The 57,671-nt window shown below is 49.3% G+C and carries 56 protein-coding genes (2 of these 56 cut by a window edge); 47 read left to right on the forward strand and 9 right to left on the reverse strand.

The features are described from left to right. The 3 genes in view from ACFVRY_RS07970 to ACFVRY_RS07980 are tightly spaced (at most 16 nt apart) and all read left to right on the forward strand, a layout consistent with a single transcriptional unit that may run on beyond the window. Positions 1-807 carry the 3' portion of a TadE/TadG family type IV pilus assembly protein gene (locus tag ACFVRY_RS07970; RefSeq protein ID WP_387498990.1) on the forward strand. The gene continues 204 nt to the left of window position 1, outside the view, so 807 of the gene's 1,011 nt are visible here — the last part of the coding sequence; the start codon falls outside the window, past its left edge; it ends in the stop codon at positions 805-807. Positions 808-810: 3 nt separating this feature from the next. Next, the gene (locus ACFVRY_RS07975) at positions 811-1,320 is read left to right on the forward strand and encodes an A24 family peptidase (RefSeq protein ID WP_387498992.1); all 510 of its coding nucleotides are present in this window, start codon (positions 811-813) and stop codon (positions 1,318-1,320) included. A 16-nt stretch (positions 1,321-1,336) separates the two neighbouring features. Further along, positions 1,337-2,974 (forward strand): DUF6382 domain-containing protein, encoded by a 1,638-nt coding sequence (locus tag ACFVRY_RS07980; RefSeq protein WP_387498994.1) that lies wholly within the window; start codon positions 1,337-1,339, stop codon positions 2,972-2,974. Positions 2,975-3,008: 34 nt separating this feature from the next. Here the strand turns inward: ACFVRY_RS07980 and ACFVRY_RS07985 are convergent, their stop codons facing one another. Together ACFVRY_RS07985 and ACFVRY_RS07990 are read right to left on the reverse strand one after the other, a co-directional pair. Beyond that, positions 3,009-3,911, reverse strand: a complete 903-nt coding sequence (locus ACFVRY_RS07985; protein WP_387498996.1) for a TIGR01777 family oxidoreductase — start codon at positions 3,909-3,911, stop codon at positions 3,009-3,011. A gap of 54 nt (positions 3,912-3,965) precedes the next feature. Further along, positions 3,966-4,430, reverse strand: a complete 465-nt coding sequence (locus ACFVRY_RS07990) for a DUF2621 domain-containing protein (RefSeq protein WP_387498998.1) — start codon at positions 4,428-4,430, stop codon at positions 3,966-3,968. A gap of 169 nt (positions 4,431-4,599) precedes the next feature. On the opposite strand from ACFVRY_RS07990, the gene ACFVRY_RS07995 reads away from it, so the two are divergent. The 14 genes from ACFVRY_RS07995 to ACFVRY_RS08060 all read left to right on the forward strand — a co-directional run bounded on the left by ACFVRY_RS07995 (position 4,600) and on the right by ACFVRY_RS08060 (position 20,335). Beyond that, positions 4,600-5,727 (forward strand): deoxyribonuclease IV, encoded by a 1,128-nt coding sequence (locus ACFVRY_RS07995; protein WP_387499000.1) that lies wholly within the window; start codon positions 4,600-4,602, stop codon positions 5,725-5,727. Positions 5,728-5,775: 48 nt separating this feature from the next. Further along, positions 5,776-6,675: a formyltetrahydrofolate deformylase gene (gene purU, locus ACFVRY_RS08000; RefSeq protein ID WP_387499002.1), complete on the forward strand. Its 900-nt coding sequence runs from the start codon at positions 5,776-5,778 to the stop codon at positions 6,673-6,675. Between the two features lie 235 nt (positions 6,676-6,910). After that, complete coding sequence (locus ACFVRY_RS08005; protein ID WP_387499004.1) at positions 6,911-7,675, forward strand: CpaB family protein; 765 nt, start codon at positions 6,911-6,913, stop codon at positions 7,673-7,675. 17 nt (positions 7,676-7,692) lie between these two features. Then, positions 7,693-8,757: a CpaE/TadZ family protein gene (locus ACFVRY_RS08010; protein ID WP_387499006.1), complete on the forward strand. Its 1,065-nt coding sequence runs from the start codon at positions 7,693-7,695 to the stop codon at positions 8,755-8,757. Continuing rightward, on the forward strand, positions 8,754-10,190 hold the full coding sequence (locus ACFVRY_RS08015) for an ATPase, T2SS/T4P/T4SS family (protein ID WP_387499008.1): 1,437 nt from the start codon (positions 8,754-8,756) through the stop codon (positions 10,188-10,190). Before ACFVRY_RS08010 ends, ACFVRY_RS08015 begins: the two co-directional genes overlap by 4 nt. A gap of 12 nt (positions 10,191-10,202) precedes the next feature. After that, positions 10,203-11,252, forward strand: a complete 1,050-nt coding sequence (locus ACFVRY_RS08020) for a hypothetical protein (protein ID WP_387499010.1) — start codon at positions 10,203-10,205, stop codon at positions 11,250-11,252. A gap of 74 nt (positions 11,253-11,326) precedes the next feature. Beyond that, a complete protein-coding gene (locus ACFVRY_RS08025; protein WP_387499012.1) occupies positions 11,327-12,133 on the forward strand; it encodes a hypothetical protein in 807 nt (268 codons plus the stop codon). Positions 12,134-12,191: 58 nt separating this feature from the next. Further along, positions 12,192-12,401: a hypothetical protein gene (locus tag ACFVRY_RS08030; RefSeq protein ID WP_387499014.1), complete on the forward strand. Its 210-nt coding sequence runs from the start codon at positions 12,192-12,194 to the stop codon at positions 12,399-12,401. 6 nt (positions 12,402-12,407) lie between these two features. Then, positions 12,408-12,551 carry a hypothetical protein gene (locus ACFVRY_RS08035; protein ID WP_175370637.1) on the forward strand — a complete coding sequence of 48 codons (144 nt, stop codon included), beginning with the start codon at positions 12,408-12,410 and terminating at the stop codon, positions 12,549-12,551. 15 nt (positions 12,552-12,566) lie between these two features. After that, on the forward strand, positions 12,567-12,947 hold the full coding sequence (locus ACFVRY_RS08040; protein ID WP_387499016.1) for a hypothetical protein: 381 nt from the start codon (positions 12,567-12,569) through the stop codon (positions 12,945-12,947). Positions 12,948-12,965: 18 nt separating this feature from the next. Further along, positions 12,966-13,463 carry a hypothetical protein gene (locus tag ACFVRY_RS08045; RefSeq protein WP_387499018.1) on the forward strand — a complete coding sequence of 166 codons (498 nt, stop codon included), beginning with the start codon at positions 12,966-12,968 and terminating at the stop codon, positions 13,461-13,463. Positions 13,464-13,555: 92 nt separating this feature from the next. Next, positions 13,556-14,173: a hypothetical protein gene (locus ACFVRY_RS08050; RefSeq protein ID WP_387499020.1), complete on the forward strand. Its 618-nt coding sequence runs from the start codon at positions 13,556-13,558 to the stop codon at positions 14,171-14,173. Positions 14,174-14,468: 295 nt separating this feature from the next. Then, positions 14,469-16,472 carry a hypothetical protein gene (locus ACFVRY_RS08055; RefSeq protein WP_387499022.1) on the forward strand — a complete coding sequence of 668 codons (2,004 nt, stop codon included), beginning with the start codon at positions 14,469-14,471 and terminating at the stop codon, positions 16,470-16,472. A gap of 11 nt (positions 16,473-16,483) precedes the next feature. Beyond that, positions 16,484-20,335 carry a PKD/REJ-like domain-containing protein gene (locus ACFVRY_RS08060; protein WP_387499024.1) on the forward strand — a complete coding sequence of 1,284 codons (3,852 nt, stop codon included), beginning with the start codon at positions 16,484-16,486 and terminating at the stop codon, positions 20,333-20,335. Between the two features lie 32 nt (positions 20,336-20,367). Here the strand turns inward: ACFVRY_RS08060 and ACFVRY_RS08065 are convergent, their stop codons facing one another. Further along, the gene (locus ACFVRY_RS08065) at positions 20,368-20,997 is read right to left on the reverse strand and encodes a hypothetical protein (RefSeq protein ID WP_387499026.1); all 630 of its coding nucleotides are present in this window, start codon (positions 20,995-20,997) and stop codon (positions 20,368-20,370) included. A 223-nt stretch (positions 20,998-21,220) separates the two neighbouring features. Between ACFVRY_RS08065 and tkt the strand changes: the two genes are divergently transcribed. The 3 genes from tkt to ACFVRY_RS08080 all read left to right on the forward strand — a co-directional run bounded on the left by tkt (position 21,221) and on the right by ACFVRY_RS08080 (position 25,421). Then, entirely contained in the window at positions 21,221-23,263 is a 2,043-nt protein-coding gene (tkt, locus tag ACFVRY_RS08070; RefSeq protein WP_387499028.1) for a transketolase, read from the forward strand. A gap of 30 nt (positions 23,264-23,293) precedes the next feature. Beyond that, on the forward strand, positions 23,294-23,611 hold the full coding sequence (gene ppnP / locus ACFVRY_RS08075; protein WP_387499030.1) for a pyrimidine/purine nucleoside phosphorylase: 318 nt from the start codon (positions 23,294-23,296) through the stop codon (positions 23,609-23,611). Between the two features lie 298 nt (positions 23,612-23,909). After that, on the forward strand, positions 23,910-25,421 hold the full coding sequence (locus ACFVRY_RS08080; RefSeq protein ID WP_387499032.1) for a M14 family zinc carboxypeptidase: 1,512 nt from the start codon (positions 23,910-23,912) through the stop codon (positions 25,419-25,421). 168 nt (positions 25,422-25,589) lie between these two features. Here the strand turns inward: ACFVRY_RS08080 and ACFVRY_RS08085 are convergent, their stop codons facing one another. Then, entirely contained in the window at positions 25,590-26,492 is a 903-nt protein-coding gene (locus tag ACFVRY_RS08085) for an NAD(P)-dependent oxidoreductase (RefSeq protein ID WP_387499034.1), read from the reverse strand. 272 nt (positions 26,493-26,764) lie between these two features. Between ACFVRY_RS08085 and ACFVRY_RS08090 the strand changes: the two genes are divergently transcribed. From ACFVRY_RS08090 to ACFVRY_RS08100, 3 genes are all read left to right on the forward strand, one after another. Beyond that, entirely contained in the window at positions 26,765-28,120 is a 1,356-nt protein-coding gene (locus tag ACFVRY_RS08090; RefSeq protein ID WP_387499036.1) for a glucose-6-phosphate isomerase, read from the forward strand. A gap of 126 nt (positions 28,121-28,246) precedes the next feature. Beyond that, positions 28,247-28,879, forward strand: coding sequence for a YigZ family protein (locus ACFVRY_RS08095; RefSeq protein WP_379201122.1), 633 nt, complete (start codon positions 28,247-28,249; stop codon positions 28,877-28,879). 3 nt (positions 28,880-28,882) lie between these two features. Continuing rightward, entirely contained in the window at positions 28,883-29,464 is a 582-nt protein-coding gene (locus ACFVRY_RS08100) for a TetR/AcrR family transcriptional regulator (RefSeq protein WP_387499038.1), read from the forward strand. A gap of 139 nt (positions 29,465-29,603) precedes the next feature. Here ACFVRY_RS08100 and ACFVRY_RS08105 read toward each other — a convergent pair whose 3' ends face one another. Next, complete coding sequence (locus ACFVRY_RS08105; RefSeq protein WP_387499040.1) at positions 29,604-30,005, reverse strand: secondary thiamine-phosphate synthase enzyme YjbQ; 402 nt, start codon at positions 30,003-30,005, stop codon at positions 29,604-29,606. Between the two features lie 240 nt (positions 30,006-30,245). Here ACFVRY_RS08105 and cysT point away from each other — a divergent pair, with 240 nt between their 5' ends. The 5 genes from cysT to ACFVRY_RS08130 all read left to right on the forward strand — a co-directional run bounded on the left by cysT (position 30,246) and on the right by ACFVRY_RS08130 (position 35,707). Then, positions 30,246-31,064 (forward strand): sulfate ABC transporter permease subunit CysT, encoded by an 819-nt coding sequence (cysT, locus tag ACFVRY_RS08110; RefSeq protein ID WP_387499042.1) that lies wholly within the window; start codon positions 30,246-30,248, stop codon positions 31,062-31,064. Next, positions 31,061-31,858 (forward strand): sulfate ABC transporter permease subunit, encoded by a 798-nt coding sequence (locus tag ACFVRY_RS08115; RefSeq protein WP_387499044.1) that lies wholly within the window; start codon positions 31,061-31,063, stop codon positions 31,856-31,858. The genes cysT and ACFVRY_RS08115 overlap by 4 nt, the downstream gene beginning before the upstream one ends. A gap of 1 nt (position 31,859) precedes the next feature. Continuing rightward, positions 31,860-32,924, forward strand: a complete 1,065-nt coding sequence (locus ACFVRY_RS08120) for a sulfate/molybdate ABC transporter ATP-binding protein (RefSeq protein WP_387499046.1) — start codon at positions 31,860-31,862, stop codon at positions 32,922-32,924. Between the two features lie 561 nt (positions 32,925-33,485). Continuing rightward, complete coding sequence (locus tag ACFVRY_RS08125) at positions 33,486-34,562, forward strand: sulfate ABC transporter substrate-binding protein (protein ID WP_387499048.1); 1,077 nt, start codon at positions 33,486-33,488, stop codon at positions 34,560-34,562. Between the two features lie 356 nt (positions 34,563-34,918). Continuing rightward, the gene (locus ACFVRY_RS08130; protein ID WP_387499050.1) at positions 34,919-35,707 is read left to right on the forward strand and encodes an MBL fold metallo-hydrolase; all 789 of its coding nucleotides are present in this window, start codon (positions 34,919-34,921) and stop codon (positions 35,705-35,707) included. Between the two features lie 922 nt (positions 35,708-36,629). Here the strand turns inward: ACFVRY_RS08130 and ACFVRY_RS08135 are convergent. Beyond that, the gene (locus ACFVRY_RS08135; RefSeq protein WP_387499052.1) at positions 36,630-37,400 is read right to left on the reverse strand and encodes an SDR family NAD(P)-dependent oxidoreductase; all 771 of its coding nucleotides are present in this window, start codon (positions 37,398-37,400) and stop codon (positions 36,630-36,632) included. 21 nt (positions 37,401-37,421) lie between these two features. Beyond that, a complete protein-coding gene (locus tag ACFVRY_RS08140) occupies positions 37,422-37,877 on the reverse strand; it encodes an S-ribosylhomocysteine lyase (protein ID WP_387428488.1) in 456 nt (151 codons plus the stop codon). 248 nt (positions 37,878-38,125) lie between these two features. On the opposite strand from ACFVRY_RS08140, the gene ACFVRY_RS08145 reads away from it, so the two are divergent. The 8 genes from ACFVRY_RS08145 (at position 38,126) to ACFVRY_RS08180 (ending at position 44,762) form a co-directional block, all read left to right on the forward strand. After that, on the forward strand, positions 38,126-38,974 hold the full coding sequence (locus ACFVRY_RS08145) for a MetQ/NlpA family ABC transporter substrate-binding protein (protein WP_387499054.1): 849 nt from the start codon (positions 38,126-38,128) through the stop codon (positions 38,972-38,974). Positions 38,975-39,085: 111 nt separating this feature from the next. After that, the gene (locus ACFVRY_RS08150) at positions 39,086-40,300 is read left to right on the forward strand and encodes an aminotransferase class I/II-fold pyridoxal phosphate-dependent enzyme (RefSeq protein WP_387499056.1); all 1,215 of its coding nucleotides are present in this window, start codon (positions 39,086-39,088) and stop codon (positions 40,298-40,300) included. Then, positions 40,293-41,315, forward strand: a complete 1,023-nt coding sequence (locus ACFVRY_RS08155) for a methionine ABC transporter ATP-binding protein (RefSeq protein ID WP_387499058.1) — start codon at positions 40,293-40,295, stop codon at positions 41,313-41,315. The genes ACFVRY_RS08150 and ACFVRY_RS08155 overlap by 8 nt, the downstream gene beginning before the upstream one ends. Further along, a complete protein-coding gene (locus ACFVRY_RS08160; RefSeq protein WP_387499060.1) occupies positions 41,312-41,968 on the forward strand; it encodes a methionine ABC transporter permease in 657 nt (218 codons plus the stop codon). The genes ACFVRY_RS08155 and ACFVRY_RS08160 overlap by 4 nt, the downstream gene beginning before the upstream one ends. Positions 41,969-41,988: 20 nt before the next feature. Further along, positions 41,989-43,116, forward strand: coding sequence for an iron-containing alcohol dehydrogenase family protein (locus ACFVRY_RS08165; protein WP_387499062.1), 1,128 nt, complete (start codon positions 41,989-41,991; stop codon positions 43,114-43,116). Then, positions 43,113-43,826 carry a 5'-methylthioadenosine/adenosylhomocysteine nucleosidase gene (locus ACFVRY_RS08170; RefSeq protein ID WP_387499064.1) on the forward strand — a complete coding sequence of 238 codons (714 nt, stop codon included), beginning with the start codon at positions 43,113-43,115 and terminating at the stop codon, positions 43,824-43,826. Before ACFVRY_RS08165 ends, ACFVRY_RS08170 begins: the two co-directional genes overlap by 4 nt. 193 nt (positions 43,827-44,019) lie before the next feature. Next, positions 44,020-44,601: a GNAT family N-acetyltransferase gene (locus ACFVRY_RS08175; RefSeq protein ID WP_387499066.1), complete on the forward strand. Its 582-nt coding sequence runs from the start codon at positions 44,020-44,022 to the stop codon at positions 44,599-44,601. Between the two features lie 5 nt (positions 44,602-44,606). Next, on the forward strand, positions 44,607-44,762 hold the full coding sequence (locus ACFVRY_RS08180; protein WP_387499068.1) for an ATP-binding cassette domain-containing protein: 156 nt from the start codon (positions 44,607-44,609) through the stop codon (positions 44,760-44,762). A 91-nt stretch (positions 44,763-44,853) separates the two neighbouring features. Here ACFVRY_RS08180 and ACFVRY_RS08185 read toward each other — a convergent pair whose 3' ends face one another. Then, the gene (locus ACFVRY_RS08185; protein WP_379201086.1) at positions 44,854-45,657 is read right to left on the reverse strand and encodes a Cof-type HAD-IIB family hydrolase; all 804 of its coding nucleotides are present in this window, start codon (positions 45,655-45,657) and stop codon (positions 44,854-44,856) included. A 269-nt stretch (positions 45,658-45,926) separates the two neighbouring features. Here ACFVRY_RS08185 and ACFVRY_RS08190 point away from each other — a divergent pair, with 269 nt between their 5' ends. Continuing rightward, positions 45,927-46,640: a metal-dependent hydrolase gene (locus ACFVRY_RS08190; protein ID WP_387499071.1), complete on the forward strand. Its 714-nt coding sequence runs from the start codon at positions 45,927-45,929 to the stop codon at positions 46,638-46,640. A gap of 114 nt (positions 46,641-46,754) precedes the next feature. Here the strand turns inward: ACFVRY_RS08190 and lplA are convergent, their stop codons facing one another. Continuing rightward, a complete protein-coding gene (lplA, locus tag ACFVRY_RS08195) occupies positions 46,755-47,756 on the reverse strand; it encodes a lipoate--protein ligase (protein WP_387499073.1) in 1,002 nt (333 codons plus the stop codon). A gap of 202 nt (positions 47,757-47,958) precedes the next feature. Between lplA and ACFVRY_RS08200 the strand changes: the two genes are divergently transcribed. The 10 genes from ACFVRY_RS08200 to cobS all read left to right on the forward strand — a co-directional run. Beyond that, a complete protein-coding gene (locus ACFVRY_RS08200; RefSeq protein WP_387499075.1) occupies positions 47,959-49,065 on the forward strand; it encodes a pyridoxal phosphate-dependent aminotransferase in 1,107 nt (368 codons plus the stop codon). Between the two features lie 24 nt (positions 49,066-49,089). Further along, positions 49,090-49,917 carry an adenosylcobinamide amidohydrolase gene (locus ACFVRY_RS08205; protein WP_387499077.1) on the forward strand — a complete coding sequence of 276 codons (828 nt, stop codon included), beginning with the start codon at positions 49,090-49,092 and terminating at the stop codon, positions 49,915-49,917. A gap of 70 nt (positions 49,918-49,987) precedes the next feature. Beyond that, on the forward strand, positions 49,988-50,947 hold the full coding sequence (gene cbiB / locus ACFVRY_RS08210) for an adenosylcobinamide-phosphate synthase CbiB (protein ID WP_387499079.1): 960 nt from the start codon (positions 49,988-49,990) through the stop codon (positions 50,945-50,947). Between the two features lie 426 nt (positions 50,948-51,373). Next, positions 51,374-51,988: a histidine phosphatase family protein gene (locus tag ACFVRY_RS08215; RefSeq protein WP_387499708.1), complete on the forward strand. Its 615-nt coding sequence runs from the start codon at positions 51,374-51,376 to the stop codon at positions 51,986-51,988. Between the two features lie 178 nt (positions 51,989-52,166). Continuing rightward, entirely contained in the window at positions 52,167-53,618 is a 1,452-nt protein-coding gene (locus ACFVRY_RS08220) for an aminotransferase-like domain-containing protein (protein ID WP_387499081.1), read from the forward strand. Positions 53,619-53,631: 13 nt separating this feature from the next. Continuing rightward, positions 53,632-54,573, forward strand: coding sequence for a D-alanine--D-alanine ligase (locus ACFVRY_RS08225; RefSeq protein ID WP_387499710.1), 942 nt, complete (start codon positions 53,632-53,634; stop codon positions 54,571-54,573). Next, entirely contained in the window at positions 54,563-55,726 is a 1,164-nt protein-coding gene (locus ACFVRY_RS08230) for a pyridoxal phosphate-dependent aminotransferase (RefSeq protein ID WP_387499083.1), read from the forward strand. Before ACFVRY_RS08225 ends, ACFVRY_RS08230 begins: the two co-directional genes overlap by 11 nt. Positions 55,727-55,922: 196 nt before the next feature. Then, a complete protein-coding gene (gene cobT / locus ACFVRY_RS08235; RefSeq protein WP_387499085.1) occupies positions 55,923-56,990 on the forward strand; it encodes a nicotinate-nucleotide--dimethylbenzimidazole phosphoribosyltransferase in 1,068 nt (355 codons plus the stop codon). Next, positions 56,987-57,535: a bifunctional adenosylcobinamide kinase/adenosylcobinamide-phosphate guanylyltransferase gene (gene cobU, locus ACFVRY_RS08240; RefSeq protein WP_387499087.1), complete on the forward strand. Its 549-nt coding sequence runs from the start codon at positions 56,987-56,989 to the stop codon at positions 57,533-57,535. Before cobT ends, cobU begins: the two co-directional genes overlap by 4 nt. Further along, a protein-coding gene (gene cobS, locus ACFVRY_RS08245) for an adenosylcobinamide-GDP ribazoletransferase (RefSeq protein ID WP_387499089.1) crosses the window boundary here: on the forward strand, positions 57,532-57,671 show its beginning. 673 nt of this gene lie beyond the right edge of the window; only the first 140 of its 813 coding nucleotides appear in the window; it begins with the start codon at positions 57,532-57,534; the stop codon falls past the right edge of the window. Before cobU ends, cobS begins: the two co-directional genes overlap by 4 nt.

The raw sequence follows: 57,671 nt of genomic DNA on the forward strand, positions 1-57,671 counted from the left end.
GCCCTGGCTGCTCAAAAGTGGGATGAAGGCAGCGAAAGCGAAGCCAATCCTAAAGGAGGCAATCCGGGAGGCGAACCGGCTAATTCTGGCTCGTCATGGGGAATACCCCGTCTCTCCCTCATGGAATGGGGGGAGGATTATGCGAATGATCTGCCGCCTCCGTTGAATGAGTGGGCCCTGGCCGCAGCAGAAAAGGGAGAAGGACCACTGCAAAAGCTCCAGGCGGAAACCTCACAGAGTGTACTGGACCTGGCCATAAAGCCTTTAATGAAGCCACATCTCGCCAGTGACATGCTGGAGTATGAACGAATTCATGTGTCCAATGTTATTATCCCCGATCTGAAGGAAGGAACCCGACCCTATTTTGGTGTGGAGGTAAGCTATGATTTGCCCATGAAGATTCCTTTTCTGAATCAAAACATTGTGCTGGAGGCCAGTGCCGTAGAACGATTGTGGATCGGTGATACTGGCGAGGGCCGTGGTGGAGATGGGGAAGAGGGCGGTAAAGAAGAGGATTCAATTATCATCCTGGAGAAGCCTGACCCTGGTGTTGTGAACAAGCAGGGCAAGGTTCGGGCCAAGATCCCACCGGGCACCTCAGCAAACTTAACGGTTATTTATAAGAGCGGCTTGAGCAAAGCGAAGTACTTAGGCTGGAAGCAGGCGGACAAGGACGGATACATCGAATGGGAATGGAAAATTGGCGTGAACACGACGCCAGGTTCCTGGACACTTGTTATTCAGACGGATGACGGGCAGTCCATTGAAGTTAATTTTACAGTAGTGAAAGGTACAAAAGGGGGTTAGGGTATGACCGATTGGGCTTTTTGGGGCTGCATGCCGTTTCTGGTGGCCGCACTGGTTACAGATATACGGTCGATGCGGATACCCAATCGGATTACAGTGTCTGCATGGCTTGGGGGCCTGCTGGCTCAGTCGCTCATAAACGGCTGGCACGGTCTGTTATTGTCAGTCATCGGGGCCGCTGGGGGATTTGCAGTGATGCTGCTTCTGCATCTTATAGGGGCTGTTGGAGCCGGGGACGTTAAGCTTTTTGCCGGCATCGGGGCATGGACGGGCATCATTTTCACAGCGCAGGTGATCATGTATTCTATCTTGTTCGGAGCGGTCATCGGTTGGATCATCGCCTTGCGGCGTAAAGAATCGGGGAGGCGGTTGCGAAAAGTTTTCGGAAAAGTAGCGGGCTTAGTAGTGTTGCGAAATCTGGGAATAGCAAAGTCGGGCGGCGGAGATCTGCTGAAATTTCCTTTTATGCTAGCCGTGTTACCCGCTGTCGTATGTGCTTATCTATATTATTAAGGCTGGGAGGTGATCATTGTTGTTTGGTTTGACCCGTGATTTCATGCAAAAGGATGGCATCAGCATGATGCTGGGTGTTCCTGAAGGGCTGCGTGCAGAACGACTCAATATGGTACAGGTCCGTATGCTTATGAATTCTGAAATCCCGCACCACCTGCGGCTGCAGCTCAAGGAGATCGACCTCCGAGTCACTCTGGAATATGGATTATCCCGCAAAAAAATGCTCAGCCATCTATTGAAAGGCGAGAAACTGAGTATGACGTCCTTCTTTGGTCTGCTGCTCCAGGTGGCCCAAGCAATAGAAGAGGGCAGGCTCTATATGCTGAATGCTGAACAATATGTGCTGCATGAGGACTATATTTTCGTCGAAGGTTCGCTTCATTCCGGAAAAGTCTATCTGACCTACGTCCCCTTGCTCAGCCCAGATGAGGTACTCTCAACTGGTCAAGGATTTAAATCTCTAATTATGACACTGATGGCTTCAGTGAAGGAACTTGCGGGCGATGGTGTGCAGCGATTATTGCAATGCTGTGGAGAAGAGGACTTCACCCCCGCACGTTTGAAAAAACTACTGGCTGAACTTCTAACTGAGGGGGAAGTGGTGAAACCGCCTCCGGTAATTGAGAGGGAGAGCAATGCCCTACCTTTTCGAAGACTTGAGAATCCTGAGCCATCTAGGTTAGCTGACCAATCATTAAGAACACGGTCATCAATAGGAGGTTCTGATGAGAAAGTAGGCCTGCAAGATTCCGTGAGGGTAACGGCAGAACCTATTTCGACTCCATGGGCGGGTGGTTATTCCGCTTTTCAGCAGAGCCAAGAAGAAACAAGTTCAGGGATTACGGATGAAAATGATACGCAGCAGGCCTCGCCATACAGAACATATATCGTGCTTGGATGCTTGCTGGGCGATGCACTGTTGTGGAAATTTCTTTATATGAGTGACCCTACTACACTATGGTTGGCAGTCTGCGGAATCTTAACGTTGCTCCTTGCGATTATAAGCTGGTTGGTGTGGACTGGAAACCTCAAATTAGGCAAGAAGGAAGATGAGGATGAACCGGACGCAGAAGAGATTACACGTGGAATGAGCCTCAAGGAGCCGGATAGGTTTTCTGCAAGGAGCTCTGGAAGAAACTCTGTGAACGCCGGTATATCAGCACCGATGCCTAAGGTAGAACCGTTGAGTACCAGGCAGGGGATGGACAATAGCCTATCAGTGCACAACCAGAAGAATCCTGCTCAGGAATTCCCTGCTTCAGGCGTGCTTCCTGCCTCGGCAACCGTTCTGTTATCACCGGACAATGCACCGGATAAGAATGCGGCGGCTGATAAGCACAGACGTGCTATTCCGTATCTGGAACGATGTGATCACAATAACAGCGGCCCTACAGAACGAATCGAATTGGATCGAGCAAGCTTTATTATCGGACGTTCGGAAGCGGTGGCCCAATATGTAGAGCAGTCTGAGGGTACCTCGCGAGTGCATGCTGAAATACTCAAGAGCCAAACCGGATATGTCATTAAAGACCTCGACTCCAGGAACGGAACATTGCTACAGGGGGAAGCTATGATCCCATACAAAGAGTATCCGCTCATGGAAGGAACTGTATTTACCATTGTTAAAGGCAATTATATCTTTCACACAGCCTAGCCTCTGAATTCAATGTTGCTTGATTTGCGGAGCTTTATCGGGCTTTGAGGTCTTGCAGTGCAGATTCCAGTGTAGGATGAACGAAGCTGAATCCGTGCGCTAGCGCTTTGGAAGGGAGCACTCGCTGGCCTTTCAACAGTATTTCCGAAAGTTCGCCTACCGCTGTCTTCAAGAGGAATGCCGGGAGTGGGAACCAGTGCGGTCTTTTATACACCTTACCAAGGGTTCGGCCAAATTGATCATTGGTGACTGGATGTGGAGCTGTGGCGTTGACTGGACCGGAGATCTCTGGTGTATGGACACAGAAGTCGATTAACTTCACGATGTCATCATGGTGAATCCAGGACAGCCACTGTTTGCCGCTGCCGATTTTGCCACCAACACCTAGAAGGTAGGGGAGCTTCATCATAGGAAAGGCCCTACTTCCGTTGCCAAGTACGACTCCTGTGCGGAGTTTGACCATTCTGATATTGGGGTAGGCTGCATCTGCAGTATCCTCCCAGGATTTTACAACTTCTGAAGGGAAGTCCATCACATGGGCCGGAGAAGATTCATCGAAAGTATCATTCAAGGATGTACCGTAGATGGCTACGGCTGAGGCTTGAACGATTACAGGTGGCCGATGCTTCAGCGCATTCAGCAGCTTGGCTGCCGACGCTATGGTGACCAGACGGGATTGCATAATGGACTGCTTTCCTTTTGGGGTCCAGCGCTGACTTAGTGAGGAGCCGGCAAGATTAATGAGCGCGTCACTGTTCTCGGCAGGGAGGGGATTGGCTGCAAGGTCGTCCCAGGTATGATAACTTAGCTTGGCATGTGATGACTTCACTTCAGGCAGCTTGCGGCCTACGATCAATACTTCATGACCGTCCTGAAGCCAGTAATCCTTAAGTTGGCTTCCGATAAAGCCTGTGCCGCCGCATATTACGTATTTCATACTGCATGCCTCCATTTGGCCGTCCAGGAAAGCACGGGAATTCTGTATGATGGGCTACTTGAACAAATGTTTGTAGGGAGAGTAATCGATTCCGTTCTTTTCAAGAAAACTGACGAGAAAACGGTTATCCCGCCGGGGGGTGGCAACGATGTAGCCCTTGATGCAATGATCGCGTGTGACTTCAGTGGCTTTGCTCTCCACCGCTATCTTTCCGATTTCGGCAGCAATGGAATGTTTGGCGATATCCCGAAAGGGTCCAGGCACCGGTTGAACGAGTTGATCCAGAAAGGCCTTAGATTCGTTGCCCCAAAGTGGTCGGCTGCGTTCCACCCAATAGTTCTGCCAATCAAGTTTGGACTTCCCGTCGGCTTTGGGAAGCACTTTCAAAAATTTGCGAAACATAAAGTAGCCGCCGATACACATGGAGCCAAGTAGAAGAAAGGTCCAGAAAGCGATGGAGTTCATAAACCAATTGCTCGGTGCTACTGACAACGTTCCAAGCCCTGATTTGATAAACATGTCCTAACCACCTTTAACAATGATTATTATCACAAATTTGTCTCTGGTCTAAAGTATAGCGTATTTACCAAGTTTTGCGAAGTCGGAATGCCAGAGGGTATTGCCTAGATTTATTCCCCCGTTCACGGTAGAATATAGTTTAATTCGTGATGGAAAGAGGGAAAAAAGCATGCTGAAAATAGGTTCACATGTGTCCAGCTCGGACAAGGGTCTCCTGACTGCTGCTAAGGAAGCCAACGAGTACGGTTCTAGCTCGTTCATGATATATACTGGAGCGCCGCAGAACACGCGCCGCAAGCCGATTGAAGCGATGTACCCTGAGGAAGGGAAATTGGCTATGAAGGCCAATGGAGTAGAGGAGATTGTTGTCCATGCGCCATACATTATCAATTTGGCCTCGTATAAGGACAATACGTATCAGTTGGCTGTGGATTTTTTACAGGAGGAAATTCGCCGTACACATGCATTCGACGTCAAGAATATTGTACTGCATCCAGGTGCTTATACTGACAAGGACCCGGAATATGGTATTCAGCGGATTGCTGACGGTCTTAATGAGGTGCTTAACGGTACTAATGAGACGGAAGTCCATATTGCGCTTGAGACGATGGCCGGTAAAGGTACAGAGATCGGTCGCAGCTTCGAGGAGATTGCTTCGATCATTGACAAGGTCGCTCACAACGAACGGTTGACCATTTGTCTGGATACCTGCCATATTCATGATGCCGGTTATGATATCGTTAGCGATCTGGATGGGGTGCTGCAGCAGTTCGATCAGATCGTTGGTTTGAACCGTCTAGGCGTTATTCATATCAACGACAGTAAGAATCCTTGCGGTGCACGCAAAGACCGTCACACACCGATCGGCTCTGGCTTTATTGGTTTCGATACCCTTAATAAGGTGGTACATCATGAAGCGCTGTCCGGTCTTCCGTTTATCTTGGAGACGCCATGGATCGGCAAAGATGCTAAGACACAGCGGCCGATGTATGAGGTAGAGATTGCCTTGCTGCGTGGCAACGTATCAGAGCGCTTCGGACCGGAGTTCCTGCAGGAAGTAGAGGAACTGCATAGTTTCTTTGCCAAGCTGGAGATTGACTCCCGTCAGTATGTGCTCGATATCTGGAATCTGCTGAAGAACGATGCCAAGGCCAAGAAGGCTGACCCGCGTGAACCGCTGGAACGTTTGTATGATCATGTGGCGGCTGCCGGATTGTTCCCTGCGCTCAGTGAGGAAGGAATCAATCAACGCTTGATCGCGTGGCTTGCCGGCAAACAAATTCTGGTTAACGCTTAAGCAAAACTTTAGACATGCGCAAGTAGATGAGAGGGTGGAACACAGAACATGGAATTACATGTAAAAAGAGATCATTCTTCAAGCAGTCATCAATATCCGAACCGTGCGCGGATGCTCATTTCCTGTCCGGATGGTCCGGGAATTGTGGCGGCAGTATCGCATTTTCTACACCAGCACGGCGCCAACATTGTTCAGTCTGATCAATATACGATGGACCCGGATGGCGGCATGTTCTTCATGAGAGTAGAATTTGATCTTCCGGAGCTAGGGGAGCGGCTGGAAGAACTTCGCACACAATTCAGTGCAGTGGCTGACAAGTTCAAGATGGACTGGCAGATCTTCCAGGTGAGTCACAAGAAACGGCTAGCTATCTTTGTTTCCAAAGAAGATCATTGTTTGGTCGAGCTGCTTTGGCAGTGGCAGGCTGGTGATCTGGATGCTGAAATTGCTCTTGTAGTCAGCAATCACACGGATATGCAGGCTTATGTGGAATCCTTCGGCATTCCGTTCCATCATATCCCGGTTACTGCTGATACCAAGGCAGCAGCTGAGCAGCGGCAGCTTGAAGTCATCGGAGGCGACATTGATGTCATCATTCTGGCCCGCTATATGCAGATCATTTCGCCTTCATTCATCGAGCATTTCCGTCACAAGATCATCAATATTCACCATTCGTTCCTGCCCGCTTTCGTCGGTGGCAAGCCTTACGCACAGGCTTATCAGCGCGGGGTGAAAATAATCGGAGCTACGGCCCACTATGTAACCGAAGAGCTTGATGGCGGCCCGATTATTGAGCAGGACGTTCAGCGTGTCAGTCATAGCGATGATGTGAATGAACTGAAACGAATTGGTCGTACGATCGAGCGTGTGGTTCTGGCTCGTGCTGTTAAATGGCACATTGAAGATCGTATTCTTGTGCACAACAACAAGACTGTCGTGTTTAACTAATTCAACTAACTTTTCGGTGGACGCGGGTGCAACCCTTGCAAACCCGGCGTTCACCGGATTCTTCATCAGCCGGAATGCTCATTCCGCAGAACCCCTCAGTTTAATTCCTCTTAGATAATCGTATAATTTTCTAAATTCCCTACAGGTAAAAAAGCATTTTACCAGCATTTTGGATATCCATGCCAAAGTGCATTTTGTCGTGGGCAAAATTCGTATTTTGAAGGAGGCAGAGGGCTTGTCTTTACAGCGAAGGCATTTGCTAAAACGTAATTATTTTTTCGCATTTCTGATCCTGATTACAGGGTTCGGCGGGCTACTTGGCTACGATCTATATTTCAAGCCTTACGTGCTGGCCCAGACGGTAGTGAAGGTCAAGGTAGCAGACGGCAATTTTTTGCCTAAAAATTATGAGCTAACCGCTGCTGATCTGTACCTGGATTCGGTTCAGACCAAGGACATTCCTGCCGGTGTCATTACAGATATCCGGAAGGTCGAACATAAAATCACAAATGTCAATTTAACGAATGGAAGTATTCTCACGGACTACCTGATTGATGTCAGCGAGCTGGAACCTACGGCTGATGAAGGAATATTCCCAATTCCGAAGGAGGGGATTTATGCCATCAATGGTTCATTGCGCAGCCGGGACAAGGTGGATATCTATCTGGTAGAGGGTGATTCCCGCAATGTTAGTACAGCCAGAGAGCACAATGCTGCCAATGGTATAGATAACTCGCCAGGAGTTTCAAATGACGGTAAGGAGACTGGGGAGCTTCCTGATTCTGGAGCGTCGCTGTTTCTGGCTGGAGCCACAGTGAACTATGTGCGCTCGGAGGACAATAATGATGTACTCGACTCGGAGCATGGTAACACGAACAATCGGTTCACATCGACGGGGAAGGTCGCGTCACCTGAACTAAAGCTGAAGAAAAGTGATGGCAGGCGCTTAGGTCAATATTTGGAGCAGGGCAAGAAGCTGTGGATTGTGCGGGTGGAGTAGTAGGAGGGAGAACATAATTGAAGATTTTTAGCTTTGGAATGGATCAACTGACTGTCAATGAGATTAAAAATGCAGGCTTTACGGTCGTCACACAAAATGTGCTGCCTGATCCGCCCCATACGGAGGGACACATGCTTCTGGCAACCAGTGAGCAAGTGCCGGTACAGACTTTGCGTGAGCTGCGCCATAGGTACCCGGCAACGACGATTCTTTATCTGTATATGCAAAAGGGGGTTCACGGCTATCAGCCGGTGCATATGTTATGCGAGAGCCTGGGGATTCATTTTATTCCGCCTCGTTCAACCTCATCGGCGATTATCGAGAAAATCCATTTTATTCTGGAAGAGGATGGCGAGAAACGCAGCAATTTGGTTGGGTTTTTCGGGTCAGGTCCCGGAATCGGCTGTACAAGTGCGGCCAAGCTGTTTGCCTGGAGACTTGCTACGGCAGGCTTACGCGTGATTTTACTGGGTCTTGATTTGTATAATCCAGGCTTTGACCGTAAAACAACAATCAGCCTGGACAGGCTGCGTCCAAGAATTACAGGCAAGATGTTGCACGCTGAGGATTTCGAGCAACTGATCAAGCAGGATGGCTATGCCTATCTGCCGGGTAACTATGACTATTTGAGCGCTCAGGATTATCAGGAAGAGGAGATCGAGTATCTTTTGGCCCGGGCAGCGGAGAATGCCGATATCGTGATTGCTGATTTTGGTTCTATTCCGGAAAGTGCCGCCTGGTATGTGGGGATGCATCAATGTGCGCTGCGACTGATCGTTACTCACCCCAAACACGAATACAGGTTGGAACCGTTTTTGGAGTTGGCTGGTCATATGGATCTGGGACCACAGGATTTTCAATTGATCATTAACCGAAGCAATCTGGAAGAGATTACAACACCGAAAACCCTGGCCCATCGAATCGGCAGCGAAATTATGCTGGAAATTCCGTACGTTCAGCCTTTTCAGGATAATCTTCCGCTTGGCAAAAGAGAGCTTCAGCAGGTTGATGACAAGGTACGCTTCTTAATGGTGGCACTTGGACTGGCGCCAGAGGCACGGAAGAAGGGTTTGTTCTCATGATTAGTGTTCAGGAGCCATTTTCTCTGAAAAGAAGTGTGATGCGCAGCAGCAAGCCCGGGAAGGAAGATTTCTATGCTTTTTTGCAAAAAATGAAAAATGATATGAATGCGGGATTGGAGCGGGAGGATGATTACTATTTCCAGCTCAATGCCAAGGCGCTGATTGGTGATCCCCAGGCCGTCAGCTATTTCATGAATGAAATTGAGAAGTATTTACGCAAAACACCGTTTACAGGCCAGGTGCCAGAGGCATACCGGACAGCAGCGGAGGCACTTTTCCACGAATGGAAGGGCTTTGGTCCAGCCTACCGCTGGTTTACAGACCGGGCATATAGCGAGTCTACGGGACTGCAGATGATTGGAAAACAAATCTTTTATAACCACAAAGGACAGTTTGTCTCTTATCCGTACGAGATGCCCTCTCTGGATCGGGTGGAACAGCTAAAGCGATCTTTGCTGAAGAGTGATCCTAACAAAAAGCTGAACAAGGATCACCCTTCGGTGGAGTTTAAAATGGATGATCCACTCTGGCCCGGACGTTTCATCCGGCTGGCAATATGGGTATCCCCGAGGGTGTGGGAAGGCTTTACAACAATTTCGCTGAGACGGCAGGTTGTAGAGTTTCTTGATCTGGATGATCAGGCTGGCACGGAATGTATCCCGGCAGAGGCCGTGGAGTTAATTCGGGCGCTCGCAGGGACATTCCGCAACACGATTATTGCAGGCGCAGTCGGTTCGGGTAAAACAACGTTTGCCAATACGATTGTCGGTGAGCAACTACTCGGTTCATCCTCCTGTATGGGAGTGGTGATGATTGAGAAGCATCCGGAATCGACTTTGCCGTATCAGATTAAGGGTCACCGGATTATTCCGATTCAGGCCGCCAATGAGGAATTGATGGAGGTAGGCGTGGAATCGCTGCGGCATGACCCGAATATCGTCTACATGACTGAAATGCGTTACAACGAATGGGAGTTCTATCTTTGGAGCGGCGAAAAGGGCTATGACGGCATCACGGGTACGTTTCACACGGTTGATTCAGAAGATATTCCGTATCAGGGGGCTTTTGCTGTATCGACCCGTATTGGTGGGAGTCTGGAGGGACATTTGATTTCTGCCCTGAAGGCTTGTGAACTGGTCTTTATTCTGGAGAGTATTCCGAACGGGAAGAAGCGGTTGGCCCGTATCTCGGAGGTATTTTATGATGAGGCCCGTAATTCGGTTTTTGCGAATGATCTGATGCGCTGGGATGAGGAGCGGAGAGAGTGGACATACAACGATAAGCTGACAGAAGCTCTGATGAGCAAAATGTTGAAGAAAAATGCCACCGCCGCCAAAATACTGCTTAAAGAGCTTGGACATCTAGCTGGTCTCAAACCGATGGCACAGCCCCTGAAGGAAAGTTTAAAATCGAGGATTGTTCTTAACAAGTAAGGTGGTGAATCTATGAATCTTTTGCAGTATTTACTACGGTTTGCTCTGCATGTTCTCGTGGTATGGGCATTATGGCTGATGATTAAACCGCTCGTGGAGCAGCATTTGCGGCAGTTTGGGGGCAAGTTGGACCAGAAGTTGCACCGTAAGGCCAGTATGTTCGGGCAAAAGGTCAGCAGGTTTCGAAAGAGCCTGTGGATTTATCGCCATCTGGACCATCTGCTATATTTTGCCCAGCGGAAGTACGAGCCCGGGATCAGCGTGATGCGTTTTATGTTTGGTTCCGGCATTGTGTTTATAGCTGTTTTCTTATCTGGTCTACTGACACTAAGCGAGCTTCCCGGTCGTTTGAGCTTCGCTAATCCTTTTATGGAGGGGGTCACGTTTAAGCAGGGGGTACCCATTCAAGGGGCGTGGCGTTTTCCGTTATTTGCAGCCTTTATTTCTGCGATGATTCCTTACTTTCGACTAAGGTATGTCCATGCGCAGCGTAAGGTGCGAGGGAGCTATGACCTGCTGGACGTGGTGAAAATATCGACTAAATTCACACATCTATCGGTAGATTCCATTTTGAACAAAACAGCTGATTTCCTCACAGAAGATAATGTGCTGAAGACCCCGCTCAAGCTGCTTGGCGCCGCCTTTTCCAATTACAGTAATGAAAGAGAGTTGAATGAGGAGGCTGCACGCTTCTCTTCCGCGATTGGAACAACCTTCGCTGTGGAGTTTGTGTCAGATTTGCTGTATTCGGAGAAGGAAGGCACACGTTATCTGAAGAACTCGCTCATGATGCTGAACCGTTCGATGGAGCAGCAGCGGGAGACCATTATTTCGGTAAAAGCAAATAGTAGAGACGCAATCAGCCTGGGGCTGTACGGTAATTTGGTAGTGCTATTTTCTTCTGTCGGAACCTTCATCTACATGCTGAAACCTGATGTGTATATGCGACTGCAGTTCGAGACCCCGGTCGGCCTGACCTTTTTGATGATTATTATTACGGGACTCTTTGTTTCCTTTGTCATCAGCACGGTTCTTGCCAGACCTAAACTGGACTACCATTAAGGTGATGAACTATGGATAGATTATTTTTATTGCTTGCTACTTTGGGAGTTGCGTACGTTGCGTTGTTAGTTTTTGTGAGCAGTAGCAGTAAGCAGGAACGCTATATTCTAAGACTTGCTCTAAAGTGGAACAAGCTTGGCGAGCGTGTGCAAAACAACCGTCTACAGCAGCTGCTGGACCATAGCGGATTACCTGTATCGGCCCGGAAAATCACCCTGTTTCGCTACTCTGTAGCGCTTCTCTATCTGCTACTCCAGATTATCGGGGATTTCATCCGTGCTTCCCCATTTTCACTCTATGATCCACTGATTGCAGGCCTCATTCTTCTGGTTACCAGCCCTGTACGTTATCTTCCATTCGGCTGGTTGCTGTCATGGTATCACCAGAGAACTATGGTGCAAAAGGATGGCGAGCTGATCTCCTTCATTCGTCTATATGAGAATAACCGACTGCGCAAGCATGGATATGTCCAGCTGTCTGCTTTTTGTGGAGGCTCTGCCGATCATTTTCAGTATATTCGTCAGGATCTACACGAGTTGTCAGAACGCGCGGTCGATGAAGGGGTGGAACCGGCCATAGAATGGTTTTGTGGAAGGTTTCCGGCGAACCATAGCTTTATTAACGATATTCGTTCTATCTTGCTGGCTACCGAGAGTATGGACGACGATGTGGAAGCCGCCAACTATTTGCGAGAACAGGGGAAAATCATCTCGAAAATCTCCAGTGATCAGTATTTGAGAAAATGGTCCTTTATTGGGGATATCTCAACGATTGTGAACGTTATTCCGTCGATCGCCACGTTTTTGATGATTGTTTGTCTGGCGATGCAGTACATCATGCTAATAAAAGGTAATTTTGGCGGGGTGGGGATGTTTCAGTGAAAAATTGTCATATTCAAGAATTGAATAAAAATATACAATTAAAAGGGAGAAATTAACAATGAAAAAAGATGCTATTTCTACAGGTATGTTTATCGCTATCGGATTTTTGTGCGTTGCCATCGTTATTGCTATCCTGGTTCCTGTTGTCCGGGAGGTCGTTAATAATGCGCGTGATAGTAAACCAGACATTCCTAAAGTGATGAGTGTACAACCGTCAGGGCAGATTCAAAGTGCTGCAACCCATTTGTTGACAGACAGCGAAGTGTAACAAGTTATGAAAAAGGACTCTATCTCAGTTGCGCTTTTTCTAGCCATTGGCTTTGTCATCGCCGGGATATTTATTACTGCAGCTACTGGCATCATTGGCGATAGCCAAGATGACATCATTACTTACACAAAGCAAGTAGAACAGTACTAGAAGGGGGCAGAATCCGTGAAAGCGACTGTCCTCAGGGCATTGTTCATGTGGCTCGTCCTCTTTATTATTTTGCAGCCCATATTCACTTATCTTGATTATTTGCTCGATCTGCAGGTGAAGGCGAACACGTCATTTTTGACTCAAAAGGCAGCTACTGAGGGAATGGTTACCTCTGCAATGAGAAGCGAAGTGATATCTAACCTGAAGGCGGTCGGCTTTCCCGAAGCTTCGATCTCAATCACCAGCAGTACGGAGGCTGTACAGGAGCGCAAGCAGCGGATTGATGTGTATGTAACGGCACCGCGACTAAATCTATTTCCTTACAAATTCTCCGGTACGTCGCAGCCGACACGTTATTACGGGCATGGATCTATCATGAGTGAGTATTTGGACTAGATAGGGATGGGCTAACAGATGGACTATATTATCAAACTGGCTTTTGTACTGCTGATCTTCGTTTATTCCTGGTTTTTTCAGATTCAAAATCAAGAATGGGACACGCTGCGGGGCATGCTGAAGGATGCCGGTAACGTTGCAGTCCATGATGCCGCACAAGAAATGGATGAGGCTGCCCGCGCACAGGGACGACTGATTATCGACCCCGTCCAAGCTTATGCGACCTTTGAGGATTCGCTTCGTCATAATTTGGGTCTAGGTAATGATCTCTCTCCTAAAGTAGGAAGTAGATTTCGAGAAAAGGTCAAAATTGTAAAGTTCGAAATCGTAGATGAATCTAAAGAAGTAAGTTTCCCGCTACTCTATGAGGACCGCAAATACGGCATCACCAAATATATACAAGGTCCTTCCGTTATAGCGGTGATAGAAACTAAGCATCCGGTATTAATTGCTAGAACAAAAATGCAAGAAGCCATTACCGTACCAGCAGTTCAGGAGTACAAGTACAATAAGTAGTTTAAGCGGCAATCGGAGTCTTTGAGGATAGTTTTATCCCGGGCTCTATTCCCTTAATAAATAACCAATTGAATTCGAGGAGAGAGCGAACGATGAAAAAGGCGATGGTAAAGACAGGTTTGGCAACAGTAATGATGTTTGGGGCGGTGTTGGGGCATGGTGGAGTAACAAATGCAGAGGCAGTTCCAGCTTCTAGCAAAACTCAAACGGTGATGACGGATAACCTGTTCAAGTATGGCTTGAAAAAGGACGTTGAGCTGCCGGTAACGGTGACTGCCGGAGGATTGAGCTACACGCTGGAGAAGATTATGATTTTTGATTCCAAGTCGAAGGACGCTCAGGCGCTGATTAAAAAGTACGGGTATACAGGTACAGAATCCGCAAAGTACTTTATCTGGACTAAAATCACGGTAGAGAACAAGAGCGGAAATACTGTTCAAAAAAGCTACGAGGATTTAAAAGAGAAATGGGTGTTGAACTTTGGAGGGGATTATAGCGCATATGTGACAATGCCATTAACTACTGTTAACGTGGCAAACTATAAACCTAATAATAATGAAGCACTATGGTCATGGAGTCTGAAGCCTGGTCAAAAGCTTAGTACTTATCAAGCTCATTTATACAATGAAGATTTTAAAGAATTCTATGTAAGTGTTAATAATAAGGGGAATCAGAACTTTGTAGAAATCGTAAAGGCAACTGATAAATAGTATGAAAAATAAATATTCATGGCTAATCGCATCTATTGTTACGATACTCATTTTAGATTCATTTCCAATAAATCCTGTACATGCTGCGGATGTTAAGCAGGAAAGCCTCAACATACCAGTTTCGAGAGAACTGATTGGTTCAAATAACAGTGCAAAAACGTTTTATCTGGATTTGCCAAGTGGAGTCACTAGCCTCACGATTAAGGCAGGAACACTTAAATATTCTGGTAGTAATAGTGTTGTGGGAGCTATAGCAGTTGAAAATGAAAAAATAAAGATCACACTAAAAGGCACTGTGAAAGATGAAATATTTAGCGTCAAAGGAAAGAATTTAATACAGACTCCAAAAGGGGTAAAGTTGGAGAACTTCATAACTAATCCAGGTAACTCTATTTGGCGTTATGCGGATGGTCGGCGTTGGCAGATTAACGACTATAAAGAGAATAAAGGATATAACGAAAGTTACAATGTTGACGCTACAGATAATACAATGCCGTCGGGAGCACCACCTACAAGAAAAGTATCTACTAAAACTAATCCTGTCGATCCAAGCGCAGCCACATGGTTTAAAACCAATGAGACAGATATAGTACCTTCTAGTAATATTGTGCAGTCAAGTATTCAACTAAATCCCCTTTCTCTTGTAGGAGATGTGGGAAGTATCGGTATCAAAGATGGGAAGTTTATTATTTCCTACTCTCTTCCATCTCAAAATTTTGAAATGGAAGAAGTTTCAGATAGATTTGATAAAGGGATATGGGTGGAAGGACGATTGTACTATATCACCCTGCCATACTACTTTACTGCGACAGCCAAGCTGACCTCTTATAGCTATTCCGGTAACGTCACCTTCGACTACACCCTTCCCACAGAGCCAACACTTACCGGTAGCGCAACAATCATCAAACCGAACCCGAACCCAGCGCTATATGAAGGCAAGGACGTACCGGCTACACTCTCCCTGAAAGGCGATCTAGCTGCCTACACTAATACCTCTAACATCAGCGAATGGATCTTCTACGCCAAGGAAAAAGGCGCTGACAGTACCCTGCAAATTAAAAAGGAATACAGTAAGGTGCTTTCGGCCAACAAAGAGTTTTCGTTCACCATACCGAAGGCCAAAATGACCAATAAAGACAAATTCGAGCAGCCGTATTCCCTGACGGTGGTCGTGAGGTTTACAAAGCCGGTGGAGACTAAAGCCGGAACGATTACTTCCTTGGAGAAAACCTTCACGCCAGTTGTTGAAGTATCCATAACTCCGATCATGCCTACACCTCCACCTTCAGGCGGAGGAGGTCAACCCTCCAAGCTATTACCACCAGTAGCTGTACTGGATACGCCAGATGAAGTCATGGCTGGAGAAGATTTTATGGCCGACGGAAGGGATTCTTATGATAAGGATGGAACGATCGTGGATTACAAGTGGACAACTCCTAATGCCATGAGTCCTGTGGCCGGTCCATACGGTTATACCTGGTATGACTTAAATCAGGTCGGAATCACGCAACGAGTTAGTCTGAGAGTCATTGACAATGATGGACTGGCCAATTCAACCTCCCGTCAGATTAAAGTAATTAAGCCGATACCGGAAGCCAGTCTGGAGATTGGGGGGACGAAGAAAGAGAATCGGAAAGTCATTATCAAGGATGCGAGTACAAGCCCGTACTATTATCCGATCGATCCAGCCAAGACAAGGTTTAGCCTTGAAGCTGTTTCCGGGGGAACGAATGAGGATATCAAATACAGCGGAACGCTTTCAGGCTTCAATGAAAAGGATGTGCTATTTAAGAAACCCGGAAAGTATAAGGCTACCATCAGTGTGACGAATACGGCAGGATTTTCCGATTCAACAAGTGTTAGCTTTGATATCGTTCCGGATCAGCCGCCAGTGGCGTATTTTTCAGCGCCTAGTAAGGTCTATCGTTCACCTGATCAGGGGAACAGAGCTATCGTTTCGTTAAGCGATCTGTCATTCTCCACAGACTGGGACTTCATTGGCCATCGGAAATGGGAGTATCGGTACGATTCAAACAATAATGGCAGCTTTGACGATGAAACTTGGCGTGTGTTCAGTGATGAGAACAAAGCAGTATTGAATTTGGAGCTTCTGGAGGTCGGTAAATATGAAATCCGCCTTACCGTTACGGAAGAGTTTGACCAGCCAACGATTCCGGAATTTGTGACCGCTGCAGACCGTAGATCTGCGGATTCGTACACGAGCAAGCCGCCTCAATCAGTGACAGAGCGAATTGTAAACGTAATGAACCGCGCACCGGAAGTCGATTGGTCTTGGTAAGGAGGAACCGAATGTTGAGACAACAGATGAAACGATTATTTAATGTGATGTTGGCGTTAACGATACTATTGCCGCTGTTCATTTTCCCTAGAGAGCAGAAGGTAAGTGCTGCAGGAGAAGTGATCGAATTTAATGATATTGAGGTTCCCGCCGTACACTTAACAGCAGCCGCTGAAAATGGATATCAAATCGATATGGCACTAGACATCCCTGCGTATACATTTACCAATATCAGGTGGAATCAGATCACTGGGGATCTTACCATGAATATTTCAGATCCTCGGCCGACCTCATGGACCACTAGGAGGGCTGCTGTAGGACAAACATCCTATAATGGTCGGCCTCACGGTTTTGCAAATTATGTAACAACCGTCTTTCATCTTGGTCTGGATGGTCAAGATTGGCAAATAAATAATTCATCTTCAGGTTATTCTACCGGACCAGATTTAGCCAATGGAGACATTTCACCAACATATAGTATGCCTCGAAGTGGGTTTCCAATGATGACCTACGAATCAAGTTGTCAAGACGCACAAGGATATTGGTGGATGTGTTACCCAGACATTTCACCGACTTATGTAATCAAGGGTTTGCCTAAAAAGCCTACTTCGGTTGCTGTTGAGGTCAGGGCGATGGAATTCTACTTTGTAAAATATGGTAGATTTAGCGATGAGACTATTGAAAAGAACCAAGAATACGGAATTACCGATTACCGGGTATTCTCCTTAAACACCAATAAAAAACCAAACATTTCGTTGCTCACTCCAAACGGAATAACGCTCATGAATGAGCCGGGTTTTAACATTTTAAATGTGGAAGGGAATGTACAAGATCCAGACAATGACACGTTGGAGGTGATCGCGGAGATCCCGAATGTGTTTTACAAAAGGATCACCGTCCCCAACACGGGAGCAGCGAAACATTTCACGATACCCATTGATGTTATACAGGAAAATATACCGCCTGGCAATTATAACGTGCATGTAAAAGCGGTTGATCCATTTAACTTGAAAGCTGAAGCGGTTATGAACTTCAGCGTGATCAACCGGCTCAGGAACAATACCTTTCTTCTGGTCAATTCATCTATAGATGTAAGTACCGTGTTTACAGATTACGAAGGTGATCCCAAGCATCAGGAACGATATAAGTACGAGCATGATCCCTATTTCTTTGATAATAGCATGGGCATCATACCAGACAGTGGATTATGGCGCTCGGATAAATATTATTCGTTCCCGTACAGCGGTGCCTATACTGCAGTCTTTCAAGCCAAAGATAATCCGAAAACCGATGGTCGGTTCGATGAATATCGCATGTGGAGCCGGGATAACTTGTCTGCGATGACTTTCCTTGTGCATCGAAAGCCAATAGCTTTATTCACCGCGATGCTTGCAGGCGGGGCTCTACAACTTACGGACAACAGCTACGATCTTGATCACATAAATTCCTCTAACAGAGGGATTTCGAGTAGGGAATGGCAGTATAAAAAAACAAAGTCAGAGGTCTGGATGGAAGGAGCGCCACCTACATATCTTCCTACCTTAGATCAATATGATATACGTCTAAGAGTACGGGATGTTGACGGGGTGAATGGGCTCGGGGTGTGGAGTGATTGGTGCCAGCGGACAGTCGGAGCTGCGGGAAATCTGCCGCCAGTGGCCCTATTTACGGTAGATCCCAATATTGTGTCTTATCGTAAAGCGACCACCATTACAGACCGTTCTTTCGATCCTGACAATGATCCCCTGGATATTTACAGTTGGTCTGTGATCAAAAATGGCTGGCAAGAAGTATGGCCTTATTATGGAGGCCCAGCTATACCGCCGAATATCGCCCAATTTGGGGAAGGAACTTATCAAATATACCTAAGAGTACATGATAACCGCGGGCTCTGGTCAGAGCCTTATATTCAAACCGTACAGGTTATGAATCATCCACCAGCCGCTGCTTTTAGTATGCCGGCAGAAGTGTATCGGGACACGGTCACTACAATGAAAAACATGACACCGGACCCGGATGAAGATGGAGATAACCTGACCTATCAATGGAACGCGAGAATCAATAATAGTCCATACTACTATTCAGGCAATAACCGAGACCAGGTCATGACCATTCGGGATCTGATAGCTCGAAGTGGCATCTCCCAGAAACAAGCCATTTCAGATGGGTGGGAAATGCGTCTGACCGCTTCAGATGGTTCACTCAGTTCCAGTGCTACGCGATTGTTTAAGGTGTTAAACCATGTTCCGGCAGCAGCAATTAATGGACCTGAATCCGTTTTCCAATATGACACTGAAATTTACAAGTCAGGTGCTGAGGATCTTGATCCTTCCGACGTGAGCAGTTTGCAATATTACTGGAAGATAACGAACAGTGATGGCCAAGTGCTTTCTTACCGAACTAAAGATGTTCAGATCAGCTTCCCGGAGACAGGGATTTACATGCTGGAGCATTGGGCCGTGGACCAGATCGGGGATAAGTCGAATATAGCATCCATGAAAGTGAATGTGGCTCCAAATTTACCGCCTAAGATGACTTTAACTTCTCCATCTGGAACGGTTGCAGCACCTACATTGTTAGATGCTGAGAAGCAAGGCGATCCTCTTATCGAGTGGACATATTCCGATCCGGAAAATAATCCGCAGGAAAAGTATCGGCTGGAGTTCTTCACCAAAGAGGGATTACTGGCTAAAAGCGTTGAAAATCCGGACACTACCGGTTTCATTCGGCAATATCAAGTTCCTAACGGAACTTTCGAACGCTTTGAATATTTCACAGTTTTAGGGCGGGTCTATTCCAAGGGTTCGTGGTCTGAGGTTTCCAATGAAAAATCGTTCATCCTCGATAACCCACCGAGACCTGGGTTTACGATGACCACGGATACTGGCAAGGATGCCACAAAGGTACCGATATATCGGACGGATGTGCTAAGTATCAAGAGCATAGCTTCTGATCCAGACGAGCCGAAGGGAGACATTCTGTCCTATAAATACTATCTTAAGGCTTCTAGCGGAGCAGAAGCACTGGCCAGTTCACAGCAGGACTTCATCAAGCAGTTCACTACAAACGGTACATTTACATACCGTCAGGTAGTTACCGATTCGCTGGGGCTGTTCAGAGAGCTATCCCAAAATATCACCGTGGTGAATCGGTTGCCGAAGGTCAACATCACTTATCCAACGAGTGACAACCCGAATAAGCCGACCATCACCAGCACGCTCACTCCAATCATCCAGTGGGATTATCAGGATGAGGATGGAGACCTTCAGCAACGTTTCCGTGTGAGAATTATCAATCTGGCCACAGGAGCGATAAAAGTACAATCTGGAGATCAAGTGTCAGGTGTGAAGCAGTGGCAGATTCCGGCGGGGGCTCTGATCGAGAATGAAAAGTATGCCGTCGAGGTTGATGTATTTGACGGATTTGATTGGAGTAATGCTTCCGCACGGAAATATCTCATGGTGAATTTGTTGAGCGTTAAAGGCGAAGTGAAGCATACGGAAGAGTGGAATTTGAATCGACAGAATTATAATCTGAAGAAGAGTGGCGACAGAGAGCAGCCGCGGGGTTATAGCGTGTTTTGGGCGGGAGAGAAATTTATTTTCCTGGCGGACACTACAGGGTTGCCGGATACGGTGGAGGTGACTATGCCGGGCGGGTACAGCACACAGCTGCGTCCGGACAATGAGGATAAGCTGGTATGGAAGGGGGAACTGTATGATTCCTCTTTTGAAAAGCTGCCTGACGGCCCCCTTACGTTCACCTTCACGGCTACGAACGAATATCAGGTCAAAATAGATAAGATAACAGTTCAAATCTTGGACGATTGGTCAGCGTATTTCCGGTTTCATCGTATAAAATAGTAAGAATGAACGGCGGAGGAGGGTCGATTAGATTAGATAACGGCTTCCTCTGCCTGTTCGTTTATATCTCTCATTATTCTGGAGGTGCCAGAGGTCATAATGATCTTGTCTGAGTGAGCCGCGTTGTAATTGATCTTGCGCAGGTAATAGCATAGCTTGCCACTATAAATCTTATGGTGATACAACGAGAGGGCGAAGTCCTCTGGCGTAACGAAACAAGATGGTTTATTTACAGGAGTATTCTGGGTTTCTTCGAAGACAGACGCGACGAAATGTGAGCAGAAATAGGCATTTTCCCTGTCGATTTTAATATTAAATAATACTCCAACCAGACCCAGCAAATGATACTTGTAACGATCCTGGTGTTTCATCATGCCCTGAACGTGATTATACATAGTATCGTATTCCTCAGGGGATACCTTTAATTGATAAATGGCACAGTTTGCACTGTTGTAAAAAGGGTCCACAAAGTTCTCTCGTATAAGCCCGGCGACAAACGGGTTGTACATTTTTTTCCTGCCGAAGCTGTAGACTTCCCTCAACTCAGGATCAAAGGCAATGGAGGCGTGATTCAGATTGGCCCTTGTGAACAAGCGGATAAAGCCGCTAAAAGCAGTCCCCGTTCCGGTCAACACAATATAGATATGTTTGCTTTGAGTCATGTCCTAGATCCCTTTCTGCTGGTATTAATGGATATTTCGGTAAAATTCTGTTTGAGTAATTCCATCTTACTGTATAATCCGTCGTTGTAAAACAAACTTTAGTCTTAAACAAATACTGGACCTGAGACCAGTGCGCACAAAAAGAAATGGTAATGCTTCTACACTAGTGATACAATAAGAGTCAAAATGACATTCTTGAGATTTCAGAGGAGGACAATTTAAAATGAGTGATTCCACACAAGCTATCCAGAAGGAAGAGAACTCCACAATCGACAATCTGGCGATCACAACGATCCGTACCCTGTCCATTGATGCAATTGAAAAAGCAAATTCCGGACATCCAGGTATGCCGATGGGTTCCGCACCGATGGGCTATCAATTGTTTGCAAAAACAATGAATCATAACCCGGAACATCCGACATGGGTGAACCGTGACCGTTTTGTATTGTCAGCAGGACATGGCTCGATGTTGCTTTACAGCCTCTTGCACCTTAGTGGTTATGATCTGCCTATGGACGAATTGAAGCAATTCCGCCAATGGGGCAGCTTGACACCAGGACACCCTGAATTCGGCCACACTGCCGGCGTTGACGCTACAACAGGCCCGCTCGGACAAGGGATCGGGATGGCTGTAGGGATGGCACTGGCTGAAGCTCAACTGGGTGCTACGTATAACAAAGATCAACATAAAATCGTCGACCACTTTACCTATGCGATCTGTGGTGATGGCGACTTGATGGAAGGAATTTCTTCCGAGTCCGCTTCTCTCGCTGGACATTTGAAGCTGGGCAAGTTGGTAGTTCTGTACGATTCCAATGATATCTCCCTCGACGGCAAGCTGAACCTGGCGTTCTCCGAGAACGTTGCTCAGCGTTTTGAAGCTTATGGCTGGCAAGTGCTGCGTGTAGAGGATGGTAACGATCTTCCTGCGCTGGAACAAGCGATTGCTGAAGCGCAAGCTGAATTGAACAAACCAACATTGATCGAAGTCAAAACCGTTATCGGTTATGGTAGCCCGAACAAGCAAGGTAAAGGCGGTCATGGTGGTACACACGGTTCTCCGCTGGGTGCAGAAGAAGCGAAGCTGACCAAGGAATTCTACAAATGGGTATACGAAGAGGATTTCTATGTGCCGGATGAAGTTCGTGCACGTTTTGCAGAAGTGAAAGACAAAGGGATTGCCGCGAACAAAGCATGGGACGAGCAGTTCGCTGCTTATAAAAAAGCGTATCCTGAACTGGCTGCCCAGTTCGAAACCGCTCTGAATGGTGATCTTCCGCAAGGCTGGGATGCTAATCTTCCGTTCTACACAACAGAAGATAAAGCCGTATCCACACGTGTGGCTTCCGGTAGTGCACTGAACGGTTTGGCTCCAAGCGTACCACAACTGGTTGGTGGTTCTGCAGACCTTGAGAGCTCCACAATGACTCACCTGAAAGATCTGTCTGTATTTACATCTGAATCCTATGAAGGCCGCAACATCTATTTCGGCGTTCGTGAATTCGGTATGGCAGCAGCGATGAACGGGATTGCACTGCACAGCGGTCTGAAAGTATTCGGCGGTACGTTCTTCGTATTTACTGATTACTTGCGTCCGGCAGTTCGTCTGGCTTCCATTATGAAGCTACCTGTAACCTATGTTCTGACTCACGACAGTATCGCTGTTGGTGAAGATGGTCCTACTCACGAGCCTATCGAACAATTGGCTTCCCTGCGGATCATTCCAGGTCTTACTGTGATTCGTCCGGCAGATGCCAACGAAACTTCGGCAGCTTGGGCGTATGCACTGGAGAACAAGTCTAACCCAGTAGCATTGGTGCTTACCCGCCAAAACCTGCCGATCCTGGCTGGTACTGTGGAAGGCGTGCGCGAGAACATCAAACGCGGTGGATACGTTGTTTCCGATGCGAAGAATGGCACACCACAAGCACAAATTATTGCGACTGGTTCCGAAGTTCAACTGGCAGTGAAAGCACAAGCTGCTTTGGCTGAAGAAGGCATTGATGTTCGTGTTATCAGCTTGCCGAGCTGGGATCTGTTCGAGAAACAAGACAAAGCTTACCGCGATTCCGTGATCCTGCCGGGAGTTAAAGCCCGTCTGGCGATTGAAATGGCACAAACCTTCGGTTGGGAACGTTACACGGGAGATCAAGGCGATATCCTGGGTATCACAACCTTCGGTGCTTCCGCGCCTGGCGATACTGTAATCAAAGAGTATGGTTTCACCGTGGAAAATGTAGTTAGCCGCGTAAAAGCATTGCTGTAAGCTATTGCAACTATAGGGGGAGAACAGGACATGAGCGAGTTTAACAATGCGACGATTGTCAAGGCAGCCAATGTGTATTATGGAGGGCAAGTCACCAGCCGTACAGTTCATTTGGAGAATGGTACCAAGGTAACACTTGGTATCATGCTTCCGGGTGTATACGAGTTCGGTACAGAGGGTCCTGAGATTATGGAGATTCTGTCCGGCGACCTGAAGGTGCTGCTTCCCGGTGCAGAGGTATGGCAGGAGATTAAAGGAGCGGAGACTTTCCACGTTCCAGGTAACTCCAAATTTGCGCTGGAAGTGTTCGGCGTAACGGATTATTGCTGTTCTTACCCAGAGTTGTAATTTGTAAAATAGTAATCATTGAAGGAGCTCCGCTTGTGCGGGGCTCCTTTTTTTGCGTGCCACGATGGCTGGAAATTGTATTATTTTGTGTTCCTTATCTGTTGGAATGATTTCTATTATACGGATAAAAAAGCGTTTTAATGATTGACGATATAGTAGGTGTTACCCTATACTTACGAACTAGATTAATAGAGACATAGACTTATAACAACACAAGAGAGTGAGTTGAGAACCACTGGACAAGTTGACACCCAGAAAGACAGTACCCAGAAAGACAGTACATAAGATTATTCTTTTTTTGGTAAGCTTCCTATTATTCAGTTCAATTGTATTGCAGCCCCGCATCGCGCTGGCATCGACTGCTGTCGTGAATCCCAATCAAGTCTATTCCTATAAAGTGATGCAAAGGGATATTGAGAAGCTGGCTGCGCTTTATCCAGACCTGATTTCCTATGAATCTCTAGGGCAAACAGCTTATGGCCGCGATCTATGGGCAGTAAGATTAGGGAGAGGTCCATCTGTGCTGTCCCTCAATGGGTCACATCATGCGCGGGAGTGGATGACCACTTCGGTGTTAATGAAAATGCTTGATACATACGCTTCAGCCTACTACAGCAACGAGAAAATCGGCAGTTATAATGTTCGCAGCTTACTGGACAGTGTTAGCCTATGGATCGTTCCCATGGTGAACCCGGATGGGGTGACCCTTTCCCAGCAGGGTACGGCGGGATTGTCAGCTAGTCTTGCGAGTACACTTAAAAAGTATAATGGCAACAGCAATAATTTCTCCCGCTGGAAAGCCAATATGCAGGGCTTGGATCTTAACCGTCAGTATCCTGCCAACTGGAGCACGATTAAGAATGCTGCGCCGTATCCTTCTTACCATAATTACAAGGGAACCCGGCCAGCACAGGCTCCGGAAGTACAGATGATGATGGATTTCACCCGCAAAGTTGATCCGGAGATCACCATTTCATATCATAGCTCAGGTGAAATCATCTTTTGGAATTTTAATACCTTAAGTGGCAATCTGGCTCGGGATAAGAAATTAGCCGTCGATCTTCACAACCTGACCGGGTACTCTCTTGTCCAGCCTGAGAAGAACCCTTCGGGCGGAGGCTATAAGGACTGGTTCATTCAGGAGTTCAAACGGCCTGGCTTTACCATCGAAATCGCGCGTTACGCAGGTGAGGGGAGCGTCCCTCTAAGTGAATTTAATCGTATCTGGTCTGAAAATAAAGAAGTCGGACTGTACTCTGCCAAGCAATCCTATGATCTATGGATAGGTAAGCAGAAAGTGCAGTACATCCAGAAAACCATGAGTTTGTTAGCTGGGACGGAGCTGTATTTCAAAATCGGAGCGAAGGAAAGTATCGCTGCTGTGCCCCCTCAGGAGATCAAGGTCATCGCAAGCAAGGGTGACTGGTATCAGGTTAGCACGCAGCAAGGAAACGGCTGGATTCATCCCGTTCCTGGTGTGCTGGCAGCCGTTGAAACTATCGCCAAAACGGCTGATTTGAAAGTGAAAACGACGCTTTACAAGTACCCGGATGCGTTTGCACCGAAGGTGTCCTTCCTTAATCCGCAGACCGTTCAGGTCAAAGGGAAATGGGGAGACTGGCTACTAGTCTCTTCTGGCAGCGGTATGTGGTGGATGAACGGAAAAGGGATTGAGATTAAAGATCCTGTAGTAGAAGAAGTGGAGCCGAGCCCGGAACCGACTGAAGCTGTCGCTGCACCGGAGCAAACTCCCGCTGCTACGGAAGAACTTTCGGAACCAGCAGCTCCGGCCGCACCGGTTGCCCCATAAACATCCTCCCGGATGTCATGATTCATCCAACATTCAGTTGGACAGTTAGGCACCTCGCCATTTGCTCGACAACACAAAAGAGACTGCTGTCCAGACCAATAGGTCTGAGAAGGCAGTCTCTTCTTTATAGTTGGAGCGACCTAACCTAATCGCTGCAATTACGTAATATTATTGCTCCGGCTTTTCTTCGCCGATTTTCTGACCAATCCAGGACTCGTAGGTTTTTACTACGGCAGAGAGATCTTCCTCGCCGAAGCCCTGGGTATAACCAGCTTGGAACAGGCTTTTGGCGAGACCCAGCATCGGCGTAGGGACACCTGTGGCATCGCTGAGCGAAGAGGCGAGTTTCAGGTCCTTGAGCATCAGCGCCAGTGAGAACTGGTTGCTGAAGTCATCCTCGATGATCTTGCGGCCTTTGAGCTCGGCCTGCTTGCTGCCTGCTGAACCGAGCTGCACCAGTTCCAGGAACTTGTCCGCCGGTACGCCGGATTTCACGGCGATGGAGAAGCCTTCGGCAAGCGCAACGTTATGGATACCCACCATAGTGTTGTGGGCTAGCTTGGCGACGGCGCCGCGGCCATTGCCGCCCATGTGCAGCAGCTTTTTACCCATAGTATCGAAGAGGGCACGGTTCGCCTCAATGACTTCGGCACTGCCGCCGACCATGAATACCAGCGTGCCATCCACGGCTGCAGGCTTGCTGCCAGTTACCGGTGCGTCGAGGAATTGGCTGCCACGCGCTACCACGGCTGCTGCAATCTCTTGTACCAATCCAGGGGAGATCGTACTGGAATCGATCACAACTGTTCCGGGCTTCAGCGTTCCGAGAATGCCCTCTTCTCCGTAATATACTTCACGGATGGAATCATCGTTGCTGATCATGGTAATAATAACATCCTTGCCTTCTGCTGCTGCACGCGGTGTTGCTGCCACTTGAGCGCCTTCTTCTACAAGTGGAGTGCACTTGGAAGCTGTACGGTTATAAACGGTGACCTGAAATCCACCGCGAAGCAGGTTGGAGGCCATAGGCGCCCCCATCGTTCCGAGTCCGATAAAGCCGATAGTTGTCATTACTTTTCACACCTTCGCTATTGGATTTCTGTTAAATTCGACAGGATTTGTGGAGTGCTTTTCTCCATTTTAGCATGGCCTTTGTGCAGGTTCCACAGGTGGCAGTACACCTCACGCTGAGGTAGCGTTTTCAGTTTTATTCAAAAACATCGTTCTAAAGCCCGGGTTGTGTTCTAAGACCTTGCCAGCCCAGGAAAATTAAAGTATCCTATTATAAAGTTGTAACAAACGGTGTCAAATTTAAAGAGACAAACAGGAGGTTACCATTACACATGTCTAAAAAGATTAATTTTGACTACAGCAAAGCCCTTACTTTTATCGGACAGAATGAAATTGACAACTTCGCAGCTCCAGTAAAACTAGCTCACGAGCAGCTACATAACAAGAGTGGAGTAGGTTCCGACTACCTGGGCTGGATCGACCTGCCAACAGCATACGACAAGGAAGAATTTGCCCGCATTCAGCAGGCTGCCAAGAAGATCCAAAGTGATTCCGAAGTACTTATCGTAATCGGCATCGGCGGTTCTTACCTGGGCGCTCGCGCAGCAATCGAGGCGCTTTCCCATTCCTTCTACAATAACCTTTCCAAGGATAAACGTAAGACACCGGAAGTTTATTTTGCCGGTAACAACATCAGCTCCACCTACATTACGCACCTGCTTGATCTCGTAGAAGGCAAAGACTTCTCCGTGAACGTAATCTCCAAATCCGGTACAACTACTGAACCGGCTATCGCTTTCCGCATTTTCCGCGCAGAGCTGGAGAAGAAATACGGTAAGGAAGAAGCTCGCAAGCGCATCTACGCTACTACAGACAAGGAGCAGGGCGCACTCAAGAAGCTGGCTAATGAAGAAGGCTATGAGTCGTTCATCATTCCAGACGATGTAGGCGGACGTTATTCCGTTCTGACACCTGTAGGTCTGTTGCCGATTGCTGTTGCAGGCATTAACATCGAAGAAATCATGCAAGGTGCAGCTGCTGCCGCCGACGAGTTCAACAACCCGGATGTGGCAACGAACCAAAGTTATCAGTACGCTGCTGTACGTAACGCTTTGTACCGCAAAGGCAAAACAACGGAAATTCTCGTTAACTACGAGCCTTCCCTGCACTTTGTCTCCGAATGGTGGAAACAGCTGTACGGCGAGAGCGAAGGTAAAGACTTCAAAGGAATTTATCCTTCTTCCGTTGATTTCTCGACAGATCTTCACTCCATGGGTCAATTCATTCAGGAGGGTAACCGTAACATCTTCGAAACGGTCATCCAAGTGGAGCAGGTGGCTCATCACGTAACGATCGAGAATGATCCGGATGATCTGGATGGTCTGAACTTCCTGACTGGCAAAACGATGGATTTTGTCAATAAGAAGGCTTTCCAAGGAACGATGTTGGCACACACAGACGGACAAGTACCGAACCTGATCGTTACTATTCCGGACCAAACGCCGTATACTTTCGGATACCTGGTTTATTTCTTTGAAAAAGCCTGCGGGATCAGCGGATACCTGCTGGGCGTCAATCCTTTTGACCAACCGGGCGTGGAAGCTTACAAGAAGAACATGTTCGCGCTGCTGGGCAAACCGGGTTACGAGAAGGAAAAGGCTGAGCTGGAAGCCAGACTTACCGAGTAACATCGGCTGCACCGAAGCAACCCTCATACTAGCGTAACTCACACTGGAGCAGCCCATAGGTATCATTACCGCGGGCTGCTCCTCATATATATTAAGCTATTATTTGCGTATAAGGACTGGGCAATCATGTTGGAACAATACCGGACGGTGCGCGCTCCTGGGTCACAGGAGATCGTAATCCGTAAGTCACGCTTTATCGGCCATGTTATGCCGGTGGAGAATGAAGAAGAAGCGGTGCAATTTATTGAAGACATCAAGAAGCAGCATTGGAACGCCACACATAATTGCTCTGCGTTTATGATTGGTGAGAGGGATGAGATCCAGAGGCAGTCTGACGACGGGGAACCTAGCGGAACAGCAGGTAAACCGATTTTGGAGGTAATCCGCAGCCAAGGGGTTAAAAATGTCGCAATTGTTGTCACCCGTTATTTCGGAGGCATCATGCTGGGAGCTGGAGGGCTGATCCGGGCTTACGCAGATGGCGCAGCAATCGCGCTTGAAGCTGGAGAGGTCATCACCCGTGTACTGAGGCGGGAGGTATTCGTGGAACTGGATTACACCTGGCTGGGCAAGGTTGAGAACGAGCTCCGGGGCAGAGGTATTCAGACCGGCGAGACTTCATTCACCGACAAAGTGACACTGACCTGTCTGCCACGCAATGATGAGGGCGATGCATTTATGGCATGGATAACAGATCTAACCCAAGGCCAAGCCTTGGTAACGGAAGGGCGGCGGCTTTACTACAACGAAGGGGAATAGACGATGGCAAGAAGAGCAGTAGAGCAGGAGTTGTCGAGGGAAAGGATACTGGAGGCAGCCAGGCATTTGTTTATTACCAAAGGGTACCGGGCGATTTCCATGCGCAGCATAGGGCAGCACTTGGGGTACAGCCATGGCTCCCTCTATTATCACTTCAAGGAAAAGGCGGAGTTGTTCTACGCCATTGTTGTCGAGGATTTCAATTATGTGGCTGCACTACTGAGCCAGGCCATGAATAATCCCCCGGAAGAAGGCATGTCACGGGTGGAGCAGCTAATTATGGAGTTTATCCGCTTCGGACTGGATCACCCTTATCAATACGAGATCATGTTCATGATTCGTGATGAAGAGCTGCTGGCCTATTGTAGAGCAGAACAGGGACGATGTTATGACTTATTCGCAAGTATTGTACGCCGTCATATGAGAGAAGAAGGATATGTACATGGGGACTGGCAGAGTATGCCGTTGACCTTATTTTTATCTGCACACGGATTTATTTCTTACTATATTCAAGATAAAGTTTCTTTTGAGGATGTCAAAGCAGAAGCAGTCTCCCATATCAAGGTATTATGCCGCAATCTGTAGAGCTTGCTTTTTTTATGGATTTACGCTTTAAAGCATTGCATTGGTATAACATCACTTCTCTGCTTGATAAAAGTGTTATAGGAGCTATCTTTTTTAAAGAGGGCCGCCTCACGGTAGCAGCCGTTAGCGGTCCTCTTGTTTATCCCTCAACGATTTTCAGATAATACTCTCTGTGTCTGGGCCCGTCAAATTCGCAAAAATAAATACCTTGCCAGCGCCCTAATAGCAGCTCGCCATTATGAATGATGATGCTCTGTGAAGGTCCTGCGGTAATGGATTTCAGGTGGGAAGCTGTATTACCCTCAGCATGGCGATATTTCGGATGCTTCCATGGATAGATCTCATCCAGCTGCATTAACACATCATGTTTTACATCAGGATCGGCATTCTCATTAATGGCAATTCCCGCTGTGGTGTGTGGACAATAGACAACAAGAATTCCATTCTGAACACCGCTTTTTTTAACGTAAGATGCCACCTCGCGGGTAATATCCCGCAGTTCGTCACGCTTGCTCGTAGATAGCTGGATCGTATTCAGCATGCTACCTTCTCCTCTCTGAATCAACAAACCTAAACAGCATGAAACGCTAGAAGCGCCCTTTTTCAAGGGAAAATGGTTTTCATTACATATTTTACCCTAAAACGCCTGGAAAGTAATTGACGTTAGTTAGTCGCTTTTGGTAAAGTAATGTTTATATTAAACCGAGTATATTAATAGGAATAATGCTGTGTGTAAAGGCAAGTATACCGACCGGTAAGCCGGAGGTGGGGGGACTAATCGTTGAATTCGCTGCTTAGACACAAGGGATGGGCCTGGGGGTTCCGCACCACGATCCTGCTGTATTTTGTAGTGTTGATTGTACTGCCGATTCTTGGGGTGTATTATAGCTCCTTCTCCCTGGGTTTTGGTAATTTCGTCGAGAGCCTTAGTGATCCGATTGCCTGGAAGTCGGTACTGCTGACGTTAAAGCTGGCTGTTATCGCTGCATCCATCAATGTGCTACTGGGTACGATGATTGCCTGGGTCCTGATCCGCTACAAGTTTCCCGGCAAGGCTTTGCTTAACAGTCTGGTGGATTTACCGTTTGCCCTGCCTACGGCGGTAGGGGGATTAATGATTCTACTGCTGCTCGGACCCGGTAGTCTGATCGGCGGAATTGCAGAAAAGCTGGGCTTCGAGATTGTCTTCCACCAGCCGGCTATCGTCATTGCGATGGTGTTTGTTACGTTTCCTTTTGTAATCCGTGCGGTGCAGCCGCTGCTGGAGGAACTGGACCCTTCCGAAGAAGAGGCCGCATATACCATGGGCGCTAAGGGAGTTAGGGTGTTCCGTCAGGTGATTCTGCCGTCTATGGCTCCCGGAATGATTGGCGGCGGCATGTTGGCTTTCTCAAGGGCGCTGGCGGAGTTTGGGGCGGTCGTACTTGTAGCTGGCAATATCCCAGGTCGTACACTGGTATCCTCTGTCTTTATTTACGGTGAAGTGGAGAGCGACAATCCCGTAGGGGCCTCGGCCGTATCCGTCATCCTCCTGACCTTTTCCTTCCTCATTCTATGGCTGATCAATATGGTGCAGCTGCGGGGGAGAAGATCATCATGAGAAAACTCTGGATTGGCTTAACGTACCTGGTGTTCTTTCTGCTCATTGCTGCGCCACTGGGCAAAATGACCGCCGGTGCCTTCAGTCAGGGGCCTGCTGGGTTGTGGAATGCCTTGGTCCGTCCAGAAGCGCTGCATGCGCTGATGATGACTGGTTTCGTCGTGGTCGTGGTTACGCTGCTAAATACGCTGTTCGGAATTATGCTGGCTCTTTATCTGGTCCGGGCACGTTGGATTGGACGGCGACTGAAGGGCTTGTTGAACAGTATTGTTGATCTGCCGTATGCGGTCTCGCCGGTAATTGGCGGCTTGATGATTGTGCTACTGCTCGGACCGGATAGCGCGCTGGGTGCGCTGTTTGAAGGGATCGGGCTGAAGATTGTGTATGCTTTTCCCGGGATGGTGATTGCCACACTCTTCGTGACATTTCCGTTGATGGTGCGTGAGATTATGCCTGTGCTGCAGGAGATCGGATCTCAGCAGGAGGAAGCAGCTTCGACGCTTGGTGCCTATGGCTGGACGACCTTCTGGAAAGTGACCTGGCCCTCAATCCGCTGGGCGGCGATGTACGGTGTCATCTTGACAGTCGCCCGCTCGCTGGGCGAGTTCGGGGCGGTGCTGGTCGTCTCGGGCAATATCATGAATAAAACGCAGACGGCCACTACGCTGGTGTATCAGGATGTCGAGAATTTTAATGTGACTGCTGCGGGCGGTGTAGCGCTTGTACTGGCGGCTTTTTCCGTAGGTCTTCTGTTGTTAATGGAATGGACCAAGAGAAGAAAGGGAGTGCATTGATATGCATGTCGAAGTCCGGGGGTTAAATAAGCATTTTGGAGATTTTCATGCCGTCAAGGATGTGGAATTCGGAATTACTAAGGGACATCTGATCGGTCTGCTCGGCCCAAGCGGTGGTGGCAAAACCTCGATCCTGCGCATGCTGGCAGGGTTGGAGTCGCCGGATAGCGGTGAGATTATTTTTCATGGTCAAACTGTCAACAACCTTCCTCCTCAGGAACGCGGTATCGGCTTCGTCTTCCAGAACTATGCCCTGTTCAAGCATATGACCGTATTTGAGAATATCGCCTTTGGCCTGAAGGTGAAAAAAGCAAGCAAGACAGCTATCCGTGACCGGGTGACCGAGCTTGTCGAGTTGACGGGTCTGAAGGGTTTTGAAAAACGCTATCCGCACCAGCTATCCGGTGGTCAGCGTCAGCGTGTGGCGTTCGCCCGGGCGCTTGCGCCGGAGCCACAACTGCTGCTGCTGGATGAGCCGTTTGCGGCGATTGACGCGAAGATCCGCCAGGAGCTGCGCTCATGGCTGCGCGAGCTGATAGAACGTGTAGGCATTACCTCTATTTTCGTCACTCATGACCAGGATGAAGCGATTGAAGTGGCGGACGAGATTATGATCATTAACCAGGGACGTCTGGAGCAGAAGGGAACCCCGTGGGATATTTACAAAGAGCCGAAGACGCCGTTCGTTGCGACATTCATCGGCGAATCCACGCTGATCGAGAATGCTTCTGAGCTGAAGGGTTTTAACAGTGCTGGTGATGGTAAACCGACCAAAGCGCTGATCCGTCCCGAATACATCGAGGTGGGCCACTTGAATGAATTTAGGGTCGCCTCTGCTACCGAACAGGGTATCGTGAAGCATCTGCATTTCCGTGGCAGTGAATGGCTGGTAGAGATCGAGGTGAATGGCCACAAGCTCGTGACCTACCGTTCCCTTGAGAAAGAGACTCTACAGGTGGGGCAGGAAATATCCGTGCTGGTGCACCGCGCTTACCTGTTCAACGAGGATCATAGCTGGATTCAGGAGAACAACCTGAAGGATGACCCGATGCCGGTATTTATTTAATTGGACTCTATTCTATTTAGTTTAGCTTGGTAGAACACGATGCGGTTGTAGAAAGTTATGCAATGAACGGAGAGGGAGGTTCGAAGAGTGACGAGTAAAGAGTAAAGAGTAAAGAGTAAAGAGTAAAGATCAAACATCAAACGTGCGGGCTGAAAAGAGACATTGGTATTGCATGAATAACTGGAAAAGCTCCCGTTAATCTTCAGATTAGCGGGCAGCTTCATTAAACAACGGGATAAACTCCTGTTATTCTTAGGTTTTTCGTCGATTGACAGAAAAAGCGCCGAAATAACAGGAGAAATTCAAGTTAAATTCGGCTAGAGCGGCAATGCGAGTGAAATAACGGTAGAGAATCCCGTTAATTCTCGCGATCAGGTCTGATTACGTTTCACGCTGACAGTGAATAGTGAGCAGTGCGTAGTGCGTAGTGCGTAGTGCGTAGTGCGTAGTGAGTAGTGAGTAGTGAGCAGTGAGTAGTGCCGTAGGTACGTAGTGAGTAGTGATCAGGCCTAAGCCGAAGAAAAATAATCTTCTATCTATTTTAAAGGGATGTGGGCCGCAATGAAGTCTCTCAAAAGGAGCAGACAACTGCACGGATGGCTTGCTACCCTGATGCTGGTTATGCTTATACTGACGATAACCGGCTGCGGGAGCGGGAAGAAGGATAGCGATGCGGCTGACGCATCCTCACGCAAGGGCGATCTTACGCTGGTAGTCGGTGCCTATAGCGTGGTCAAGGATGCCATGGAAGAAATATTGCCTATCTTCGCCGCCAAATGGAAAGCGGATACGGGGCAGACTCTCGAATTCCAGCAATCCTATGAGGCATCCGGAACTCAGGCCCGTGCCATTGCCGGGGGGTTCGAGGCGGATGTGACGCTACTGGCGATGGAGGGAGACGTTGACAAGCTGGTCAAGGCCGGGCTTGTGAGATCAGACTGGAAGAGGCAAGGCGGCGAGGACGGGATGGTCACCCGCTCGGTGGTAGCCTTGGGAACAAGGGAAGGTAATCCGAAGGGCATTCACAGTTTTGTGGATCTGGCGAAGCCGGGGGTCAAGGTGCTTTACCCTAACCCGAAGACATCTGGCGGCGCCCAGTGGGATATTAACGCCATCTATGGGGCGGGCCTGAAGCTGTCTGAGAAGCAGGTAGGGGTTAAGAACCCCATAGCTGCTAAGGCTTTCCTGGAGCGCGTACATGCCAATGTGGAGTCGCTGGACAAAAGCGGCCGCGCTTCGATGGCCGCCTTCGAATATGGTGTCGGCGATGTGATCGTCACCTATGAGAACGAGCTGCTCGCGCGGATCGCTAATGGGGTCAAATATGAGGTGATTATTCCGCAGGATACTATTCTCATTGAGAACCCGCTCGCGGTTGTGGATAAATACGCAGAGAAGCATGGCACACGCGAGGCCGCGGATGCGCTTGTGGCTTACCTGCTGACTCCGCAGACACAGGAAATCTTTGCGAAGCACGGCTTCCGTCCGGTCAATAAACAGGTATATGCTGCGAACGAAAGCCATTATCCCGTCCCCCCCGGTCTGTTCGACATCCAGTACCTGGGCGGCTGGAACGAGGTTCGCAGCACGCTTTATTCTAAGCGTGGTGTCTGGTATCAGGTGCTAGCTGGAATTTAAGTTTGGCTATCGGGTTATAACAGAGGAAACTGGTAACGAGAGCAACCGGAAGTTCAAGCCTTCACCGTAGTGAGGACCGAGCCTTACGTTCGTATCTTAAGTTCATCTTATATAGACGAAAGAAAATAAACGGGATGTGTGGTCGTTCGTAAGGCAAAGCGCCTTGTGGGCGGCTTTTTTGTATTATTTGGTTAGCCCGAATGTTTTGATTGGCTTTTTTTTCTGGTCGCCTTACGATGGGGGCAACCTTATATAGAGTGAACTAAGTGGGTCCTTGGCTTCGTGCAATACGGCTCCAACCTGTTTTATAATGGGCATAGAAGACTTCGTGATATGGACAGAAGGAGAGCGAACTGATGGATACATTGGTGTTTTTGGGTACGGGCGATGCAATGGGAGTTCCACGGGTTTACTGCGGCTGTGAGACCTGCTCAGAATCGAGAACAGGTGGGCTGAACGCCCGGCTTCGTTCCTCCGTACTAATTGATAACGGCGGCGACGGGCTGGTGATTGATTGTGGTCCAGACTGGCGCCGGCAGATGGAAGAACAGGGAATTCGCCATATGCGCCGCTTGCTGGTGACACATGCTCATTTTGACCACATCGGTGGACTTCCGGAATGGGCCGACGCTTGCCGCTGGATGGGGTATAAAGGCCAGCTCTATGCGCCGGCAGAGGTTATTCCGGTGATTCAGCGTCAGTATCCTTGGCTGGAGAATCAACTGGAGATGATTCCTTGTGATGAAGGGATCACGCTGGACGGTTGGGAGATAGAGACATGGAGAGTTTGCCATGGCAAAAATGGCTACTCCTATGCTTACCGACTGGAGAAGGAAGGGTATGCGTGGGTCTACTGTCCAGACTCCATCTCCTTGGGAGAGGAAGAGACTCGACGTATGCATGATGCTGATCTGCTGGTACTAGGGACAAGCTTCTATTATGAAGCAGCCGAGTTGTCCACTCGCTCTGTCTATGATATGACCGAGGCTGCGGAATTACTGAAGGAAGTTAAGCCCCGCAAGGCTATTTATACCCACATGTCCCATGATGTTGACTTGCGGAAGGAGTATATTCTGCCGGAGCATGTCAGGCTGGCTCGGACGGGGATGAGGATTCCGCTGGGAAGCGCGGCAGAGCAAGTATAAGGAGTAGAGCAGTAGGTACGGGAATAGAGCAAATAAGGGAGTAGAGCAGGTATAGAAGTAGAGCATGTATAGGAAGTAGGGCATGTATAGGAGTAGAGCAGGAATAGCGGGTATAGTAAGTGCGGCAAATATAGCAAGAAGTGCAAGAGGGGCAAGTGGAGCGAGTGTGTCAGTAGAGAAGCATAGTAAGCATCATATGTAGGGGAAGTCGAGCAACCAGAGCATGGAATATCAAGTGATCAGAAAAAGCATATAGTAGCATCTATCATTTAGCAGTACCAGCAGTACCAGTAGTACCGGCGTATCTACTATATAAGCCGAGCAAAAGAAATTAACAAAAAGCGAAGATGAGCGAACGGGGAAGTTTGGAACTGTAGAGGCAAAGCATTCTCCTGAAAGCTTTTCATAGGACAGCCAGCACCGGAAATAGAGGGTCGACAGATTTCAACTACTAGAAACGGTAAATTACCCTTCACCAGTCGTCTTAACAGTGGAAAAGAGGGGCCACTCCCCAACTAAGAGTATTTTTGTGCCTTATTTTTATTAAATATATGATAAAAAGTGAAATAAGGGCATATTTGTATCTTATTTTTCGGAAAAGCACGTTGGACGGGTGATTCTGGAAGATTTAAGGTACAATATTGCACTTAATCTCGAATAACCCTTAGCCGCAAAGGATTTAAGGTACAAAAATGCCGTTAATTACACTTCGATCCTTCTTATAAGTTCTCTTTATTCTTACAAGTTCTTTTTTTTTTATTAGCTGTGTTTGTTTTTTAATGTATTCTATATAGCTAATTCATAGCATTAAAAAGGAGCACAGTCCCGGGCTTGATCCACCGGATACTGTGCTCCTTTTATTGTCTAACCGCTAACCGCTAATATCCGCTAACCGCAGTTATCCTCTAACCTAAGTGGTCTTCTAATGCATGGTCATGCCGCCGGTTACATTGATGGCTTGTCCTGTCATGTACGAAGAGAACGGGCTGGCCAGGAACAGGACCACATTCGCTACATCTTCCGGCTCGGCGGTCCGGCCTAGCGGAACTTGCGAGCGGTCTTCCGCCAGAATATCTTCTGGCGTCATCCCACGGAGTTGTGCGCCCTCGATCCGTTCACGGCGTTTCATATCCGTCTCTACAATTCCTGGGCAGACTGCGTTCACCAGAATTTGCTCACTAGCGAGTTCGATCGCCATCACCTTGGTGAATCCGAGCACCGCGTGTTTGGAGGCCACGTAGTTCCCCATACAGCGATAGCCGTTCTTCCCCGCCTGTGAGGCGATATTGATAATTCGTCCGCCGCCGCCTTGGCGCAGCATCTGTCTGGCTCCCGCCTGGGAGACGAGATACACGCCCTTGGCATTGATATCCATGACCTTATCCCAATCGGCTTCCTTGATGTCCACGGCAAAGTCCATGGTAGACGTGCCGCTGTTGTTCACCAGAAAGTCGATCCGGCCGAAGGCCTGAACAGCTTCTTCAATGAGCCTGGTGGCATCCTCAGCCACTGTGACATCAATACGGAGATGAACCAGCCGCTCATGAATCTGCTCGTAATCTGCCTTACAGGCGATGTCGCCAATGACGACATTGGCCCCAGCCTCCAGGAACAGGCCCACAATGCCCTTGCCGATCCCGGTTAGACCGCCGGTAACGATCAATGTTTTGCCGGTAAAATCAATGCTCAGCATGCTGCACAGTTCCCTTCTGTCTTAGGCTCTGAATGGATCGTCACTGATTCCAGCATCCAGCACGATGCGGGCGTATTCTTTAGCGCTGAACAAGGAATGATCCTTGTAATTTCCGCATTCCAGGGCAGAGACCGCTGGGACGTGCTCGGTTTCGAGAACCTTGTGCAATACCTTTGTAAGTGCCGCTGCCACATCAGCAGGGTTGTGCTCGTTCCAAATAATAAGATAGAAGCCAGTTCTGCAACCCATTGGGGAAATATCAATAATGCCTTCCAACTCATCGCGGAGGTAAGTCGCGAGCAAGTGCTCAAGCGTGTGTACTGCTGCCGTTGGCAGGGCATCCTCGTTCGGCTGAAGGAAGCGCAAATCATACTTTTGAATGGTGCTACCCTTCTCATTAGTTTCAGTACCTGCAATTCTTACATAAGGTGCCTTCACCTTGGTGTGATCTAGTTGGAAACTTTCTACTTCTGCCATAGTTATATCTCTTCCTTTCGGGGCTTTTGATTCCAAACTATCACAACCGGAAAGGGATGTAAATAGTTAGGTCTTCCAAAGTGGATTATTCATAGTACATTATTCGGGTTATGTTTGTAAATGTGTTGACATGAATATTAATGCACTGTAACATATGAAACAACTTAAATCTGATGCAATTACTTGGTATTATTCAAACTAGTCTTGCGTTGGGAAAGAGCATCATGTCAAAGGGGAGAAACATCATAATGAAGAAAAAATGGATTCATTCTGCACTAATCATCGTCGCTGCGGCTCTTTTTATTGCAGGATGCGGTAACAATAAGGAAGCTGCCGGTTCCGGGGATGCTTCCAGCCAGGACAAGAAGACACTGCGAATTAGCTTCAATCCCGGGCCTTACAGCGATCAGTTCAAAAATGGAGTAGCACCCTATCTGGAGAAGAAAGGGTATCAAATTACATATAAAGAATTTACCGATGGCATTCAGCCGAACGTGGCTGTAGCTAATGGCGAGATTGACGCGAATGTATTCCAGCATTCTCTGTATCTACAATCTATCAATGTGCGAGAAAAGATTGATCTGGTAGGGGCTGTGCAGGTGCCGACACCGCCGATGGGACTCTATTCCAAGAAGCATACAAGTCTGGATGAGGTGAGCGATGGCAATCAGGTCAATTTGCCGAATGAGCCGGTTAATATGCTTCGTGCACTCAATGTCCTGAAGGATATCGGCTGGATTACACTGAAGGATAATATCGATCCGCTGCAAACTTCTCTTTCGGATATCACTTCCAACCCGCACAACCTGAAGTTTATAGCCACTGAGCCAGCCCAAGGTCCGCGGGCGCTGGAGGACGTCGATTATGCTGCCATTCAGGGGAATTTCGCTGTATCCAACAATATTAAGCTGACGACCGCGCTACAACTGGAGAACATGACGGATCCATTCACCAACATTGTGGCGATAGACAGCAAGAACAAGGACGCACAGTTTGTTAAGGATATTATCGAGGGTTACCATTCGGACGAGTTCCAGAAATACATCAAGTCGAACCCGGTCTATGAGGGGTACAAGCTGCCTAGTTACTTTAAATAATAACTGATCTGGTCTGCCATTCCTTTATGGAGAAGTGGCAGACCCTCCTGTTTGTTGGGCCGACGGAATGACGATTACCTAAACCGAACTTTGCTAAAGAGGTGTAAAACAATGGACTTTAGACCTTCTAATGTAGTCAGTGAATTACCTGATAATTATTTCAGTGCGATTAACGACAAGATTGCCTTATACCGCAGCAAGGGAATTGACGTTATTGATCTGGCAAGTGGAAGTCCGGACCAGCCGACCCCGCAGCATATTGTCGAAGCCCTGAAAGAAGCGGTCGAGGAGCCGCTGAATCAGGGATATCCGCCTTTTTACGGCAAAGGAAGCGCACGGGAGGCGGTAGCGGCTTTTTATAAGCGGGAATATGATGTAGAGCTTGACCCGGAGACGGAGGTCGCAGTGTTCAACGGTTCGGCGATTGGTGTGGTAGGCATTCCGCAAAGCCTCCTGAACCCTGGTGATCTGCTGCTGACGACGGATCCCGCATATCCGCCTTATTTCGCTGCGGCGATTCTGGCAAGAGCGCAAGTTCAGACGATACCTGTCTATGAAGAGGATGGTTTTCTTCCCCGTTATGAGAGTGTTCCTGAGGAGATTGCCCGGAAGGTGAAGCTGTTGATGCTGAACTACCCTAACAATCCAACAGGCGCGGTCGCTACGGAAGAATTTTTTGAGCAGACGTTGGCATTTGCTGTAAAGCACAAGTTTCCGGTGCTGAATGACTTTGCCTACGGTGCCTTTGGCTTCGATGGTCACAAGCCGCTGAGCTTCCTTCAGCAGCCTGGGGGCAAAGATTACGGCGTGGAGTTGTATACGGCTTCCAAGACCTATAACATGGCTGGCTGGCGCTTCGGCTTTGCGGTCGGGAATGCGTCGGTCATTGGAGCGCTTAAGCACTATCATACTCAGGCTTATAGTACGATTTTCGGGGCGGTGCAGGATGCAGCATCAGCAGCGCTGCTTGGACCGCAAGAGGGTGTAAAGCAGCTCGGAGCCTTGTATGAGGAGCGGCGCAACTTTCTGGTGAAACGTCTGCGGGAAATCGGCTGGGCTGTTACAGCGCCAAAGGGCTCGTTCTTCTCTTGGTTCAAAGTGCCGGAAGGGTTCACGGCAGAATCTTTTGCGGAGCGTCTGCTGGAAGAGGCTCATGTTGCAGTGGCGCCAGGAGCGGGCTTTGGCAAGCAGGGAGATTTCTATGTCAGAGTCGGCCTGGTGAATTCGGAAGAGCGGCTGAGCGAAGCCATTGACCGAATTGCGGCGACAGGTATTTTCAAAGAATCGGGTATAGCCGTGCAGACAGGGGGCGTGCAGCATGATTGAGCTTAGAGATGTCCATAAATCCTTCGAGCGCAAAGGACAATCCATTCAGGCCTTGAAAGGAGTCAGTCTCCGCGCGGAAAAAGGGGATATTTACGGGGTGATCGGCTACAGCGGAGCCGGCAAAAGCACACTGATTCGTCTGGTTAACTATTTGGAGCGTCCGACCAGCGGTCAGGTCCTTGTAGACGGGGAACCGCTTGACCAATACAGCCCCTCCGAGCTGCGTCAGGTGAAGAAACGGATCGGCATGATTTTTCAACATTTTAACCTGCTGGAATCCAAGACTGTATTCGATAATATTGCTATTCCGCTGGTGCTGCTGAAGAAGGGCAAAGAGGAGATCCGCGAGCGTGTCACAGAATTGCTGAAATTCACAGGGCTGAGCGACAAGGCTGGAAGCTACCCTAAGGAACTGTCCGGTGGGCAAAAGCAACGGGTCGGCATCGCCCGGGCACTCGCCAGTAATCCGTCCATTCTTCTGTGCGATGAAGCGACTTCGGCGCTGGACCCGCAGACTACGAGCTCTATTCTGGAACTGTTGAAACGAATCAATGAGGAATACAACATTACGATCATGATCATTACCCATGAGATGGGCGTCATCCAGCAGATTTGCAACAAGGTAGCCGTGATGGAGCAGGGATTGATCATCGAGCAGGGCAACGTGCTGGAGGTTTTCGGTAATCCTCGTCATGCTACGACGCAGAGTTTCGTACAGACCGTGATTCACAACAGCGTGCCGCAAAGTGTAATCCATACACTCAAAGCAGAAAGCGGACGGCGGCTGTTCAGGCTCAAATTCGTTGGCGGCGCAGCATCCGAGCCTGTCATCAACAATCTAATTCGCAATCATGAGGTGAATGTGAATATTTTATTTGCCAACATGACGGAAATTCAGAATACAACGCTGGGAACGATGATTCTGCAGATGAATGGGGATAACGGCACAATTGATCAGGCTGCGTCGTATTTGCTGGGTCAGGGCGTTGAGATTACGGAGGTGGATAAAGTATGAATACGGTGATAACAGCGGATCAGCTTTTCGGGGCCTTGAGGGAAACGGTGGTCATGGTGGGTTTCTCCTTGTTCTTCGGCGCATTGCTCGGGATTCCGCTTGGTATTGTGCTGGTGATTACACGGCCTGGAGGCGTTCTGGAAAATAAATATGTCTTTTCGATACTAAATCCGGTGATCAATATTGTGCGTTCTCTCCCGTTCATTATATTACTGGTCGCCATCATTCCCTTTACACGCTGGGTCGTACATACTTCCATTGGTACTAGTGCAGCTATTGTGCCGCTGATCGTCTATATTGCGCCATACATCGCACGGTTGGTGGAGAATTCTCTGCTTGAAGTCAGCCCGGGAATTCTGGAAGCGGCGGAGGCCATGGGGGCGACGACCTTTCAGGTAATCTGGCACTTTCTATTGCCCGAGGCGTTTGGATCTCTGATTCTGACGATGACTACGGCTACGATCGGTCTGATCGGGGCCACGGCCATGGCCGGTACGGTTGGCGGGGGCGGCATTGGTGATCTGGCTATCTCCTATGGGTATCAACGGTTCGACACATTTGTCATGATCGTTACGGTGGTCATCCTGATTATTTTCGTGCAGGGCATTCAGTCTCTTGGCAACGTGCTGGCTCGCAAGGCTCGGCGTAACTAATGAGCAGGGTGAACGAAGAATTGAAGCCGAAAATTGTAGTACGGGCCGCACCGCAAGAATTCATCTGCAGACCAGGCTCTTGGGATAGCTTAGAGCAGCACTTGGACCGAAGAGGCATTCGTACAGTATTGATTGTGCATGGCCGGGATTCATGGAGTGCGGCGCAGCCCTTTCTGCCAGAGCTCAAGGCGACGGAAGTCCACCTGTACGCGTACAGCGGGGAATGCACTTATCCGGAGCGCGACGGCATTGTGGCTGAAGCTACAGGTCGTGGGGTACAAGCCATTATCGGAGTAGGTGGCGGTAAAATAAGCGATCTGGTCAAAAGCGCAGCTGCCGCGCTGCGGCTTCCCGCGATTATTTTGCCTACACTGGCCTCGACTTGTGCGGCATGGTCGTCCCTGAGCGTCATGTATGACGATCAGGGACGCTTTGTGAGCATGGATGTATTTCCATACAGCAATGCGCTGGTTTTGCTTGATCCGCAGGTTATTGCGCAGTCGCCGCCCGAGCTGTTGATCGCCGGTATCGGAGATACACTGGCCAAATGGTACGAAGCCGATGTGATCATTCGGGACATGACTTCCCCTCCGGTAGAGGTAGAGCTGGCCTGGTACGCGGCACGAAAATGCAAGGAGCATCTGCTGAAACACAGCGAGGCTGCTCTTGAAGCCCTGCGGAGCGGATATGCCAATGAGGACCTGACACGGATTGTTGAGACTATTGTTATGGTTGCTGGTCTTGTGGGCGGCTTTGGCGAGGATTATGGCCGCACAGCGGGTGCCCATTCCATTCATGATGCTCTAACAGCTATACCGGAAGCCCACGGACAATTGCACGGGAATAAAGTGGCTTATGGGGTGCTGGTGCAGCTTGCGCTAGAGGGCAACTGGACAGAGATTGAATTTCTTTTGCCATTCTATGAGCAGTTGGGTCTTCCCGCTTGTCTTCGGGACATGGGCCTTGGACATCTGGAGCATGAGGATTGGCTACAGATCGGGGAAGTGGCAACGGTGCAGGAAGCCTCGATTCATAGAATGCCGGGTCTCATTGGAACAGTGGAAGTAGCAGCTGCAATAGCACAGCTTGAGATCTATACAACAGATTACAGAGTGAAATCCAACATAGAGAAAGCAGGGATGACATGAGTATCGCAATTATCGGGGCGATGGAGGAAGAAGTAGCATTGATTAAATCTCATTTGGAGAATATTCAGCAACTGGTGGTGGCCAAAAGCAATTTCTTCACCGGACAACTTAAGGGCACGGATGTTGTGCTGGTGCAATCCGGCATCGGCAAGGCCAATGCGGCAATGACCACCGCCATTTTATTGGAACGGTTTCAGGTGGAGCTGATTATTAACATCGGTGCTGCAGGTGCGCTGGACCCGGGGCTCCAGATCGGTGATGTAGTGATTGCAGAGGAAATTACCTACAGTGATGTGGATGCTACTGTTTTTAATTATGTCTACGGACAAGTTCCACAGATGCCGGCTTCGTATCCGGTGGATAAGCAATGGGTAGCCTTGGCACTGGAAGGAGCTGCCCTCATTCATAGCGAACGGCGTGTCGTGACCGGACTTGTGACTACAGAGGATTCTTTCATTGGACATTCGGAGCTTGCTATCTCCATCCGTACACGATTCTCGGAGTCCAAGGCATCGGACATGGAAGGCGCAGCCATAGCTCAAACCGCTTATCAATTCGGGGTTCCCTTCCTTTCGGTCCGCGGAATCTCCGACAATGTAGGCGCAGGAGCTGCTGAATTGTTCACCTCCAACGTGGATCTGGCCGCGAAGAATTCGGCGGAAGTCGTTGAAGCTTTCCTGACTTTGTATGAAGCGGGAAGCTCTTTATAGAATAAAACATGCCTTTATAAAATCTTGCCGTTCAATCCCAGGGAAATGCCCCTGGCGTGAACGGTATTTTTTATGCTCTAAATATATACAAATTAGTAGTATTATTGGCATAGAATCCCGTTATAATCAATATACCTGCGTGAATGAGATTACATATTTAGCATAAATATCAATTGAAGTGGGGGATTACATAATGCCAGAAGCACAAGCACCAATCTTACTTGATTTTCCCGAAAGCTTTGAGACGGAACACCTGCTGATCCGTGCCCCGCTGTGGGGAGATGGTGCTAGCATGCATGAAGCACTTGTGGAAAGTCAGGAGCTGCTGAAGCCCTGGATGCCGTTCGCTCAAACCTTGCAAAGTCTAGAGGAGTCGGAGCAGTTCACACGTGAAGCAAGGCTGGAATTTCTGAAGCGCACAGAAATGCACATGCGTATTTTTGACAAAGTGTCTGGCCGGTTCATTGGTTGCACTGGACTGCACAATCTCAATTGGGACATTCGCAATTTCGAGATTGGCTATTGGATCAGAAGCAGCTGCGCCGGCAAAGGGTATATGACCGAAGCTGTGAACGGGGTAACGGACTTTGCAATCCGGGAGCTGGCAGCGAACCGAATTGAGATCCGTTGCAGCGCCCATAATCTGAAAAGTGCAGCGGTAGCGGAACGTGCGGGCTATACGCTGGACGGGATTTTGCGCAGCAATAGGCGGGCGATGAACGGGGAATTACATGACAGTAAGGTGTATGCCAAGGTGCGGGGAACAGAATTTTAGGGGGAGTGGTTTCAGAGATTGGTGAGGAAGGGGCCAGATTCTCAGTGGGACAGTGCCAGAGAATGTCTATTGCCAGGACGATTCTGAAAGATGCACCGATTCTGTTGCTGGATGAAGCTACGGCTCACAGTTGGAGCATGAAGAGGAAAAAGCTCAGATGAAGGAAGCGATGCTTTCGTCAACAGGCCACTGAAAGTATATAAAAAAGCGCCGCACACCGTGAAGACAACATGGCTGTGCGGCACTCTTGTATTAATTTTCGCTTTGCAAAATGAACTTTTCGATGACATGCTTGACGCCATCCTCGTTGTTGCTGAGCGTGATGAAATCAGCGATTTCCTTCAGCGCCGGAATGGCGTTATCCATAGCTACGCCTAGGCCTGCTGCTTCCAGCATCTCATGGTCGTTCCAGGAATCGCCGACAGCGATCGTCTCGGACAGATCGCATCCGAAATGGCCAGCTAGGAATTCCAGAGCCAAGCCCTTGGTGCCTTCGTGGTGCATGATTTCCAAGAAATAAGGTTTGGATTTTGTGATATGCACCGAATCCCCCAACAGCTCACGCAGAATTGGTGCTAGTTCATCCAGGAAATCGGGATCGTCGATGATGAGCATTTTTGGTGTTTTTTCGGGTACGAGTTTCTCCCAGTCCGGTTCAATATAGTAGCGGGTATTGTTCAAAGCGGAGTAGTCGATCAGTTTCTGGTTCTCTTCACGGGAATACAGTTTATCATCAATGTAGGTTTGCAGATGCAAGTTATGCTCCACACAGTATTCAAACAGCTTGCGGACGGCATCCTGCGGGACATAACGTTCATACAACACATTTTCGTCGAGCAGATTCTTCACGAGTGCACCCTGGTACGTAATGATCGGTACGTTAAGTCCGGTCTGGCGGGCAATGGCTTGAGCCGACGCATAAGCGCGTCCAGTGGCTAGTGTTACTACTACTCCTGCGGCAACAGCTTGTTCCAACGCTTGCTGTGTGGCCGGGGTAACTTCCTTGTCATCATTAATCAGGGTGTCGTCAATGTCGATAGCAATCAATTTGTACATGGATGGTTTCTCTCTCCTTATTTCTTTCTGGTTGTAACAATCAGATCAAATGGGAACTGACGCCTGGCATTGAAAGTTGTCTTGTAGAGTAAGACAAGTTGTCCAAATTGTATCCTAAAACAGGAGTAAGAACAAGCCAAAGCTGCCGAAGATCCTTTATAGAACAGGAGATTTTGAGGTTCAAGCTGGACAAACTGGAAGGGTCTTGGTATACTTCGATAACCGCACATTTGTTCTCATTTACATCTTGGAAAGGGAGCGGTTTTCGTATGATGGGCAAATCCCATTTAATCATTAGCACCGGGGTTACCCTGTCGGTTATGAATCTACTTGGCTATGAGATTACTATTCCGGCCATTGCTGTGGCTGCGGTAAGCTCGCTAATGCCAGATATTGATGAGCCGAATTCATTATTGGTGCGCAAAGCCATTCCTGAGTTCGTGCTCCGAATTCTTCAGGTAGCGCTGATCGGCGCGGCTATTTATCTCTATTTCGCTGGCCTGGCACAGCCGCCCTGGAACATTGCTTTGGCTCTGCTTGTTGGCAGTGTTTCTTTCCTTCCAGGACGCAGGCTGAGGCATCTCGTTATGATATTGATCGCGGTGGGGCTGGTAGCGTTCGCAGATGCCTATGATCCATGGAACTATATTGCGGCCTGCATACTGATCATCGCATCCATTGTTCCGCATCGTGGGCTAACGCACACGCTGTACGGCGTGGCTGGATGGGGCGCACTGCTGTATTTCGCTTCCTTAGGTATGAATGACGGCGGAAGCTTGTGGATCGCCGGGGGCCTGTCCTATGCGCTGCATCTGCTAGCAGATTCCATTACTCAGCGCGGAATTACCCTGCTGCCTCCGCTACCCTTCAAGCTACGTCTGAGGCTGATGAGCACCGGTACGAAGAAAGGTAGCGCAGTAGAGAATATCTGCATTTTGCTCACACTGGCACTAGTAATCTATGTGTTCATTCTCTCTCCGTAAGGGACTACGAATCAGTAGCGATATTGCTGCATCCATACATAACCTCAATAAGGCTCTTTCGCTGCGCGGTGCAGCGAGAGAGCCTTATTGGTTTGTTTTATATATGCAAGAAATCTATTCTTCCAGGAAAATCAGCCCGATAAACTCTTCCGGTTCGATCCGTCCAAAATAATGCTTCAGATCGAGCTCAGCAAGTGCCTGTCTGACCTCTACTTGCTCGTAACGTTTGCCGCGAAGTGCATTCTCGACGTCTACCACATCGCCAGCACCGAAGAAGTCGCCGTAAATTTTAATATCCTTAATGTAAGAATCTTCAATGTCCATCCGGATGTCAATGATCCCGGCAGGGAACTTGCGCGTGTGTTTAACGTTGCTTTTCGGTGACAACCCGTAGTTCCAATCCCAGTTCTGATAATGCTCCTTGGAGATCTCATTGATCTTCACCCAGTCGTCTTGCTCCAGCTTGTACTGTGGCACCTCGGAAGGCTCCATCCCAAAGATCGAGCGCAGCAGACCGCTGCGGAACTCTTCAATCGTCATATCCGACCCTAGAAGGTCTTTAATGTTGGCTACGCGGCTACGGACTGACTTCGTGCTCTTCGATTTGAACTTCTCCGGATTAACATTTAGCGAAGCTTGTACATCATCCAGATTGAGATCGAACATCAGAGTGCCGTGGCTGAACATGCGACCCCGTGTGGAGAACTGGGCATTCCCGGAGATTTTTTGCTCGCCAACCTGCAGGTCGTTCCGCCCGCTGAGCTCAGCATTGACGCCCATGCTCCGCAAGTAGTCGATGACCGGTTGCGTGAACTTCAGGAAGTTAAGAAAAGATTCACCGTCATCCTTGGTAATGAAGCTGAAATTGAGATTGCCGAGGTCATGATAGACCGCTCCACCGCCAGACAAACGACGTACAACCTGGATGTTATTGTCCTTCACGTATTCCTGATTGATCTCTTCGATCGTATTTTGATGTTTGCCGATAATGATAGACGGACTGTTGATATAAAAGAGCAAATAGCTCTCGTCCATAGGCAAATGCTTGAGCGCATATTCTTCAATTGCGAGATTGATGGATGCATCCGTAATCCCCGTGTTATCGATAAAAAGCATGGCTTGTTCCTCCGTTGCAGCATGATTGAATACAGCCTTTATTTTAAACCAAAAGCAGGGATTTCACAAAAAAATTCCATAGTATAATCCAATAAAATCCATCTGGCGAGCTCTAAATCATTGACGGACTTCTAACTGGAGCGTAATAATGAGGGCATTGGCTTACATAGGTAACGTAATGATGAGATAAAGGAGTGCTGTTATGCTTGAAAAATACGGCCACGGCGGGGATTTGCTGACGGCTACGGAACTCTATGGGGGAAAGGTCGGCGCTTTTTTGGATTTCAGCGCGAACATTAATCCGCTGGGCCCGCCGCCGGGTCTGTTGGAAATGGTGCGAGAGATGCTCGCCTCTGTGACAGCTTATCCCGATCCCGGCCATCGGATATTTAAGGGCCTGCTTGCGGAGACACTGGGCGTGCCTGGAGAATGGCTGACTGTCGGCAACGGTGCCGCCGAATGTATGGCCTTGCTGCTGCTAGCGCTTGCTCCGAACAGGGTGGGGTTGGCTGAGCCTTGCTTCTCGGAATACCGCCAGCTCTCAGAGCAGTTCGGAGCAGAAGTGTTGGCCGTGCAGGGCACCCGAGAGAACGGTTATCGGGCCGGAGTGAAAGAACTTTCCGGCCTGCTGGACCAGGTGGAGCTGCTGTTCCTAGGCCAGCCGAACAATCCGAATGGCATCCAGTATTCATGGGATGATCTGAAGCTGCTCGCAGAGAAGGCTGAGCGCTGCGGAACGTATCTAGCCGTCGATGAGGCCTTTATCGACTTCATTGAGCCGGAGCAAAGGGTATCATTGTTGCCGGAGCTTACGCGGTTCCCGCATACCGTGCTGATCCGCTCCATGACCAAGTTCTATGCCATTCCAGGGCTGAGGCTCGGGTTCACTATCGCTCACCCGTCACTTGCTGCTGCCATGGCCGGCAAACAGGTCACATGGAGCGTGAATACACTCGCTCTCTTGGCTGGAGAGGCTTGCTTGACCAGTGGCGAGGGCTATGAACGTTATACACGGAAGCTAATTACGGAGCAACGGAAGCTGCTACAGAAAGAGTTGATTAGCCTCGGCTGTGATGTGCTGCCGGGAGAAGCTAACTTCTTGCTGTGCGGTCTGCCGCAGCCGTGGACAGCGGCAGATATGCAGGCTTGTCTGGGTGATAGCGGCATTCTGGTCCGCAGCTGTGCCATGTATCCGGGCCTTGGGCCGGAGCATATCCGCATTGCGGTCAAGGGGCATGAGGATAATAGGACATTGCTGATGCGCATTGAGGAAACTATAAGAGCGCAACGACGAGGCAGTGAGAAATAAATTTTACGAAGGAGGTTAGAGAGAATGAGTGATATCAAGATAAGTGATCTCAAGAGAAACGAAACTGAACGGAATGAAATTAATCGAGACGAAATCCAGGTGAGTGAAACCAAACTGAGTCAAGCAAAAGTGCCATTTATGAATGAAAACGAGACCGCAGTACTTCATTCCCTGGTCTTTCCCGGACTGACTCTGGAGCGAAAGGAAGATCATCTTCTGCTGGCGTTCCCGGCTGAAGTGGATGGACTGTCGAGTGCAGTATATGGCGGCGGGATGGTACGTATGACACGAGCGGTAAATCTGTTTGTCAGCCGGGATTACGAATGCAGTGATCCGGTGCGCGATATGGAGAATAAGCTCCGGGAATGGGGTTATCCTGCGGCAGGTTGCGCCGGCCTGATGACAGCCGTGCCGCTGGAGCATGCCGCAGTTGCAGAGGAAGATACCGGATCTGTCGGGATTTTCTGCTGCGTTACGGCAGCTGCGGGTAATGCTGCCCGTGCGGGGGTAGCTCGTCCCGTGCTGAAGGCTTACCGGCCGGGCACTATCAACATTATGCTGGGCATTGATGGGCGCTTATCGCCTGCGGCAATGGTTAATGCTGTGATGACAGCTGTCGAGGCTAAGACGGCCGCCCTCGCGGATCTCGGGATTACCGACCCCGAGAACGGGCTGACAGCGACGGGGACGACAACGGATGCCATCGTGCTGGGCGTGAGTCAGAGCAGACGATACAGCGCCGAGCATGTCTATGCCGGGACAGCTACCGATCTGGGTGGAGCTCTCGGGCGGCTGGTCTATGGGACGGTCACGACCAGCCTGAAATCATTGCAAGCGAGGAAGGACAGTTAATGAGAACGGATAAAAATAGAAGGCTAGGAATAAGAGCAGGCAATGAAAATAGGGTTTGGGGGAAGGGGTTGTGATCTCGGCCCTAATTCTGCTCGTCGCCTATGTTATTGATAGGATCGTAGGTGATCCGAGGGCACTGCCCCATCCTGTAGTAGGAATGGGCAAGGCGATCAAGGCTGTGGAACGACTGATTCGCCGTCTCGTATCCAGGCCCCGCTACCTGCGGCCGGCCGGGATGCTTCTGCCGCTGATCGTGGCGGGCGGAGCCTGGAGCCTGACGGCTTTGTTACTGTGGCTGCTCGCAATGATCACACCTTGGCTTTCTTGGATCGCTGCGGCCTGGCTGGTCTCGACCACGATTGCTGCCAAAGGTCTGAAGGATGCTGGTCTCGCCGTCTACACCGAGCTGCGTCGGGGGGACATTCCCGCTGCCCGCCGGGCGGTAGGGATGATTGTTGGGCGCGACACAACCTCGCTGGACAGCCCGGAGATTGTCCGCGGCACTGTGGAGACCGTGGCTGAGAACATCGTAGATGCTGTTGTCTCCCCGCTGTTCTATGCTCTGCTAGGCGGTGCACCGCTGGCCATAGCCTATCGAGCGGTGAATACGCTCGACTCCATGGTAGGCTACAAGAATGATAAGTACCTTCATCTCGGCTGGGCATCTGCCCGGCTGGACGATGTTGCCAACTTCATACCTGCCAGGATCACAGCGGTACTCCTGACGATGTGCGCCTGGCTGCTGCGGCTGGACTGGCGGCGTTGTATACATATGGTCAGGCGCGATGCTCGTCTGCATCCCAGCCCGAATAGCGGCTTTCCGGAGTCAGCGGTAGCTGGCGCGCTCGGTATCAGGCTGGGCGGGGAGAACGTATACCATGGCGTGACTTCCTTCCGGGCCTATATGGGCGACCCGGTCAGGGGCATGGAGCCGGGGGATATTCTCCGGGCCTCGCGGATGATGCTGCTCTGTTCCACCATCTTTGCCTGCCTTTGTGCAGCGACAGCTTGGCTGATTGGCTGGCTTTGATAAAGATAGGGCATCAGATGGCAATTCTCTCTGCGTTGAAATTAGAATCTTCCTGTACCAGTCTTTTTAACCATGATAACAACCATGAAATGTGGCTCTACCTCCACAACTAACGGCATTTTTTATCTTATATTTCTTTAAAAGAGGTAAAAAGGAAAATAAGAGCATTATTGTAGCTTTTTTTTGAAAAAGTACGCTGAAAGATGACGTCATATAAGTTGTGTGTACCAAGATTGGAGCCTTACGTTCGGATCTCAAGTTTTTCTTATATAGACACTGAAGATGAAATGATTAATTGATTAGTACTTATTTTTTAATGCTCTTTAGTAGATTCAGTCCAACAGTCCAGACTCATGTATAGGAATGATTACATATATGCATAGAGAACCCCATTCTGATACCGATAGAGTTGTTAACCTAGAATTGGTGTTAGTACGCCATGGCCTTACACAGTGGAACGCAGATCGGCGCTATCTGGGTCACACCGATCTCCCGCTGCTCCCGGACAATGGAGAGCTATTGCCCCGGCTCCAGGAGCAGCTAGCTCGATACGAGAACTTCCAGGGCGTGTGGTGCAGTGATTTGCTGCGCTGTCGGCAGACCCTGACCGCAGTCGCTTCTCCTCTAGCAGCCAGCGCTGTCTATGATCAGCGGCTGCGTGAGATGAATTTCGGTGAGTGGGAGGGCTGCACCTATGAACAGTTGCAGAGCCAACCACTGTATCGGAACTGGATCGATGATCCAGTCTCCTTCGCCCCGCCTGGGGGAGAGTCCTGGGCAGAGTTCTCAGGTCGGGTGGCATGTTTTCTGAACAGTTTGGTGGTAGCTGCAGGATTGCCTTCCCGTTCTTCTCTGGCGGAGCCCTGCCCGCCCCGCCGAGTGCTGGTGGTGACACATGGGGGCGTGATCCGTCAGTTGCGGGCCCTCATTCGGACGGGGACTTCATTCCGGGAGGCGATCGCTCCTCCCCCGGGATCATCACAGTTACTTCGGGTGCAATGGAGCGGAGGCAGATGGAGCGAGCGAGAGGATTACGCATAGATGAGGCAGCTTCCCGGGAACTGCCTATCACAGAGAAGGCTGTGTTCTTATCGGGGGCAGGAAACAGCAATCAAACTAGATCATAACCCTAAGAACCACGACTGGATGAAAAATCCGGGGCCGTGGTTCTTTTTTTACCCTGCTGACTGTGCCATGATAGCTATGGGGGCGATGATGGATGTTTAAGGATTTCAAGCTCATTGCCGGACGACCGGTATATATACAAATCAAAGACTATATGAAGCACTTAATTATAAAAGGTGCGCTGCAAAGCGGCCAGAAGCTGCCGTCCACCCGTGAGATGGGCGTGCTACTGCAAGTTAGCCGCAACTCTGTAATCGCCGCGTATGAGGGGCTGGAGGACGATGGGTTTGTCTACGCCGTTAAAGGGCAGGGCAACTATGTAGCTTCTACTGCACCCGGCACCGTTACTGTTTCTTCCCGCACCATGGACTGGAAGAGACACCTGAACGATCACGCCATGCTGGCAGAAGAACTGGATATTATGAAACGCGGTATCCGCGCAGACAAAGGTACGATTTCTTTTACCAGCATCGCGCCGGATGAGAGTCTGTTTGATCTGGACAATGTAAAGCGAGCCTTCATGGACCGAATGGCCGTAGAGGGGAATGTCCTGTTGAACTACGGCTACGCCAAGGGCTACAAACCGTTGATAGATTATTTGCACCAATATATGGAGCACAAGGGCGTGGATATGAAGGGCAAGGACATCCTGATCACCAATGGTTTCACGGAAGGCTTCAATATTGTGCTGTCTGCCTTGAACCGGAAGAGCGGCCAGGTCCTGACCGAGAACCCCACGCATCATACAGCGATCAAGAATCTCAAACTGCATGGCTATGGGATCAATGGCATTCCGATGGAACGGGATGGCATTCACCTGGGTGAACTGGAGAAGGCATTGGATGAGGGAGAGTATGATTGTGCTTACTTCGTGCCTTCGTACCATAACCCGACCGGGATCGTCATGTCTCCTGAGAAAAGACAGGGACTGATGAAGCTGATGGCGAGATACGACATTCCGGTCATTGAGGATGGATTTAATGAAGAGCTGCGTTATTCGGGTTCACATGTATCGCCGCTGATTGCGACGGCTGGTGCAGGCAACAGTGTGATTTATCTTGGAAGCTTCTCTAAAGTGTTGTTCCCTGGGCTTCGGGTAGGCTGGGTGCTGGCCGATCAGGAATTGATCTATTATCTGGAGAGCCTTAAGCGGGCACAAACCATTCACACTTCTACTCTGGATCAGTCGATCCTCTATCAATATTTGTACAACGGCAATCTGGAGAAATATTTGAAGAAAGCCAGAGCGGAATATAAACGGAAATATGAGCTGACTTTGGAATGCTGTAAGCAGCATGTTCCGTTCCAAACGTTGACGGGCGACGGGGGACTGCATTTGTTCGTGGCGTTTGCAGAGGGCTTTAGTACAAAAGCTTTGCTTGAGGCGTGCCGTGCGCAAGGGGTTATTTTTACGGCAGGGGAGATGTTCTATACCGATGGTGGCGGACAGTATACGATGCGGATCGGTTTCTCCAGAGTGGCGGATGACGATATTGTCAAAGGAATCGAAATCATTGGAAGAACGGCGCAGCAATTAATGGGATGAAGGGGTGCTAGTGATGAAGGTGGGCGTGATTATGGGGGGCATTTCTTCTGAAATTGAGGTGTCGCTAAACACAGGCAGAGAGATGATGAACCATCTGGATCGTAGTAAATATGAGGTAGTTCCGGTTGTATTCAATTCACGGGAGGAGCTTGTAGAGAAGGTTAAGGGGCTTGATGTTGCTCTGTTGGCTCTACATGGCGCTTACGGGGAGGATGGAACGATCCAAGGAACGCTGGAGACATTGGGCATACCGTATACGGGAAGTGGCGTGTTGGCAAGCAGCCTGTGCATGAATAAGGATTTGTCCAAAAAAATCTTCCGTTATGAGGGAGTAAACACGCCCGACTGGTTGTGCTGGGACAGCATGGACGATTATTCGCCGGAAGCTGTGGAACGTTTGGGTTATCCCGTGATGGTGAAGCCGAATTCAGGTGGTTCCAGCATCGGAATGGAAAAGGTGAACGATGAGCAGGGGCTGCGGGGCGCGGTGCTGAAGGCTTTTACCAGTGACCCCGATCAGTCGATCCTGATTGAACGGTATACCGTGGGCCAGGAAATCACCTGCTCCATCCTGAACGGGGAATTTCTCCCTGTGGTAGGCATTACTTCGGCGTCTTCGGAATGGTTCGATTATAGTGCCAAGTATGAGGTAGGTGGGGCGCAAGAGGTCGTGATCAACCTGCCTTCAGAGCTGGAGCAGTCGGTACGCAGAGCAGCAATGACCTGTTACAAGGCTTTGAAGTGCAGCGTGTATGCCCGGGTCGATATGCTGTTGATGGACGGTGTGCCTTATGTACTGGAGGTCAATACCTTGCCTGGGATGACGATGACGAGTCTGCTTCCTAAAAGCGCAGCGGCAGCCGGACTGTCATTCAGCGCATTATTGGATCGTATTATCAGCTGTTCTCTGACGGAACGCAGCAAGATCAAGGGGGTGCCGGTACATGTTGAATAATTGGATAGCGCCTCGCGTACAGGACATCCCGCCTTCTGGAATACGTGCGTTCTTCGAACTCAGTGCTGGCAACCAGGATATTATCTCGCTGGGCGTAGGCGAACCGGATTTTGCTACCCCGGAGCATATCAGAGAAGCCTGCATGGTGGCGCTGAGCCAGGGAGCGACGAGATATACGCCGAATGCGGGCTTGCCCGAGCTAAGAGAGGAAATTGCCAACTATTTGCAAAATAACTTCAACCTGCGCTACGACCCTGCCAGCGAAATAGTAGTCACAGTAGGCAGTAGCGAAGCTCTGGACCTGGCCCTGCGGGCGTTCACCGCTCCAGGAGACGAAATTCTTCTTCCATCTCCCAGCTATATCGCGTACTCGCCGATTGCCTATCTTAATGGCGGTACTTTAGTAGAGGTGGAATCGAAAGCGGAGGAAGGTTTCAAACTTACTGCCGAGGCGCTACAACGGGCAATTACCCCGCGTTCCAAGCTGCTGATGCTGAATTATCCGAACAACCCGACGGGAGCGATCATGACTGCTGAGGACTGGCAACCGATTGCGGAGATCGTGAAGGCAAACAACCTGTTGGTCATCTCCGATGAAGTCTATGCCGAATTGACCTATGACCGGAAGCATGTCAGCATTGCTTCACTGCCGGGAATGCAGGAGCGGACCATTGTACTCAGCGGTTTCTCCAAAGCATTCGCCATGACGGGCTGGAGAATCGGCTATGCCTGTGGCCATCGCGATCTGCTCTCAGCAATGCTGAAGATTCACCAATACACAGCCATGTGTGCTCCAGTGCTGGGACAGATTGCTGCAATAGAATCCCTGCGTCATGGTCTTGAGGCTATGAGCGAGATGAGAGAAGTGTACCGGCAACGCCGGGAGCTGCTGGTGAATGGATTCCGGTCGATCGGGATGCCTTGTCATATACCGGAAGGTGCATTCTATGCTTTTCCGAGTATCGCTCACACCGGGCTCGATTCCGAGACGTTTGCGTTGCAGCTGTTGAAGGAAGCAGGAGTTGCAGCCGTACCCGGATATGTGTTTGGAGCGGGAGGAGAGGGGCATATCCGCTGCTCCTACTCAGTATCCACAGAGAGATTAGGTCAGGCCTTGGAGCGGATGGAGAGCTTCATGAAGGTAAAAATGTAATTGTCAGATCTTTGCATTTCCCCTATAATCCTTAGCAGAAGAAATGGGGATGTGCTTCAAAATGGCTGTGGCAAGCTTCAGCCCCCCTCTTTGTAGAGTGGGGGTTTTTCGGCGTAATCTGAGGTGAATTTTTGCTACTACAGCTACGGACTAATAAGGACTACTAAGAACTAATAAATCAGGAGGCGAATATTGGATGTTATCTGCAATTTATGAAATGACGGGAGAGATTGTCCCGCCGGATGAGGAAGCCTCGCGTCAGGCACTTCTTCGCCTGAACAGCCTGACCAAGCCACCAGGGAGCCTTGGGCGATTGGAGGCGCTGGCAGTTAGACTGGCCAGCATTTCTAGGACAGAGAAACCACTCTATAACAAGCGTATGGTGGTTGTGATGGCCGCCGATCACGGAGTATGTTGTGAGGGTGTCAGCGCCTTTCCACAGGAGGTGACCCTGCAGATGGTGGATAATTTTCTTCACGGCGGCGCAGCGGTGAACGTGCTGGCCCGCCACGCCGGGGCCGAGGTGAAATGTGTAGATATAGGAATGAACGGAGATGTGATCCATCCCGATCTGCTGAACGTCAAGGTGCGTTTCGGTACGGATAATATGGCACAGGGGCCAGCTATGAGTCGGGAAGAGGCTTTGCAGGCGGTTTTGGCCGGAATTCGTGTAGCGAAGGATGCTGTTGCGAGCGGCACGGAGCTACTGATTACCGGTGAGATGGGAATTGGCAACACGACAGCAAGCTCTGCCGTCCTGTGTGCGCTGGAGGAAATCTTACCGGAGACTGCGGTTGGTCGGGGAACCGGTATTGACGATGAAGGGCTAAAGCATAAGATCGCCGTGGTGGAACGGGCGCTAAGTATCAACAGGCCAAATCCGGAGGACGGTCTGGACGTGCTGTCTAAAGTCGGCGGGCTGGAAATTGCCGGGCTGGCTGGGCTGATTCTCGGGGCGGCGTCCTGTCACGTACCCGTTGTACTGGACGGATTTATTTCCGGTGCAGCAGCGCTCGCGGCCAGAGCCATTGCCCCAGAGGCCAGTGCCTATATGATAGCTTCCCATGTCTCGGGTGAGCAGGGCCACCGTCTCTTACTGGAACGGCTTGGGCTGGAGCCGTTGCTGGACCTTGGCATGCGGCTCGGCGAAGGCACGGGAGGCGTCCTGTGCCTGCATATGATTGATGCGGTCTGTCGTATCATGCGTGAGATGGCGACCTTTGAAAGCGCCGGAATATCGGGCGCGGAGAAGGAGTCATCATGAGTATTCTGGTAACGGGCGGAGCGCGCAGCGGCAAGAGCGGCTTTGCAGAGCGGCTGATGGAATCACTGGCGGATCGAGCCTTGTACGTGGCTACCGGACAAGCCTTCGATGGAGAGATGCAGGAGCGGATTGCCCTTCATGTCAGGCAGCGGGAAGAGAGCGGCTATGCCTGGGAGACAGCTGAGGAACCGCTGGATTTGCCGGGGCTGCTGGATAGCCTACCTGGTGATACTGCAGTGCTCGTGGATTGCCTGACTCTATGGCTGTCCAATGTGCTGCTGGCTGTGGAGGCGGACAGTGAGCGAAAGCTACTGGTGGAGCGGGAGATCGCCAGACTTGAACAGAGCGTGGCTTCTTTCCGGGGCGCGCTGATCCTAGTCACGAATGAAGTGGGCGATGGAATTGTCCCAGAGTACGCCCTGGGGCGGCTGTACCGTGATCTGGCAGGGCGAATGAACGCTAGTCTAGCCTATCAATGCAGTCAGGTCTTTCTGGTCACAGCCGGGATTCCAATTGAACTGAAGAGCCGGGAGTACAAGCTATGAGGCTCCAGAGAGATGCCGCAGCGGCTGCTTTTCAATTTCTATCGCGCTTTCCCGTACGTCGGGATGTGGGCTTTTCCAAGCAGTTGTTACAGCGCAGCGTAGTATATTATCCGCTGGTGGGCGCAGCCATCGGGTT

The organism is Paenibacillus sp. NPDC057934 (genome assembly GCF_042887565.1).
GTDB lineage: Bacteria > Bacillota > Bacilli > Paenibacillales > Paenibacillaceae > Paenibacillus_AQ.

Bases quoted from the DNA above. Each gene is read 5' to 3' on its own strand.
- ACFVRY_RS07975 (WP_387498992.1), top strand. From the start codon at position 811: ATGACCGATTGGGCTTTTTGGGGCTGCATGCCGTTTCTGGTGGCCGCA.
- ACFVRY_RS07985 (WP_387498996.1), bottom strand. From the start codon at position 3,911: ATGAAATACGTAATATGCGGCGGCACAGGCTTTATCGGAAGCCAACTT.
- ACFVRY_RS07990 (WP_387498998.1), bottom strand. From the start codon at position 4,430: ATGTTTATCAAATCAGGGCTTGGAACGTTGTCAGTAGCACCGAGCAAT.
- ACFVRY_RS07995 (WP_387499000.1), top strand. From the start codon at position 4,600: ATGCTGAAAATAGGTTCACATGTGTCCAGCTCGGACAAGGGTCTCCTG.
- purU (WP_387499002.1), top strand. From the start codon at position 5,776: ATGGAATTACATGTAAAAAGAGATCATTCTTCAAGCAGTCATCAATAT.
- ACFVRY_RS08015 (WP_387499008.1), top strand. From the start codon at position 8,754: ATGATTAGTGTTCAGGAGCCATTTTCTCTGAAAAGAAGTGTGATGCGC.
- ACFVRY_RS08020 (WP_387499010.1), top strand. From the start codon at position 10,203: ATGAATCTTTTGCAGTATTTACTACGGTTTGCTCTGCATGTTCTCGTG.
- ACFVRY_RS08030 (WP_387499014.1), top strand. From the start codon at position 12,192: ATGAAAAAAGATGCTATTTCTACAGGTATGTTTATCGCTATCGGATTT.
- ACFVRY_RS08035 (WP_175370637.1), top strand. From the start codon at position 12,408: ATGAAAAAGGACTCTATCTCAGTTGCGCTTTTTCTAGCCATTGGCTTT.
- ACFVRY_RS08045 (WP_387499018.1), top strand. From the start codon at position 12,966: ATGGACTATATTATCAAACTGGCTTTTGTACTGCTGATCTTCGTTTAT.
- ACFVRY_RS08050 (WP_387499020.1), top strand. From the start codon at position 13,556: ATGAAAAAGGCGATGGTAAAGACAGGTTTGGCAACAGTAATGATGTTT.
- ACFVRY_RS08060 (WP_387499024.1), top strand. From the start codon at position 16,484: ATGTTGAGACAACAGATGAAACGATTATTTAATGTGATGTTGGCGTTA.
- ACFVRY_RS08065 (WP_387499026.1), bottom strand. From the start codon at position 20,997: ATGACTCAAAGCAAACATATCTATATTGTGTTGACCGGAACGGGGACT.
- tkt (WP_387499028.1), top strand. From the start codon at position 21,221: ATGAGTGATTCCACACAAGCTATCCAGAAGGAAGAGAACTCCACAATC.
- ppnP (WP_387499030.1), top strand. From the start codon at position 23,294: ATGAGCGAGTTTAACAATGCGACGATTGTCAAGGCAGCCAATGTGTAT.
- ACFVRY_RS08085 (WP_387499034.1), bottom strand. From the start codon at position 26,492: ATGACAACTATCGGCTTTATCGGACTCGGAACGATGGGGGCGCCTATG.
- ACFVRY_RS08090 (WP_387499036.1), top strand. From the start codon at position 26,765: ATGTCTAAAAAGATTAATTTTGACTACAGCAAAGCCCTTACTTTTATC.
- ACFVRY_RS08095 (WP_379201122.1), top strand. From the start codon at position 28,247: ATGTTGGAACAATACCGGACGGTGCGCGCTCCTGGGTCACAGGAGATC.
- ACFVRY_RS08100 (WP_387499038.1), top strand. From the start codon at position 28,883: ATGGCAAGAAGAGCAGTAGAGCAGGAGTTGTCGAGGGAAAGGATACTG.
- ACFVRY_RS08105 (WP_387499040.1), bottom strand. From the start codon at position 30,005: ATGCTGAATACGATCCAGCTATCTACGAGCAAGCGTGACGAACTGCGG.
- ACFVRY_RS08115 (WP_387499044.1), top strand. From the start codon at position 31,061: ATGAGAAAACTCTGGATTGGCTTAACGTACCTGGTGTTCTTTCTGCTC.
- ACFVRY_RS08120 (WP_387499046.1), top strand. From the start codon at position 31,860: ATGCATGTCGAAGTCCGGGGGTTAAATAAGCATTTTGGAGATTTTCAT.
- ACFVRY_RS08125 (WP_387499048.1), top strand. From the start codon at position 33,486: ATGAAGTCTCTCAAAAGGAGCAGACAACTGCACGGATGGCTTGCTACC.
- ACFVRY_RS08130 (WP_387499050.1), top strand. From the start codon at position 34,919: ATGGATACATTGGTGTTTTTGGGTACGGGCGATGCAATGGGAGTTCCA.
- ACFVRY_RS08135 (WP_387499052.1), bottom strand. From the start codon at position 37,400: ATGCTGAGCATTGATTTTACCGGCAAAACATTGATCGTTACCGGCGGT.
- ACFVRY_RS08140 (WP_387428488.1), bottom strand. From the start codon at position 37,877: ATGGCAGAAGTAGAAAGTTTCCAACTAGATCACACCAAGGTGAAGGCA.
- ACFVRY_RS08145 (WP_387499054.1), top strand. From the start codon at position 38,126: ATGAAGAAAAAATGGATTCATTCTGCACTAATCATCGTCGCTGCGGCT.
- ACFVRY_RS08150 (WP_387499056.1), top strand. From the start codon at position 39,086: ATGGACTTTAGACCTTCTAATGTAGTCAGTGAATTACCTGATAATTAT.
- ACFVRY_RS08155 (WP_387499058.1), top strand. From the start codon at position 40,293: ATGATTGAGCTTAGAGATGTCCATAAATCCTTCGAGCGCAAAGGACAA.
- ACFVRY_RS08160 (WP_387499060.1), top strand. From the start codon at position 41,312: ATGAATACGGTGATAACAGCGGATCAGCTTTTCGGGGCCTTGAGGGAA.
- ACFVRY_RS08170 (WP_387499064.1), top strand. From the start codon at position 43,113: ATGAGTATCGCAATTATCGGGGCGATGGAGGAAGAAGTAGCATTGATT.
- ACFVRY_RS08175 (WP_387499066.1), top strand. From the start codon at position 44,020: ATGCCAGAAGCACAAGCACCAATCTTACTTGATTTTCCCGAAAGCTTT.
- ACFVRY_RS08185 (WP_379201086.1), bottom strand. From the start codon at position 45,657: ATGTACAAATTGATTGCTATCGACATTGACGACACCCTGATTAATGAT.
- ACFVRY_RS08190 (WP_387499071.1), top strand. From the start codon at position 45,927: ATGATGGGCAAATCCCATTTAATCATTAGCACCGGGGTTACCCTGTCG.
- lplA (WP_387499073.1), bottom strand. From the start codon at position 47,756: ATGCTTTTTATCGATAACACGGGGATTACGGATGCATCCATCAATCTC.
- ACFVRY_RS08200 (WP_387499075.1), top strand. From the start codon at position 47,959: ATGCTTGAAAAATACGGCCACGGCGGGGATTTGCTGACGGCTACGGAA.
- ACFVRY_RS08205 (WP_387499077.1), top strand. From the start codon at position 49,090: ATGAGTGATATCAAGATAAGTGATCTCAAGAGAAACGAAACTGAACGG.
- ACFVRY_RS08220 (WP_387499081.1), top strand. From the start codon at position 52,167: ATGTTTAAGGATTTCAAGCTCATTGCCGGACGACCGGTATATATACAA.
- ACFVRY_RS08225 (WP_387499710.1), top strand. From the start codon at position 53,632: ATGAAGGTGGGCGTGATTATGGGGGGCATTTCTTCTGAAATTGAGGTG.
- ACFVRY_RS08230 (WP_387499083.1), top strand. From the start codon at position 54,563: ATGTTGAATAATTGGATAGCGCCTCGCGTACAGGACATCCCGCCTTCT.
- cobT (WP_387499085.1), top strand. From the start codon at position 55,923: ATGTTATCTGCAATTTATGAAATGACGGGAGAGATTGTCCCGCCGGAT.
- cobU (WP_387499087.1), top strand. From the start codon at position 56,987: ATGAGTATTCTGGTAACGGGCGGAGCGCGCAGCGGCAAGAGCGGCTTT.